Here is a 57,671-nt window from a genome sequence, read left to right as displayed (position 1 = left end):
TTCAGCCTCGGCGCGGGAATCAAATGTGCGCGACTGCGCTGGGTAGCCTTTCCGCCGGATACGAGCCCGCCAGCCGGCGGGCCGTCGCTCGATGGTGGCCATGCGTTGTCCCTGCCGCTGTCCCAAAATTGTCCCAAATTCGGGGGACAGTCTAACGCATGTGCTCTAAGTTGGCGGAGGAGGAGGGATTCGAACCCCCGGGCCCTTTCGGGCCAACGGTTTTCAAGACCGCCGCCTTCGACCGCTCGGCCACTCCTCCGAGGCGTGCGTATTGTGGCCCGCCAGGCTCGCGGGCTCAACCTCGACCGTGCGGCGACGGCCCGTCCGGGTCTGCGACCGGGGATGACGCCCCCTCGTGGGCGAGGGCTTCCACGCACTCGCGAACCAGCACCGGACCTCGGTAGATGAGACCGGTATAAAGCTGTACCAGTGCGGCGCCCGATCCGGTCTTGGCCACCGCGTCCTCGCCGCTGCCAATGCCACCGACGCCGATGAGGGGTACGCGATCGCCGAGGTGGGCGTGCAGTGCCCCCAGCACAGCCGTGGCACGACCGCGAAGTGGCGCACCACTGAGGCCGCCGGTCTCGTCCGCGTGGACGCTTGCCTCCACGCCGGTGCGGGAGAGCGTCGTGTTGGTGGCGGTGACGCCGTCGATTCCGTGGGCCAGAATTCGCTCGGCCATGAGCGCGATCTCCTCGTCGTCCATGTCCGGTGCGACCTTCACCACCAGGGGCACATACCGTCCGTGATGCTCGGCAAGCCGGTGTTGTCTGTCTTTCAGGGGCCCGAGCAGGGCATCGAGCTGCTCGCCGTGCTGGAGCTCACGCAGCCCCGGTGTATTGGGCGAGGATACGTTGACCACGACGTAGTCCGCGTGGGCATAGACGCGATCGAGGCAATAGCCGTAATCGTCCACGGCACGCTCCAGTGGCGTATCCCGGTTCTTGCCGATATTGATCCCCAGAACGCCGGAATACCGCCGTTGCGCCACCCGTGAGACCAGATAGTCGACGCCCTTGTTGTTGAACCCGAGGCGGTTGATGAGCGCACATTCGCGGACCAAACGAAACAGCCGGGGACGGGGATTGCCCGCCTGAGGCCGCGGTGTCACGGTGCCGACCTCGATGAACCCGAACCCGAGGGCCCCCAACGCATCGATGTAATCGCCATCCTTGTCGAGCCCTGCCGACAACCCGACAGCATTGGGGAACTTCAGCCCCATGACCTCCACAGGGCTGGCGGACACACGCGGCATCAACGTGCTCAACACGCGCACACGTTCGGCCACGCGCAGGCCACGCAGCGTGACGCCGTGGGCGGTCTCGGGTTCCAGTCTGAAGAGCAGACGTCGAATGAGTGGGTACACGAAGCTTGCCCCTGGGCTCGTTAGAGGCGAATCGGTGCGGTAACCCGACGACGTCACACCGTCGGGCGATATGGTGCTCGCGGTCAGTCAGCGCGGCCGGCGCAATCGCCCGGCGACGAGAAAGCGCCCGCCCGGGCGCGCATCCACCCGCGAAACGCTCATTTCCGCCTCGAGCGGGTGCGCCTCCGAGGCGTCGGTATGAACCCGCAAGCGCAGCGCCGCTCCCGGTGCCACTGCGAAATCGGTCTCGAAAGCGACCTGCTCGGCCTGAAGCCGCAGCGCCGCACCTTGATGAATCCGGCGACTTCCCTGTTCGCGGAACTCCACGTTCGCAGCCGTCACCTCACTCTGAAAACGACTGCCACGCGCCACGCTCGCCGCCATGCTGACACACCCCTACCACGCCTGAAGTGTCGCGAGATTGTCACATGAGAGCTCGCGCGGGACCACCCCTCGCCTGTTGATGCCGGCGCGGATCATTGACGCTCGCGCAGCTGCTGTGACTGGCGCTGGAGCACCTGATGCACCAACAGCTCCCGGTCGTGCTCGCGGGCGAAGATGAACTCGACGCCGACGCGATGCCGACGGTTGTCCGCCGGTTCGCAGTGCCGTACGACGCCGAATACCCGAATACCGACGCCTGTGGACCGGAACACCATCCGGATATCCAGCAAGCCGTCCACCGGTTCCGGTGTCGGCGCGAGGAAATCCATGCCGCCGGCGCCGACGCTGATCTCTGAAACGAAGGGATGACGCTCGCCAAAGGCCTGAACCATGAGCACCTCGGCGAGCAACTCGATCTTGCGGTCCATTGCATCGATCAGCCGCGAGTACACTTTCGACTCCTGCGTCGCGTGGCGACGCAGCACGATGGTTTCCTCACGGATCTCATGAAGCCGGCTGGACAAGGTGAACGCGCTGGGCCACTGCCCGGCTGCCCGCTCACGCCGGTGCTCGAGCTCATGGGCCTCCATGGCCTCATAGTCAAGCAGCACCTCGTCGGTCACGCGAAACTGTTCGCGATCATCCCCGCTCGTCGGCTGCCGGTCGTCGCTGCTCACCCTCGTTCTCCCTCAATCGCAGGATATCCTCGGCGCTGCGCTCGATGCCGGCGGCGGTGCCATGCACCAGCACGACCTCGACGCGCCGGTTACGCGCGCGGCCTTCTGCGGTCTCATTCGAGGCCACCGGCCGCGTGTCCGCGTGCCCTTCGACGGTAACCCGCTGCGGATCGATCTCCGCCGCCCGCCCCAGGCGATGGAAGAGGGTCACCGCGCGTGCGGCCGAGAGCTCCCAATTGGAGCGGAAACGCTCGTTCCTGATGGGCACGTTGTCGGTGTGCCCGGCGATGGTGATGTCTCCTTGCGCCTCGGAAAGCGCCTGGCCGATCTTGTCGACCACGGGCTGGAACGGCTCGATGAGTCGCGCCGACCCCGATGCGAACGAACCCCGCTCGCGGATACGGATAACGATGCGCATCCCCAGGCGCTGCACTTCCACCTGGCCGCGTCGAATCTCTTCGGCGAGCAGAGTGCGGATGCGCTCCAGATTCTCCTGCAGCCGCTTCATCGCCTCCACCTCTTCCGGGGTCGGCGGGCGGCTTTCCGCGGCGCGATCGGTGATCGGAAGCGGCATGCCCTCGCGCTTGTTGAGATACGGCTCGTCGACGGAGGACGTCATCTGTCGAATCTGATCGAGCGGGTTGGGCTGGGGGCGCCCGGGCGAGAATTCGCGCATCACGAAGCTCGTGCCCTTGGGGGTATCCCGCGCGAACTCGATTCGCTGCACGCCGAAAGCCTCGCGCATGGAACCGGCGATCTGCTTGTACTTGGCCACGTCCATTTCAGAGAACGACAGCAGCAGCACGAAAAACGACAGCAGAATCGTCGCCAGGTCCGCGAAGGTCGCCATCCACGCCGGCGCGCCGGGCGGCATGGCCACTCGCTTCTGCTTTCGGTTCGGCGAGTCACCGATCATGGCCTAGTCATCCGCCCCCGGGCGCGGCACGCCGGCGGAGGCAACCGTTGCTGCGGCAAAGCGCCTCGATCCATCACGACCGCCAAGACGTCCTTCCCGTCGCCATAGGAATGCTACGCGGCCTCTTCATTCTCGACATTGCGCTGGTTCGTGGGCAGATAGGTCTTGAGAAGCTCCTCGATCACACGGGGATTCAGCCCCTCCTGAATGGAAATCAGTCCCTCCAGGACCAGTGTCCGGTTGAGACGGTCCTCGGAGTTGCGGGCGGCGAGCTTGTCCGCCAACGGCAAGGCGATCGCGTTGGCGATTACCGCGCCGTAGAGCGTCGTCAGCAGCGCCACCGCCATGGCCGGCCCGATCTTCTTGGGGTCGTCCATGTTCGAAAGCATCTGCACCAGGCCGATGAGGGTACCGATCATGCCCATTGCCGGCGCCACGTCGCCGATCGCGCGAAAGACGTTCTCCCCGCGCTCGGCACGCTCGATACTCAGATCGATCTCCTGGCCGAGCACCTTCTTGACGAGCTCCGGCTCGTGGCCATCGGCGAGCAGCTGGATGCCCTGCTGGAGGAAGGGGCTATCCACCTCGTAGCTCTCGAGCGCGAGCAACCCTTCCTTCCGCGCCACCTGTGCGAGGTCCACGGTCTGATCGATCAGCCGGCGCGGATCGTCGCTGCGGTACTTGAACGCTCGGCCGACGGTCTTGAAGGCACCGAGAAACTGGCTGACCGGAAACTTGATCAGCGTCGCCAGCAACGAGCCCGCAATCACGATAAGAATCGAGGGCAGATTGATGAAGGTGCCGAAATCGCCGCTGACCAGAATCGCCATCGCGATGACGCCTGTGGCGCCGATCAACCCGATGAGCGTTGCCAGATCCATGCGCTACGTCTCTCCAGATGCTCGTTCTGCCTTTCCCGAACATAGCGGGGTCTTACCGGGGGTATCGGCGGCCGACACGGGAACTTGACCGTTGTCAGGGAAGCCGATTACGCGCCACAGCGACAGCGCAGCTCGGGCGCACGGCGTGCCCACGCCGACATCGGTCACCTCGGGCGAACGAATCTGGCGCACGGCGAGCCCTCTGAGTCGCCTGGTAAGCCGTGTTAGCCTGCAGATGAATGAAGTCACCACCACCGTGCCCCCATGACAGAGACACTGCCCGCGCTGACACCACGGCTGGAAGCCATCATCGAGGCTCTCCAGCCTGCGAGCATCGTCCGTATCGGCGAGGTGCTCGCGCCCGGCGCGGCGTGGCGTGACCGGGAGACGGTGATCGCCGCGGACGAGGCCGTCGCGGCACTGGGGCCATCGGTTCGCTTCGATCTGGCATTCGTGGATTCGGCGGCGAACATCCCGCCGCAGGATGTCCCGGTGGTGCTTGCCCGACTGCGCGACCTGAGCGCGCGCCATGTGCTCGTCGCCACGTTCGCGGATGCCGAAGCACCGTGGTCTCGACGTGAGTTGGTTGGTTTCGGCTACATCCACCTCGGCGACTGCGCGCTGAACAACGCCACGGTGAAACTGTTCGAGTTCGACATTTCCACCTACAAGACCACGCCGGACTGGCTCAGCCCGCGTAACTGGGCCAACCCGGAGCTTTGGGACCGCTACCGCTGGTAGTCGGCGGCCGCGCTCTGCGCGCCAGCGCCGCGGCGCCCTGCGACAAACCAGGCCAGCGCCGCCGCCTGAAGCACCACCAGCGAAGTGAACGCCAACTGGTATCCGCCCGGTGCATAGGTGTGCGTCACCGGATCCTCCCAAAGGTGTAGCAATCCGCCCATGCCCCACTGAACCGAGAACGCCCCGGTGAATACCAACAGATTGAGCGCGGTGTTGGCACGCCCGGCGAGCTGCCCGTGAAAGTGCTGGGACAGCGCGGCGTAGGGGATCGTGCCACTGGTGCCGAACAGGCCGAACAACACCCAGAGCACCAGCACGCCATCAGCCGGTGCGAATGCCAGCCCGAGCTGCGTGAGTGCGAAGGCGGTCATGCCCCCCACCGCCACGGTACCGGGCACGATGCCACGGCGCGTGAGACGGGTCGCCACGATCCCGGAGAGGAAGAATCCGGCGACAACGGCAATACTCAGCCCCATCAGGTGAAGGGCCACGGCCCCGCGCTCCAGGCCGGCCACATCACGCAGCCACGGGCCCGCCCAGAGCCCCTGCGTGGCGAGGAACGCCGACTGCGAGACCACGGTCAGCGGTGCGAGGCGCCAGAAGTATCGATCACGGAAAACCGTCGCCATGCCCCTTACCTGGGCGCGCAGACCGAGGTGCGCCGGGGGTTCGGCGTGTTCGGGCACGATCCGCACGAGAGCGACGGAAACCGCCAGGCAGGCCGCAACGAGCGCCATGAAGACAGTGCGCCAGTCGGTGATCGCGAGCAGCCACTCCACCGGCGCGGTGGCGGCAAGCGCACCGGTTCCCCCGACCGCCAGCAGGCAACCGTTGACCAGCGGCAACCGCCGGGACGGGAACCACTGCACGAATGCCTTGAACGCCGCCATCATGCACGCCGACATGCCCAGCCCGATCATGGCGCGGCCGACCGTGAGGGCGGCCAGGCTCTCGCCCGTGGCGAAAAGCCACGAGCCCGCCGCGGCGATGACGAGCAACACGGCCTCCACCCGCCGCGGGCCGAAACGGTCGAGCGCCATGCCGAGCGGCAGCTGTGCCAGGGCGAAGGCAAGGAAAAACGCGCTGGTAAGGAAGCCCAGATCGGCGGCATCGATGCCGGTATCCGCCACCAGGTTCGGTGCCAGCACCGAATTGACGGTCCGGAAAACGTAGGAAAGGAAATACCCGCACGCGAACGGCACGAACACCGCGAACGCCAGTGCGCCGGTGGCCTGCTGCGTTTTGCCCGTCTCAGATACAGCCGCCATGCCGCCCCCTGCTCGGAAGACCGCCGATGATACTAACCCCCGACGCCGGATCCCAGGCACCATTGCCCGGTCGTGGCTGCGGGCGTTGTGATCGAGTTCGTACCCGCTGCTGCACCGCGGGGGTGGGAGTCGTCCGGCGTGAGCGCTACCCTACACACACACAGTTGCGAACCCATATGCCACCCGCGCGCCATGCGCGATGGAACGCGAACAGGAGCATCGATGAGCGCCAAGCCGAAGACCGTGCATCTTGCCGACTACACCACACCGCCTTACCTCGTCGACGAGGTGGCGCTGGCGTTCGACCTCGACGAAGAGCACACGGACGTGCACTCCACGCTGACCGTGCGGCGGGCGCCGGGCACACCGGCCGACTGCCCCCTGAGGCTCGACGGCGAAGACCTCACCCTGCTGTCACTCGCCCTCGATAGGCAGCCACTGAACGGTGACGCCTACACGCTGGACGACCACGGCCTGACCGTCAGCGAGGTGCCGGAGACGTTCACCCTCGAGATCGCGACGCGACTGCGCCCCCAGGACAACACCCAGCTCCAGGGCCTCTACCGCTCCGGGGGCATGTTCTGCACGCAGTGCGAAGCCGAGGGCTTCCGCCGCATCACGTACTTCCCGGACCGCCCCGACGTCATGGCGCGCTATACCGTGACGGTGACGGCGGACAAGCGCCGTTACCCGATCCTGCTGTCCAACGGCAATCCCGTGGCCAACGGGGACCTGGACAACGGCCGCCACTGGGTACGCTGGCAGGACCCGTTCCCGAAACCGAGCTACCTCTTCGCGCTGGTCGCCGGCGACCTTCACTGCCACGAGGACCGGCACACCACGCGCTCGGGCCGGGATATCCGCCTGGCTATCTACACCGAGCACGAGAACGCCGGCCGCACGGCGCACGCCATGGATTCGCTCAAAGCGGCGATGCACTGGGACGAGCTGACTTACGGCCTGGAGTGCGATCTCGACAACTACCTGGTCGTCGCCGTCGGTGACTTCAACATGGGGGCCATGGAAAACAAGGGCCTCAACATCTTCAATACGCAGTACATCCTCGCCCGGCCCGACGTCGCCACCGACGCCGACTACGTCAATATCGAGGCGGTCATCGGCCACGAGTACTTCCACAACTGGACGGGCAATCGGGTCACCCTGCGGGACTGGTTCCAGTTGAGCCTCAAGGAAGGGCTGACGGTCTTCCGCGAGCAGCAGTTCAGCGCCTACCAGGGTGCACCGGCGGTGAGGCGCATTCAGGAAGTCCGTACCCTGCGCGCAGCGCAGTTCCCGGAGGACGCCGGCCCCATGGCCCATCCGGTACGCCCATCGGAGTACGCGGAGATCAACAACTTCTACACCGCGACCGTGTACATGAAGGGTGCCGAGGTCATCCGCATGTACCACACTCTGCTGGGGCAGGAAGGATTCCGCCGGGGGCTCGCCCTGTACTTCGAGCGCCACGACGGCCAGGCGGTGACCTGCGAGGATTTCCTCGCCGCCATGGCGGACGCCAACGACATGGATCTGGCCCGGTTCGGTCGCTGGTACGAGCAGTCGGGGACACCGGTGGTCAGCGTCGACGACGCCTACGATGCGGCCACCGGCACGCTTACCCTCACCCTTCGCCAACACACCGAGCCGACTCCGGACCAGCGCGAGAAACATCCCCTGCACATCCCGATCGCCCTCGGTCTCGTGGACAGCGAGGGACGCGACATGCCCATCCGGCTCGCCGACGAGAGCGCGGCCCCGGAAGCCGGCACCCGGGTGCTCGAGCTTCGCGAGCAGGCGCAGACCTTCACGATTTCGGGGCTCGACGAACGGCCGACGCTGTCATTGCTGCGCGGATTCTCCGCGCCGGTGAAGCTCGACTATGAGTACACCGAAGAGACGCTGGCGTTTCTCTTCGCCAACGACAATGACGAGTTCAACCGCTGGGAAGCCGGACAGCGCCTGGCGACCCGCATCATGCTGCGCTGGGTCGAAGACGGGCCGGGCGAGATCCCGGAGACGTTTCTCGCCGCCTTCCGCCAGACCCTGGAGGACGAGCAGGCGGATCCGGCGCTGGTCGCCGAGGCGCTTACCCTGCCCCCGGAGAGCTTCATTGCCGAACACATGCCGGTAATCCGCGTCGATGCCATCCACCAGGCGCGGGAGACAATGCGCCAGGGGCTCGCGCAGGCCCTGGCGCCGCAGCTGCGTGCCGCCTATCAACGACACCGCGTGGACGGCACCTACCGACCGCGCCCGGAGGACATCGGTCGCCGGCGGCTGCGCAACCTTGCCCTCGACTACCTCGCCTCGATCGGGGACGAGCGCGCCCTCGAACAGTGCCTCGCCCACTACGACGAGGCGGACAACATGACCGACACCATGGCCGCGCTGGCCCTGCTCGCCGACTCCCCCGAGCCGCGCGCCGCAGAGGCACTGGAGCGGTTCGCCGAACGCTGGCGCGACGACCCGCTGGTACTGGACAAATGGTTCCGCGTGCAGGCGCTCTCGCGCCGGCCGGACGTGCTCGAGCGCGTGCGCGAGCTCACCCGCCATCCCGCCTTCGACCCGCGTAACCCCAACCGCCTGCGCGCGTTGGTGGGCGCGTTCTGTCAGGGCAATGCCATCGGTTTCCACCAAAGTGGAGGCGAGGGCTACAATTTCCTTGCGGACTGGGTAATCGATCTCGACCCCATCAACCCCCAGGTGGCCGCACGCCTGACCACGGCACTGAGCCGCTGGCGGCGGTACGATGAACAGCGCGCTGCGCACATGCGCACGGCGCTCGAGCGCATCGAAGCACAACCGTCGCTGTCCAAGGACGTCAGCGAGGTCGTCACCCGGAGCCTCGAGCGTGCATACGACAACGAGAGGACGGACTAGCTCATGACACCAAAGTCCTCGGCCGGGCGGTGGCTACTGCCGCTCGCCCTGCTCCTCCTTCCGGTGCTGGCCACGGGCCAGTCACTGCCGACGCCCACCGCTCTCCAGCAGGGCGAGGCGCGACTGGTCACGGAGCTGCTCAGCCAGTATCACTTCCGTGACCGTGCGGTCGATGACGGGCTATCGCGCGACGTCTACCAGGCGTACTTCGACACCCTGGACCCGCAGCGCTACTACTTCCTGGAATCGGATATCGAGCGATTCACCGGCTACCGCGACCGCCTCGACGACATGGTCAGCGACGGCAGTCTCGATCCCGCCTGGGAAGTCTTCTCGCTGTACTACCAGCGAGTGCGCGAGCGCGTCGACTACGCGCTGACGCTGCTCGACGGCGAGCACATCCGCAGCGGCGAGGGCTCACTGAACGTCGACCGCAGTGACGCCGCCTGGGCGTCGGACCAGTCAGAGCTCGAGGCGCTGTGGCGCAAGCGTGTCCGCCACGACGCGCTCACGTTGCGACTCAACGACACGCCGTGGGAGGACGTGCGCAAGACCCTGCGCGAGCGTTATGAGCGCATGGCACGCAGCATCAGCCAGTACCAGCCCGAGGACATATTCCAGACGTTCATGAACGCCTGGTCGAGCCGCTACGACCCACATACCAATTATCTCTCGCCGCGGCGCTCCGAGAACTTCGACATCAACATGAGCCTGTCGCTGGAGGGCATCGGCGCACTGCTCAAGGGTGAAGGGGCCTACACCGAAATCGTCGAGCTCATCCCCGGCGGCCCGGCATCGGCAAGCGGTCAGCTCTCCCCCGGCGATCGCATCATCGGCGTCGGCCAGGGCGACGACGAAATCAAGGACGTCGTGGGCTGGCGGCTGTCGGACGTCGTCGACCTGATTCGCGGCCCGCGCGAGTCGGTCGTGCGACTGCGTATCCTGCCAGCAGGTAGCGCCGGCAACGCGGCCCCGGAGGTGGTGAAGCTGACGCGCAACCGCATAGAGCTCGAGGAGCAGGCTGCCGACTCCCGCGTCCTCGAAGTGGACACGGAGCAGGGTCTGAGCCGTGTCGGCGTGATCGACATCCCCGCCTTCTACATGGATTTCCAGGCTGCCGAGGCCGGCGAGAAGGACTACCGCAGCACCTCCCGGGATGTACGGCGGCTGATCGAGGCGCTCGAGGAAGACGGCGTCGACGCCCTGGTGCTCGACCTGCGCGGCAACGCCGGTGGATCGCTTAGCGAGGCCACCCGGGTGGCAGGACTGTTCATCGAGCGCGGCCCCGTGGTGCAGGTGGAACGCAGCACCGGCGAACGCGAAGTGCTCGAGGACGAGGACGGCGGCGAACAGGCCTACCGTGGTCCACTTGCGGTGCTGGTCGACCGTTTCAGCGCGTCCGCCTCGGAGATCGTGGCCGGTGCTCTCCAGGACTACAACCGGGCGGTGGTCGTAGGCGACCGGACGTTCGGCAAGGGCACCGTGCAGACGCTGGTCAACCTGGAGCGCTTCGGCCTCGACAGCGAGAAGCCCAGCGGCCGCCTGAAGATGACGGTCGCCAAGTTCTACCGGGTCACCGGCCACAGCACCCAACTCCGCGGCGTGGAACCGGACATAGCGCTGCCCATGGTGCACCCGGAGGAAGCCGGCGAACGGGCCACCGACAACCCCCTGCCCTGGGACGAAATCCAGCCTGTCGACTACAGCGCGCAGACCGGTCCGGACGTCATGGGCGTTCTGCGTCAGCGCCACGAGGCGCGCCTGCGTGAGCAGCCCGCCTTGCGGGCGCTTGTCACCGAGGTCGAGCGCATCGAGGCCGACCGAGCACGCGACATGGTGTCGCTGGACGAATCGGTGCGCCGCGAGCGTGCCGAGAACAACCGCAAGGCCCGGCTTGCCGTGCTCAACCGCCAGCTGGAGGCCCTGGGACGGGATCCCGTCGACAGCCTGGACGCGCTCTCCGACGAAGAGCGACCGGACATACTGCTGCGCGAGAGCGTGCACATCGCCGCTGACCTCGCATCGCTGAGCGAGGGTTCGCCGGCCGGAACGACAGCGGCGGCGCGCTAGCCCCGGTGATCCGTATCCGACCTGCAGCCCTCCGGCCCACACACTTGCCCCGTGGGCCCGCTCACCCCAGAGTGTAGGGCCAACACATGGGCAAGGGGGGCCGGAGGGCGCCGTAGCATGCAGCAGGTTTTGCGTTTCCCCTCGGACAATCTCTGGTTGTCCGGCGTGATATGGCTGGTGGCGCTGATCGCGTTGCTGTACGTGGCGCGCCGGCCCGCGCATACACTCATCCGCACGGCAGGCACTCAACTCGCCCGCGCCCTGCGCCGCGCCCACCGTGGCCTGCACCGCTCACACCGCATCGTCACTGCACGCTACCGCCGCCTCCTCCTCGCCTATGCACGCGAGCGCACCGAGCTGCAGGTGGGCCGGGAGTTGCTGCGCCTGGAACGCACCATCGCCCGGGATCTATCCGGCATTCCCCATCTCGATCGCAGCCTGCGCGAACAGCTCCACCGACTCGACGAGGACTACCGCCGCACGGTGGAGGTACCGCCCTCGCCGCCGGAGTGGGTTCGGGCGGTGGAGACCGTCGCTGCGATGGAGCGCCCGGACGACCCCTCCGTGGTGCGCGTGCTCGAGGACATGCACACGACCCTGGAACGGGCGTGCCATCACACGCTGCAGAGCTATCGCGAAGCGAGCCACCGACGGCATCGCACACTGCGACGGGCCGTACCGATGTGGCGCCATATCCACAGCCTCCTGGACCACATCCAGCGCGGCGTGGCGCGAGTGGATCACCGGGCGGTGAGCGTACAGCGCCAGATCGTGCGCTTCCGGGCACTGGCCGAGAGCCACCGGGATCGCGCACGCCGTACCGCCGGGCTGGTCTTCGCCCGCTGGTGTACGGCTATCGTGACCCTCGCCGTGATAGCGGCGGCCGCAGTGACGCTCTATGGCCTCATCGAGCGGCCGCTTGCGGAAGTCGGGGCCGGCCTGGGCAGCAGCCCCGACGGCAGCGACTATACGCAGTGGCTGGCGATGAGCCTGATAGGGCTCCTCGCGGTGTGCGGACTGCTGATCAGCGAGGCGCTCGGCATGACGCGACTGGTGCCCGGCCTCGCGCTCGGCCGGCCGGCACTGCGGACCGCGGCTGCGGGCGTGGCCGGCGTGTTGCTGCTCCTGCTCGCCAGTGCCGCCGCCGCGCTCGCCTGGACCCGGGACTACCTGCTGTCACTCGACGCCAGCACCGAAGCGTTGTTCACCGCGTCCGGGGGCGGTTTTCCCGAACCGGTGTTCCTGTGGATTCCGACGCTGAGCCAGTCGGTCATCGCATTCGGGCTCGCACTGGTGGTCTCGCTGATCGCGTTGCCGTTCGAGAATGTCCTGCGCCAGGGCGCACTCGCGGCGACGGCCACCGCCGGCGCCGCACTCGCCGTCGCCGGCGCCCTCGCGCGCACCCTCGCCGCCGTTGTGGTGACGATCACCGGCGTCGTGCTCGCCGTCTACGATGTGCTGGTCTGTCTACCGCTGTTTGTCGAGCGAATCATCCGACGTCACCGGGTGGCGAACATCGCCACGCAGCCGCCGACAGTGGAGGATGCCGGTTGAAGCGGCGGCGTCGGTCCGCTTGCGCCGTGCTGGCGTCGATTCTGGCGGCCAGCGCCGGCAGCCAGGCCGCCGCCGATAGTGTGCGCCACTGCGTGATGATCGAGCCGGACGCGGCGGGGCGGGTACCCCCGCAGGTCGTGCTCTCGCAGCTGCGCGAGCCCAAGGCGGGCGATCATCTGCGGGTATTCATCGGTGGCGCGCGGGTGGCGGATGTGCGCCTGCACGAACGCCCGGGTATAAAGCATGAGCAGATGCTCGCCGTGGCGCGGCTGTTGCGGCGACCCGCCAGCCCGGCTTCGCCCACTGCCAGTGACTGGCAGCCACACCCGGAACGCTGTATCGGCGAGCTACCGGCACACCTCGTCGCCGTCGGTACCGTCACCGATGCGCCGCCGCCCGCGCATGTTCCACCGCGCCCTGCGCTGCCCCGGGTAACGCTGCTCGACCTACCCGCGCGGGGTCGCGAGCGACAGACGGAGGCCTGGCGCTCCGCGTGGCGGTCCGGCACCGAGGTCTACCTGTTGCCACTCGCCGCACCCTCGTTCATCCCGGCCGACGCCGGAGACGATTAGACATCCTCGCCGTGCGTACGGTCCGCGCCGTCCGCCGCTTCCATGTGCACGACGATAAGCTGCAGGCTCTCGCGGCCGCGGAACTCATTGACATCGAGCCGATACGCCAGGCGCACGTCGGCGTCCAGCGTCTCCCAGCCGCGCTCCAGGCCGCCGAAAGCGATGGCCTCCAGCGTGTCCCCCTCACCCACCGGTTGCACCTTGAGCTTGAGATGCGAGCCGCCGACGACCCGCTTGGCGATCACCCGGAACGTGCCGTCGAACAGCGGCTCCGGAAACCCCTGTCCCCAGGGCCCGCCGGCACGCAGCGCCCGCGCCGTGTCCATGGTCATCTCGCCGGGCGCGAGCTCGCCGTCGGTGACCAGTGTCGAGGCCAGATCCGCATGGCTGACCTCCGCGGCGAGGACCCGCTCGAAGGCCTCACGGAACGCCTCGAAACGCTCCGTCGGCAGCGACAGGCCGGCGGCCATGGCATGCCCCCCGAATCGATCGATAATGCCGGGATGGGTGGTATCGATGCGCTCGAGCAGATCACGCATGTGCAGCCCCGGCACCGACCGCGCCGAGCCCTTTAGTGCCCCCTCCCCCGCCGGCGCGAATGCGATCACCGGGCGATGAAAGCGCTCCTTCACGCGGGAGGCGACGATCCCGATCACTCCCTGGTGCCAGTCAGGCTCCATGAGGCAGAGCCCCAGAGGGACGGCATCGGCGTCCAGCCGATCGACCAGCCGCTCCACGCTATCGATGGCCTCCGCGCGCATCTGGCCTTCGATCTCACGGCGCTGTCGGTTGAGCTCATCGAGCAACCCGGCCAGCTCCCGGGCACGCCCGGCATCATCCGCGAGCAGGCACTCGATGCCGACCGACATGTCCTCCAGCCGCCCGGCGGCATTGAGACGCGGCCCGATGGCGAAGCCGAGATCGGCGGCGACAGTGCGGTGTGCATTGCGGCCGGAGACATCCAGCAGCGCCTGCACTCCGGGGCAGGCACGCCCTGCGCGAATTCGGCGCAGCCCCTGCTCCACCAGGATCCGGTTGTTGCGATCCAGAGGCACCACGTCAGCCACGGTACCGAGAGCGACCAGGTCCAGAACATCCCCCAGATTCGGGGGCCGCCGCCCCGTCGCCTCGAACCAGCCGCGCGCGCGCAGGGCGCCGCGGAGCGCGGCCATGACGTAGAAGATCACGCCCACGCCCGCCAGCGATTTACTGGGGAAATCATCGCCCGGCAGGTTCGGATTCACCAGCGCATCCGCCGGCGGCAGCGTATCACCGGGGAGGTGATGATCGGTCACGATCACGCGCATCCCGTGGCGTTTCGCGGCTGCCACGCCCGCATGACTCGAAATCCCGTTATCGACGGTCACGACGACTTCGGGGGCGCGCTCGCTGGCCACCTCGACAATTTCCGGACTCAGCCCGTAACCGAATTCGAAGCGGTTCGGTACCAGGTAGTCGACGGAAGTCGCGCCCATCGCGGTCAACGCGCGAATGGCAACCGCGCAGCTGGTGGCGCCGTCGGCATCGAAATCGCCGACGAAGAGTACCCGACGTTGCTCACACACCGCTTCAACCAGGATCTCGACGGCGGCGTCCATACCATGCAGAAGATTCGGCGGATGCAGGGCGTCGAGCCCCTGTTCGAGCTCGTCAGTCGAACGGATGCCGCGATGTGCGTAAACCCGCCGCAGAACGGGGTGAAGATCGACGGGCAACGCCTCCGGGTCCGCGGCGGGCGTGCGACGCTCTACGACGCGTTGAGTGGTCCCGCTCATGCCCGCTCCAGCCAACTCTTGAGCGCACGTGTGCGCCGCCAGAAGCGGCGACGCACACCGGGTGTCCAACGAAACCCTCGATCGCCGCCGGCATACACCCTGATCTCCGCCCAGGTACCGCCGGCAAGAGCACTCTCGGCCTCGCTCGCCCACGCCTGCTCGAAGTGTTGCAACGCCGCCAGCCAGCCCTCGACGTCACCGCCGGTCAGCGCGTCGTCGGCAGCGGACCAGTGCACGGCGACATCACCGTGGCTCGCGCGTATTTGCGAGAGGCGCTCCACCGCTCCCCCCACCCGCGCGCCACGCTGGCGGGCTAGGCCGGCAAGAACGGGATCGTCGGTCAAACAGGCTTCCAGATCACTGCCCCCCCCGGCCCCGGGCAGGCGGCCGCCCCCCCAGAACCACAATCCGTTGACGGACAGCAGTCCTCGCGCCTCACGCTCAGCGTTGAACGGTTGCCCGTGGAGCAGCATCTGGGTCTCGTTTAGCAACTGCCGCCACTCGCGCCCCTCCTCCCCCTCGGGCAGGAAGGCGTCGAGATACCGACCGGAGACCTCGCGGGTCGCGTGCGGTGGCGGCGCAGAGCCGGCCGGTGGCCGCTCCACCCGCAGAAAGAGGGCATTGCCGAGGGCAACGAGCGTGAAACCGTCATTGCCGAACAGGTCGTTGAACGCCTCGACGACCCGCTCGCGCTCGCTGTCGTCGAGCCGGACCGGCTCGCCGCCGAAGAGCATCAGCCGGTCGCGATCCGGACGCAGATGCACCGGATCGGCGCAGTACCAGAACGCATCGCCGGGGTCGCTGCCGGCGCCAAGCACACCGATCGCTCCGGCGCCGGCGAACGCCGCCGGCCAAGGCTCTACGCCGGCGGGCGCTCGCGCCCGTAGTCGGCTGGCACGGCTCAGCAATCGCTCGGTGACCGGCACGACGTTCCGGTCACCGACAAGATCCCGAAGCTGGGCAGGAACTGGGCCAAGCAACCCGGGCACGAGCAGGTGCAGGCATCCCCCCGCCACCACGAATTAGCTCAGGCGCCCGAGAATCGCCTCTTTCACCGCGTCGGTGGTGGCATCGACCGTGCTCACGGCATCGCCGGCATGACGCTGGGCGACGTCCGGGTCCTTCAGGCCGTGCCCCGTCAGCGTGCACACGACAGTGCTGCCCTCGGCAATACGACCGTTGCCGATATCCCGCATGGCCCCGGCGATGGATGCTGCCGAGGCCGGCTCGCAGAACACGCCCTCGTGATCGGCGAGCATGCGCTGGGCGTCGAGAATGTCGTCATCGCCAAGCTCGTCGAACCAGCCGCCGGACTCGCGGCTCGCCGCCCACGCGTAATCCCAGGACTGCGGGTTGCCGATGCGGATCGCCGTCGCCACGGTCTCGGGCTCGGCCACGGCCGACCCGCGCAGGAAAGGCGCCGAGCCGTTCGCCTGGTAACCAACCATGCGCGGGCGCTCGCGGACCACGCCGCTGTGGAACGGGCGGTGGCCACAGGGGGCATAGGCCGCACTGGGCTCGTCATGGGGGCCCAGGGCCAGCTCGGAGTACCCCATCCAGTGGGCAGTGATGTTGCCGGCATTGCCCACCGGCAGGCAGTGATAATCCGGCACCCGTTCGAGCTCTTCGACCACCTCGAACGCCGCGGTTTTCTGACCCTGCAGCCGGTACGGGTTGACCGAGTTCACGATGCTCACCGGTGCGTGCTCGGCCATTTCCTTGACGATCTGCATGCCATCGTCGAAGTTACCGCGGATCTGCAGCACCGTGGCCCCGTGCATGATCGCCTGGGCGAGCTTGCCGAGCGCGATCTTGCCGTCGGGAATGAGCACGAATGCCTTGATGCCCGCGCGGGCGGCGTACGCCGCGGCGGAGGCGGAGGTATTGCCCGTCGACGCGCAGATGAGCGCCTCGCTGCCTTCGTGGACGGCGTGGGTCACCGCCACGGTCATGCCCCGGTCCTTGAACGACCCCGTGGGGTTGAGCCCCTCGTACTTGACGTAGATATCCACGTTTCGGCCGAGCGTGCGTGGGATGTTATTCAGGCGGATCAGCGGCGTGGCACCCTCGCCCAGGCTGATGACGCGCACGTCGTCGGCCAGCGGCAGGCGGTCGTGGTACTTGTTGATGAGTCCGGTATATCGGGTTCTGAACGGCATTGTCTCGTTTCCTGATGATTCACGCCGCCCCGGGCCCGCACAGCCGCCGGGGCGCGTGCATGGCGGCCGGGTCAGTCGAGGGTCTCGACGCGAATGCGATGGACGTGGCCGAGAATGGCGTCCTGCGCCTCGATGCGCTCACAGGCCTCGTTCATCTGCCACTCGCGCACGCGATGCGTCAGGATGATCACGGGAACATCCTCGGCGCCGGGTTCCGGCTGCTTCTGGATGATGGCCTCGATGCTGATGCCCTGCTCTCCCAGGAGTCGCGCGACCTCCGCGAGCACGCCCGGGCGATCCAGAGCCTGCATGCGCAGATAGTAGGCAGTCTCCACCCGGTCCATGGGCAGGACCGGATCGTCGGACAACGCATGGGACTGGAACGCCAGATACGGCACACGGTCCTCCGGCGCGAGGGTGAACTCCCGGACCACGTCCACCAGGTCCGCCACCACGGCGGATGCGGTGGGCTCGGCACCGGCGCCCGGCCCGTAGTACAGCGTCGGCCCGAGGGCGTCGCCACTGACCATCACGGCATTCATCACGCCGTCCACGCTGGCGAGCAGTTGCCGGCTGGGCAGCAGCGTCGGATGCACCCGCAGCGCGATGCCGTCTTCGGTGCGGCTGGCGATGCCCAGGTGCTTGATGCGGAAACCGAGCTCCTGGGCGTAGGCGACATCCTCCTGGCCCACGTGAGAGATCCCCTCCACGTGCACCTTGTCGTACTGCAGGGGGATGCCGAATGCGATGGAGGCGAGGATGGTAAGCTTGTGCGCGGCGTCAACGCCTTCCACGTCGAAGGTGGGGTCGGCTTCCGCATAGCCGAGCCGCTGCGCCTCGGCGAGCACGTCACCGAATTCGCGGTCGGCGTAGAACATCTCGCTCAAGATGAAGTTCGCCGTACCGTTGATGATGCCGGCCAGCCAATCGATGCGATTACCGACCAGCCCCTCGCGCACGGCCTTGATGATGGGAATGCCCCCGGCCACCGCGGCCTCGAACGTAATCGACACGCCCTGCTCGCGGGCACGCGCGAAGATCTCGTTGCCGTGGCTCGCGATCAGCGCCTTGTTGGCCGTCACCACGTGCTTGCCACGCTCGATCGCCCGCAGCGTGAGCTCCTTGGCGAGATCTTCGCCGCCGATGAGCTCGACGATGATCTCCGTCTCCGGGTCGTCGACCACCTCGAACGGATCGGTGGTCAGACGAATGCCTTCGGTGCTGCACGTGCGCGGTCGGTCCAGGTGGCGCGCGGCGGCGTGCACGATTTCGATATCGCGCCCCGCGCGGCGGCTGATCTCGTCGCGATTGCGCTGGAGCAGATTGACCGTACCGCCGCCAACCGTGCCCAGGCCCAGCAGACCGACCTTCACCGGTTTCAAGAGCTCGCCTCCTTCAGGTAGCCGTCCTTACGAAACATTTGTTTGATCCCCCGAATCGCCTGGCGTGTGCGATGCTCGTTCTCGATCAGTCCGAAGCGCACGTGGTCGTCGCCGTAGTCGCCGAATCCGACGCCCGGCGAAACGGCCACCTTGGCGTCGGCGAGCAGCTTCTTGGAGAACTCCAGCGACCCCATCTCGCGGTAGGGCTCCGGAATCCGCGCCCACACGAACATTGTGGCGCGTGGCTTTTCCACCGGCCAGCCCGCCTGCGCCAGACCGTCGCAGAGGGTATCGCGGCGCCGGCGATAAGTCTCGCGAATTTCGTCCACACAATCCTGCGGCCCCTCCAGAGCGGAGATCGCCGCCACCTGGATGGGCGTGAACATGCCGTAGTCGAGATAGGACTTCATCCGCGCCAGTGCGGCGATGAGCTTGTCGTTGCCGCAGACGAAACCGACCCGCCAGCCGGGCATGTTGTAGCTCTTCGACAGCGAGAAGCACTCCACCGCCACTTCCTTGGCGCCGGGCACCTGCAGGATCGACGGCGCCTGGTAGCCGTCGAACACGATATCCGCATAGGCAAGATCATGAACGACCCAGATGCTGTGCTCCCGGCAGACTTCGATGACCCGCTCGAAGAACTCAGGCTCCACGCAGTTCCCCGTGGGATTGGCGGGGAAGTTGAGGATGAGCATCTTGGGCTTGGGCCAGGTGTCCTTGATCGCCTTCTTGAGCTCCTCGAAGAAGTCCAGCTCCGGCACCAGCGGCACGTGACGCAGATCCGCCCCGGCGATCACCACGCCGTACGGATGGATGGGGTAACTCGGGTTCGGCACCAGCACGTTGTCGCCGGGGCCGAGAGTGGCCAGGGCGAGGTGGGCCAGCCCCTCCTTGGAGCCGATCGTGACGATCGCCTCGCTTTCGCGATCGAGGCTCACGTCATAGCGGCGCTCGTACCAGTCGCAGATGGCCTTGCGCAGACGGGGAATCCCCCGTGACATGGAGTAGCGGTGCGTATCGCCCCGCTGTGCCGCCTCGGTGAGCTTGTCCACGATGTGCGTCGGCGTGGGCCGGTCGGGGTTGCCCATGCCGAAGTCCACGATGTCCTCGCCGCGGGCTCGCGCGGCCGCCTTCAACTCGCCCACGATATTGAACACGTAAGGGGGGAGCCGGCGGATGCGCTGGAATTCCTCGTTCACCTTGGGCCTCTGCGTGGTGGTTGTCGTGCCATGGTTTGCCGACGCGGCCGCGGCGCGCGCCGCATGCGCCTGCGCGATGGAGGACGATAGAGGCCAAAAGCTACTGACGGTGCCGGGAACTGTCAATTAGACACGGCCGCTCGCCTTGTCCGTGCGTACCCCACTCGGCTATCTTCGGGGAATGAAACTCACACAGGAAACAGGCGACGCCACCTACCGGGTTCGTGCCTACGAGGCCGGGCGCATACACGTTAACGAGGCGAGTTACGACACCAGCCTCCTGCTCGCGCCCAACACCCTGATCACGGACTGGCCGCCGGAGCGTTTCGAAGATCTCGACGCGGAGCACATCGACGCGGTGCTGGCCCTCGAACCCGAGGTCGTACTGCTCGGAACCGGCGACAGGCAGCGTTTTCCCAGCCGCGCCATCATGCTGGCCGTGCTCGAACGCGGCATCGGCATCGAAGTGATGGACACGCAGGCAGCGTGTCGCACCTACAACATCCTCATGGCAGAAGGGCGGCACGTCGCCGCCGCCCTTCTGCTGGAATGAGTCAGCCGAAGACGTTGTCCTGCGAGAAGCCCGCCCGCTCCATGACATCGCGAAGCTTGCGCAGAGCGTCGATCTGAATCTGGCGCACCCGCTCGCGGGTTACGCCGATCTCGTTACCGACCTCCTCGAGCGTTGCCTTTTCGTAGCCGTGCAACCCGAACCGCCGCTCCACCACCGCACGCTGCTTGTCGGTGAGCTGCTCCAGCCAGGCGTCGAGGTGAGTGAGTACGTCGTCGTCCTCCAGGGCGGCGAAGGGGTCCGGGTTGGTCTCATCCGGAATCGCGTCGAGCAGTACGCGATCGGCGTCCTTTCCGATGGGCACATCCACTGATGTCACCCCCTCGTTCAACCCCATCATCCGGCGCACATCCTCCACCGGACGATCCATCGCACGGGCGATCTCCTCGATCGTGGGCTCGTGGTCCAACTCCTGAACCAGTTGACGAGCAGTGCGCAGGTACTGGTTGATTTCCTTGATAACGTGGATGGGCAAACGGATCGTACGGGTCTGATTCATGATCGCCCGTTCGATGGTCTGGCGTATCCACCACGTCGCGTACGTGGAGAAACGGAAACCGCGTTCGGGATCGAACTTCTCCACCGCACGGATCAGCCCGAGGTTGCCCTCTTCGATGAGATCGAGAAATGCGAGCCCCCGGTTCATGTACCGCCGTGCGATCTTCACCACCAGCCGCAGGTTGCTCTCGATCATGCGCTGGCGTGAGGCGGCACACCCACGCTGGGCGCGGCGTGAATAGTAAACTTCCTCCTCCGCCGTCAGCAGCGGGGAAAAGCCGATTTCGTTGAGGTAGAGCTGGGTGGCATCCAGGGTGGGTTCGTGTGCCTCGCTCCGCCGTGCCTTGCCGCGGCTGGCGGACGCGTTCTCGTCGTCCGTTGCGGCTTCGCCATCCTTCGCTTCCGGTTCTTCCCGAACCGCGTCGTCCCCCTCGAGTACGAGCTCGTCTTCCAACTCCTCGCCTGCCGCCGGGTTGGATTCAGGGTCGACCCTGAGTGCCTGCTTCCTGGCCATGCCTTCTCCTCCGTGCCCCCGACCCGTTCCTACGGGCCGGTCTGTGTTCGGAACGTGGGGTTCCACGAGGAAAAACCGGCTTATCGTTTTGTGTTGGCTCCAATATATGCCCGCACGGAGAGTGAAGCAACGGGTTATTTCAGCCTAGAACATAAGGGGCAAGTGGCGAGCTGGAAGTGCCGCGAACGTTTCCGCCCGGCCAACGACCGAGTCCCGGTGCGGCCACCCACCGGTTGCGATCCCCGGGCCCATCACCCATTCCCCGACAGGGCCGTCGTCGACGGAATAGCGCACCTACGCGCAGTTACCGGCGGGGCAGGTAGCTCAGCGGATTCACCGGCTTGCCGTTGCGGCGCAGCTCGAAGTGCAGTCCGTCGCGGCCTTCCGGAGTGGAGCCCATGTGTGCAACGGCCTGGCCGGCACGGACATTCTCCCCCTCACGCACGAGCAACTTCTGGTTGTATGCGTAGGCGGTGAGATAGGTCTGGTTGTGCCTGACGATCACCAGCCGACCGTAGCCGCGTAGCCCGCTACCGCTGTACACCACGCGCCCGTCGGCCGCGGCGCGCACCCGGGTTCCCGCGTCACCACCGATGGTCACGCCCTGCTTGCCGGCATTGGGACCCTGAAACTTGCGCAGCACCGGGCCGTCCACCGGCCATCGCCAGGCAATGTCGGAATCGCGCCGTGGTGGCTGCCGCCGATCCGGTTTCGACGTTGCCTTGGACTTGGGTTTGGACTTGGCCGCGGGCCTGGACGTCTTCGCGGTATCGGTGGACCCGGTGGACGAGGACGGCCGATCCGACGTGCCATCGCGCCCGCCCTTGGCGGCACCGGCGGATGCCTGGCTCGGGCGCAGCAGCAGCTTCTGTCCCGGGTAGATCGTGTACGGCGGGTCGATTCGATTCCAGTAGGCCACCTGCCGGAAATTCAAGTCGTAACGCCAGGCGATGGCGTACAGCGTGTCACCACGTTCGACGCTGTAGACCGCCGGCGGGTCGCCGGCATAGCCTGCCGGCGGGCGGCCGTCGTCACGATAGCCGGGCCCGGCACAACCGCCGAGGCCGGCCGTGACAAGACCTCCGAGCAGAACGGCCGCTAGAGCTGTACGAGCACGACCGCCACGGCGAGCAGCGCGACCGTCGCCCAGCCGATACGATCGATATACGTGTGCAGCCACGGCTCCACCCGTGGGCCGCCCCAGGCGACCAGCATTGCCACCAGCAGGAAACGCGCCCCGCGTCCGATGACCGAGGCGATAACGAACGGGATCACCGCCAGCGACAGCGCACCGGCGGCGATGGTGAAGAGCTTGTAGGGTATCGGTGAGAAACCCGCGATGAGCACCACCCAGAACCCCCAGGCAACGAACCATTCGTGCACCCGCAGATACCCGGACCAGTATCCGAGCTCCTTCAGCCAGGGGGTGATCACATCCAGCGCATAATAGCCGATGAGATAGCCGGCGAGCCCACCAAGCACCGACGCGGCGGTGGTCAGCAGCGCCAGCCTCACGGCCCGAGCGGGGCGGGCGAGCACCATGGGCGCCAGCAGCACATCGGGGGGGATAGGGAAAAACGACGACTCCGCGAAGCTCAGCACCGCCAGGAACCACGGTGCCCTGCGGTGACCGGCCCACGCGAGCGTCCAGGCGTATAAGCGCGAAAATAGACGGTTCACTCAAGCCCTTCCTTCATGGGCACGAAACTGACGCGATTCTCCTCGCGCACTTCGAATCCCGAGTCGGTGCGGTCGATAACGCGGAGAACCTGATGGCCGGTCTCACCGACCGGTGCGACGAGCCGCCCGCCGACGGCGAGTTGATCCAACAGCCCCTGTGGCACCTGCGGCGGCGCGGCCGTCAACAGGATACCGTCGAACGGCGCCTCACCCTCCCAGCCCTTGTAGCCGTCGCCGAGACGCTGGCGGATATTGTAGAGCTTGAGCTCGCGGAACCGCTCGTTGGCCATACTGTAAAGCGCGCGAACACGCTCGATGGTGAACACCTTCGGCACCAGCGCCGCCAGCACCGCGGTCTGGTAGCCACAGCCGGTGCCCACCTCGAGTACTGACCGCGGCTCGTGCCCGCCGCGAAGCAACGCTTCAGTCATGCGCGCGACGATATAGGGCTGGGAGATCGTTTGCCCATGCCCGATGGGCAGCGCCGTATCCTCGTAGGCGCGGCTCGCCAGTGCCTCATCGACGAACAGATGCCGCGGGATGTGGCGCATGACGTTGAGCACCCGCGCATCGCGGATGCCCTCGTCACCCAGGCGCCGTACGAGACGCTCGCGAGTGCGTTGAGACGTCATACCGATACCACGCTCGCGGGGGCCGGCGATCATCGCAGCCCCTCGATCCAGCCCGCGATCTGATCCATCGCCTGGTAGCGCGTGAGATCCACCTGCAGCGGCGTCACCGAGACGTATCCGCGGCGCACGGCGTCGAAATCGGTTCCGGCGCCGTCGTCCTCCCCCCCGCCCGGCGGACCGATCCAGTAAATCGGCCGGCCGCGCGGATCCTCGGCGCGTACCACCGGCTCCGCGCGGTGGCGCTGGCCGAGACGCGTGGCCTCGAAACCCGCGAGCGCCTCCCACGGACGGTCGGGGACGTTGACGTTGAGAATGGTATCCGCCGGTAGCGGATCGCTGCGCAGGCGCGCGAGGAGCGTTGCTGCCACTTGCGAAGCCGAGTCGTAGTGTGCCGGCTCGTCACCGGCCAGCGATATGGCGATCGCCGGCAACCCCAGGTGCCGGCCTTCCATCGCCGCAGCCACGGTACCGCTGTAGAGGACGTCGTCTCCCAGGTTGGCGCCGGCGTTGATCCCCGAAATCACCATATCGGGCTCCGGATTCAACAGCCCGGTTACCGCGAGGTGCACGCAGTCCGTGGGCGTCCCTTCGACACGGTAGACCCCGTCGCGCACCGGCCACACGCGCAACGGCGTATCCAGTGTCAGGGAATTGGACGCGCCGCTGCGGTCGCGCTCGGGTGCCACCACGACAACCTCGGCATACTCCGCCAGTGCCTGCGCAAGGGCGCGCACGCCGGGTGCCCGGTAGCCGTCGTCATTGCTCACGAGGATGCGCATGCCCCTCCCAGCCTCATGCATTGCTCTACGTTATGAGCCGCCCCCAACGTCAGCACATTCATCAATGCGAAAACGCGGCCGGCACCGTCATCGCTGGCCAGTATACCGCGACGCATGCCTACGCAAAGGCGGCATCGTACGACAGTGCCGGTAGCGGAGCACAGACGCCGACGGGTAGGATAACGCAGTGTGGCGGGTCACCGGTTACCGGAATCCGACCGCAGTCACCACGCGGTCCGGAACCGGCAGAGGGCACGACGCCACTATCGATTCGACCGACTGTCGGGGGGACGCCGTGAGCGAATACGACTCGGACGCGGACCGCTCCCTCTTCCGCGAGGCCATGCAGGACGTACGCCGGCTGCCGGACCACGATCGCCGCGCGGTGCTCGAACGCCCGCGGCCACGCCCCGTGCCGAGACAGCGATACGCGGACGACCGCCAGGTCATGGAGGAGTTGCTACGCCCGCCCCTGGATGACACCGATCTGGGCCCGGAGCGTGGCGAGGCGCTGAGCTACCTGCGCCCCGGCCTGCAAAGCCGCCTGCTGCGGCGTTTGCGCCGCGGGCAATACAGCATCCAGGCGGAGCTTGATCTCCACGGCATGACGGTCGCCGAGGCGGGCAGCGCACTGCGCGGTTTTTTCCACGAGTGCCACCTCCGCGGCGTGCGCTGCGCGCGCATCGTCCACGGCAAGGGTCGCGGCTCGCGCAACGCGGGGCCGGTGCTCAAGGGTAAAGTGGATCGCTGGTTGCGTCGGCGCGATGACGTGCTCGCGTTCTGCTCGGCCCGACGTGCGGACGGTGGAACCGGCGCGGTCTATGTCCTCATCACCGGAGAGGGATGACTTCCTGCAACACGAGGCCGGTCGGTAGCGGGCTTCCCTGCCCGACCGGGGCCTCCCTGCCCCCTCGTCAGCATCCCTGCCGGCCGCCATTCCCTCGGCTTGACCTTCCATGGTCGGCATTTACCGCATCCGGCGCGGGAGACGGGCTGGCCGCCCCACGCGGGATCCACTTTAAACCGGCCGCGCGTTCACCCACAGTCGGGCGAATGCCGAATCATATGTCAGCGGATTCTGACAGCCACACACCGGCTATGCGTTTACTCACAGATATTCGGCCCCGCCCAGGTAGCCACGAAGCCGCTCTGGTACCCGCACGCGACCGTCCGCCTCCTGGTAGTTCTCCAGCACCGCGATAAGGCAGCGTCCGACAGCGAGCCCCGAGCCATTGAGCGTGTGCACAGGCTCCGGCTTGCCCGTCTCCGGATTGCGCCAGCGCGCCTGCATGCGCCGAGCCTGATAGGCCTCGGCATTGCTGCACGAGGAGATCTCGCGGTAGCGCTCCTGCCCCGGCAACCACACCTCGATGTCGTACGTCTTGGCCGCGGCGGCGCCCATGTCGCCGGTGCACAGGGTCACCACCCGATAAGGCAACTCCAGCAGCTGGAGTACCCGCTCGGCGTGGGCCGTCAATGTCTCCAGGGCCTCGTAGGATGCCTCCGGCCGCACCACGTGCACCAGCTCCACCTTGTCGAATTGATGCTGGCGGATCATGCCCCGGGTGTCCTTGCCGTAGGAGCCGGCCTCGGAGCGGAAGCACGGCGTATGCGCCACCATGCGCATTGGCAGCGCCTCGGGCTCGAGTATCTGCTCGCCGGCGAGGTTGGTGACAGGCACCTCGGCGGTGGGGATGAGGTAGAGCCCCTGGTCACCGGCAATCGCGAAAAGATCCTCCCCGAATTTCGGTAATTGCCCTGTGCCCTCGAGGGCCTTGGCGGAGACGATGTAAGGGACGTAGACCTCCTCGTAACCGTGCTCGCCAGTGTGCAGATCGAGCATGAACTGAGCGAGCGCGCGGTGCAGCCGCGCAACGGCGCCGCGCATGACGACGAAGCGCGACGCGGCCAGCCGCGCGGCCGCCTCGAAATCCATCCCGTTGGCCAGGGCCCCGATCTCGACGTGGTCACGTGCCTTGAACTCGAATGTCGGCGTTTCGCCCCAACGCCGGACTTCCACGTTGTCGTCTTCGTCCTCGCCTTCGGGAACATCCGGGTGCGGGATGTTCGGCAGCCCGAGGTGAATCTGGTGGAGCTCGTCCTGAACCTCCGCCAGCTCGTCCTCGGCGGACTTCACACGGTCGCCGAGATCCGCCACCTCGTCGAGCAGCGGCTGGATGTCTTCGCCGCGAGCCTTGGCCTGTCCGATGGCCTTGGAACGCGTCTTGCGTTCGTTCTGCAGCTCCTGGGTGCGGACCTGCAGCTCGCGTCGGCGCTCCTCGAGCGCCCGGTAAGCCACCGTGTCCAGCTCGAAACCGCGCCGGCGCAGGGCCGTGGCCACGCCGTCCAGATCGCTTCTCAGCGCTTTCGTATCCAGCATGTCTTTGCTCGATTCCTCGTCAGATAAGGCGTACTAGTCGGAATCCCAGCCACGCCATGACAAAACAGATGATCACGTTCGCGCACAGGTTGGCGAATGCCCGAACCACCTCCCCCTGCTCGAGCAGCGCAACGCTGTCCACCGCGAACGTGGAGAAGGTGGTGAACGCCCCCAGCACCCCGACCATCAACGCGGCGCGCCATACCGCCGGCAACTCGCCACGCTCGACGGTGAGCACGAACAACATGCCGAGCAGGAAGCTGCCCACCACGTTCACGATCAGCGTGCCCCAGGGAAAATCCCGCCCGAACCAGTCCGCGACCCATACGGTGACTGCGAATCGGGCGCTCGCGCCGACCGCGCCACCGATCGCCGCCGCCGCGACCTCAGGCCACATGGCCACCCCCCTCGTCCGCGACCCACCGCCGGAGCGTCGCACGTTCCGGCGTCAAGGGCTTCCATGAGGTAAGGGACGGTATTATAAACAAGCGATTAAACGTCATCGTTCCAGTACTGGGTAAAGCACCGCGGACTGCGCCCCACCGGCAACGGGTATGCATCGCCGCCGCTCAGCGACAATGGCTGCTCGGCAAAGGCCTGAATTGTACCCGGCCCGGCACCCGGGCGCACAGACCGCCCGAGCTTGCGTCCAGGTCACAGGGGCGTAAAGTCCCGCGAGAGTTCCGACACCGTCGCCGTACGAGCACCATGGACCTGTTCGAACACTCCGCCAACCGCGAACACGAACCCCTGGCTCACCGGATGCGTCCGCGCAGTCTGGACACGTTCACCGGGCAGACTCACCTGGTGGGACCGGGCAAGCCGCTGCGCCGGATGGCCGACTCCGGCAGCGTGCGCTCCATGATCCTCTGGGGGCCGCCGGGCACTGGCAAGACCACGCTCGCCGAGCTGCTGGCAACGGCTTCCGGCGCCCGCCTGGAACGACTCTCGGCGGTCATGGCCGGCGTCAAGGAGATCCGTGCAGCGGTGGAGCGAGCTCGCAGCGCTACCCCCGAGCAGCGCGCGACCGTACTGTTCCTCGACGAGATTCACCGGCTCAACAAAAGTCAGCAGGATGCCCTGCTGCCCCACGTGGAATCGGGTCTGCTCACACTCATCGGCGCCACCACCGAAAACCCCTCGTTCGAGGTGAACTCGGCGCTGCTCTCGCGGGCCCGGGTCTACGTACTCAAGAATCTCGGCGAGGCCGAGCTCATCGGGGTGCTTCGCCAGGCATTGACGGACACCCGGCATGGACTGGGCGAACGCGGCATCGATGCGCCCGACGACGTGCTCACCGCCATCGCCCGCGCTGCCGGCGGGGACGCCCGGCGTGCCTTGGGGCTGCTGGAGACCGCGGCGGACTTCACCATCGACACCGACGGCGGTGAGACGCTGACGAAAGCGTCCCTGGACGATGTGCTGGGACACCAGGCGTCACGCTTCGACAAGCAGGGTGACGCTTACTACGACCTGCTCTCGGCGATTCACAAATCCATTCGCTCGTCGCGCCCGGACGCCGCCCTGCTCTACATCGCGCGGTTCATCGATGGCGGCGGCGACCCGCTGGACGTGGTCCGCCGCCTCGCGGCCATTGCCTCGGAGGATGTCGGCAACACCGATCCCCGGGCCCTGCCGCTGGTCATGGCGGCGTGGGACGCCTACCGGCGCCTTGGCGACTACGAAGGCCAGCGTGCGATAGCCCATGCCGCCATTCATCTCGCCGTCGCGCCCAAGAGCAACGCCATAGACCGGGCCTGGAAGGCGGCACAGCGTTTCGTCCGGCAGCAACCGGATTTCGACGTCCCGCTCTACCTGCGTAACGCGCCGACGCGCCTCATGGACGAGCTGGGCTATGGCAAGGGCTATCGCTACGCCCACGACGAGCCTTACGGCTACCCGGCCGGACGAGCCCACGACTGCTGGCCCGAAGGACTGGAGCCCCAGCACTTCTTCGAGCCCACCGAACATGGCCAGGAGAAACGATTCGCCGAGCTCCAGGCGTGGCGGCGCGGTCTGGACGACCACGCCGACGGCGGCGGCTGACCCGTGCCGTCAGCTACCGCCGGAGTATTCCGGCGGCGCAATGAGGTCGACGCCGTCGGGCACCTCGGTGTCGAAGCTGTCCGCGGGCGGGGGTTCGTTACGCACCACCGATTGCAGCTCGAGCCGGACTGTCTGACCGAGGCCGTCATCGAGCGCCACTTCGACGGGTACGCCGTCGTCGAGGCGCAAACGCGCCGCCTGGAAATCCCACTGCTCGTCGGTGGGGGTCAGGCGTAACCAGCCGTCCTCGCCCGACTCGATGCGGAATCGATCGCGGAGCGTCCGGAAGTCCCCGCTGAGCATGAGCGCGGGCCCCACGCCGAGCACCTCATCCACTGGCCGCACGGTCACCTGAAGCAGGTCGCGGTCGTGAACCCAGAGCCACTCGCCGTCGGCGACAATGCGCTGCGCATAGGGCGTCTCGTAGACCCAGTTGAAGCGTCCGGGGCGATCGATGACGAAATGGCCCTCGGCTTTCTCCACGAGCTCGCCGGTCTCGTCCCGGGTCTCCTGGACGAACCGCCCCTGCAGCGTGTCCACCGACTCGAAGTAACGCGCCAGATCTTCGACGCCACCCTCCCGGGCGACGGCGGTGGTAGCCAGCAGCACAGCCGCCAGCGCAATCAGCCACTGCTTCACGATCATCGCTCCTGTCACTGTCCTCACTCCGCCGGCGGAGGTGGCGGCGCCAGCACTTCGCGGCTGCCGTTGGACTGCAGCGGGCCGACGATACCAGCACTCTCCATGTCCTCCACCAGGCGGGCGGCGCGGTTGTAGCCGATCTTCAGTCGCCGCTGAACGCCCGAGATGGAAGCCTTGCGCGTCTCGGTAACGATCCGCACAGCCTGATCGTAGAGCGGATCGGCATCATCGCCGCCGCTTTCCGCGCTCAACCCCGGGATGGCCGCGGCCTCCGAACCCGGCTCCTGGAGAATCTCGTCGACGTACTCCGGCGCCCCACTGCGCTTCAAATGCTCGGCGACGCGATGCACCTCCGCGTCCGAGACGAACGCGCCGTGCACTCGCTCCGGCACACCGCGACTGCTGGGCCCGAGGTAGAGCATGTCGCCCTGCCCCAGCAGCGATTCGGCGCCCATTTGGTCGAGGATCGTGCGCGAGTCCACCCGTGAGGACACCTGGAAGGCCATGCGCGTGGGGATATTCGCCTTGATCAGGCCCGTGATCACGTCCACCGACGGCCGCTGTGTCGCGAGAATGAGATGAATCCCGGCCGCACGCGCCTTCTGCGCCAACCGCGCAATGAGCTCCTCGACCTTCTTGCCGACCATCATCATCATGTCGGCGAACTCATCGACTACGACAACGAGATACGGCAACGGTTCCAGTCGCGGCGGCTCGGGCACGGCATCCGGGTTGCCGGCGTCGGCGAGGCTCGACTCCGGTGGCGTCCACAGCGGGTCGGCGATGGGCTCGCCACGGTCGGCGGCTTCGCGGATCTTTCGGTTGCAGCCGGCGATGTTGCGCACACCCAGCGCCGCCATGATCTTGTACCGACGCTCCATTTCGCCGACACACCAGCGCAACGCGTTGGCGGCTTCCTTCATATCGGTAACCACCGGCGCGAGCAGATGCGGGATATCGTCGTAGACCGAGAGCTCCAGCATCTTGGGGTCGATCATGATCAGGCGCACCGCCTCGGGGCCATTGCGATAGACCAGGCTCAGGATCATCGCGTTCACGCCCACCGACTTGCCGGAGCCGGTGGTGCCGGCCACCAGCAGATGGGGCATCTTCGCGAGGTCCACCGTCACCGGCGAACCGCCTATGTCCTTGCCGATGGCGAGGGTCAACGCCCCGGACGCCTTGGCGAACGCGTCCGACTGGATGATCTCCGAGAATGCGATGACCTGGCGGTGCTCGTTGGGAATCTCCAGGCCCACCACCGACTTGCCGGGAATAACCTCCACCACGCGCACCGCGGTCACCGACAGCGCGCGCGCGAGATCCTTGGAGAGGTTGGAGATCTGGCTGACCTTCACACCCGGCGCCGGGTGCAATTCGAAGCGGGTGATCACGGGCCCGGGCTGCACGGCGACCACTTCGACCTTGACGCCGAAATCGGCGAGCTTGGTCTCCACCAGGCTCGACATGGTCTGCAGCGCCTCCTCGCTGTAGCCCGCCTGCTCGACCTTGGGCGCGTCGAGCAGGTTCGCCGAGGGCAGCTGCCCCGGCGCCACGTCGTCGAGCAACGGCATTTGCGTATCACGCTTGCGGCCACCCGAGCTCTTCGCCGGGCCAGGGGCCGGCTCCGGCGCGGGCAGCTCCAGTGTCGGCTCCACGCTCTTCTCGCGCTTGCGTCGCTTGGGCTTGCCGGCCTTCTTCGGTACCGGCGTCGGCGTCGGTTCGATGCGGCGCTGCTCGCGCCGCTCGGCCCGGCGTGCACCGAGATCGGCGAACGCCGTGCGCACGCGGTGCGAAATCAGGAACACGGCCCGGCCGATGACCTCCGCCAGGCGAATCCACGACAGACCCGTGGCCACCGTGAACCCCGCGGCGAAGACCGCCAGCGCCAGCAGCGTTGCACCGGTGAAACTGAACGCCCGCTCCAGGAAACGCCCGGTGAGATCACCGAGAACACCGCCGGAGCTCAACGGGACGGTGCCGGGCACTGGCGCGACGTGCAGCGTGGCCACCGCGGCGCCGGCAACCACGGTTACGACGAAGCCGGCGAGCCGAAGCCCGAACACACCCCAGTGCACGTGCCCGTCGAGACGCTGCCAGTGCCACAGCAGCCAGGCACCGAACGCGATCATCACGGGGAAGAGGTACGCCAGGTAGCCGAAGAGAAAGAGGCTGAGGTCGGCGAAGAACGCACCCACGACACCGCCGGCGTTGTGAATGTCGGCCACCGACGCGGTGTACGTCCAGCCCGGGTCGCGCGGGTCGTACGTCGCCAGGGCAAGCAACAGGAAGCCCGCCACCGCAAGCAGCAACAGCAATGCCGCCTCGCGCAGGCCCCGACTGACATGTTGCCCCCACGGCGTCGGCAGATTGGTGGTGGATTCGGCCTTGGCCACGAGAAGACGTCCCCGAAATGACTACGAAAGCACCGGAAGTTTAGCGCGCAAGCGACTAGAAATGCGACAAATAGCCCCCACGCTGGAGAAAGCGGGCGCCATGTTCCACGAGTATGCCCCAACAGGCCGCTCGCCCCCCGGTATCGCCCGGGCGGCCCGACGCATGACAATACTTCTGCTCCGGGCCATTAGTACTATACGCTGCCGGCCTTCACGGCACACGAGGAACGTAATGGAGCTGCACATCGCAGAATACATCGATGAAGTATCCCGGGCATTCTGGAACGCCCTGGAGGGCAGCGACCATCCGTTCCTTCGACACGAGTTCCTCGCTGCGCTCGAGCATCATGGCGCGGTGGGCGAAGCCACTGGCTGGTTGCCGCGGCACCTGTTGTTGTGGGACGGCGACACACTGGTTGCGGCGGCGCCCGCCTACCTCAAGACGCATTCGTGGGGCGAGTTCGTGTTCGATTTCGCCTGGGCGGACGCCTATGCGCGCAACGGCCTGGATTACTACCCCAAGCTCGTGATCGCCGTGCCCTGGTCGCCCGTCACCGGCCGCCGGATCCTGGTGCGCCCGGGCTGCGATCGGGCGACGACCCGACAGACCCTCCTGGAGGGTGCCCGCGCCTATGCCGAGCAGGCCTCGGCGAGCTCCACCCACTGGCTTTTCGTTAGTGCCGACGAAGCCGAGACGGCCGTGGCCGCCGGCTATGAGCTTCGCCTGGGCTGCCAGTACCACTGGCACAATCGCGATTATGTGGACTTCGAGGCGTTTCTCGGTGCGCTCACCGCGAAAAAGCGCAAGAACATCCGCCGCGAGCGCCGCCGGGTCCGGGAGTCGGGGATCAGCCTGCGCACGGTCCACGGCGACGAAGCCGATGCGGCGTTGTGGGCGGCCATGCACCGTTTCTACCGCCACACGTTTCACGTGCGGGGCAATATCCCGGTGCTCAGCCGCGAATGCTTCCAGGAGTTGGGACAGCGCCTCGGCGACCGGGTGGTCCTGATGGTCGCCGAACGCGATGATCGCGTGATCGCCGGCGCCATCTGCCTGCGCGACGACCACACCCTCTACGGCCGCTACTGGGGCTGCGACGAGGAGGTGGATGCCCTGCACTTCGAGACCTGCTATTACCAGGGTATCGAATACTGTATTCGCGAAGGCCTGCAACGCTTCGAACCCGGCGCACAGGGCGAGCACAAAGTCGCACGCGGGTTCCGGCCCGTACTCACACGCTCAGTGCACCACTTGCGCGAGCCGGCCTTCCACCACGCCGTCCGGGATTTCCTGCGCCGCGAACGCCGGGCGGTGGAGGCCTACGCCAACAGCCTTACAATGGACGGCCCCTATCGCGAGAACCGAACCGGTCGACCATGACGCGCGTGCCCTGGATCGCACCCGACGACGATGCAACCCCGTTCCCGGACGCCGACCTGGCGCTCGCCGAGCCCAATGGCCTGCTCGCCATCGGCGGGTCGCTCACCCCGCGGCGTCTGGTCATGGCCTATCGCGCCGGGATCTTCCCCTGGTTCGCCGAGGATCAGCCGATCCTCTGGTGGAGCCCCGACCCGCGGGCGGTCATCGCACCTTCGGGCGTGCGCGTCTCCCGCAGCCTGGGCAAGCGCCTTCGCCGGGGGGATTACCAGGTGACCCTGGATCGCGACTTCGACGCCGTCATAGGAGGCTGTGCCGCCCCGCGCGACGACCAGGCCGGCACCTGGATCACCCCGGGCATGATCGCCGCCTACCGCAGTCTCCACCACCAGGGCATCGCCCATTCGGCGGAAGTCTGGGCGGGCGACGAGCTGGTGGGCGGACTCTACGGCGTCTCCCTGGGGGCCGGATTCTTCGGCGAGTCCATGTTCAGCCGCGCCACCGACGCCAGCAAGGTCGCGCTGGTGCGCCTCGCCGGACAGCTGGAGGCCTGGGGATTCGAGTTCATCGACTGCCAGATGCCGACACCGCACCTTGCCCGGCTGGGTGCCGAGGAATGGCCGCGCCGGCACTTCCTCGCCGCCCTGGAGCGAGCCCTGGAGCGGTCGCAGCGCCACGGCCAGTGGGCCATCGGCAGCGCCTCCCCTCTGATCGGGTGTCATTCATGACCGTGGCCAACCAGCCACATCAAATCGCCATCTATGCCACGCAGCCCCACGACTGCCCGTACCTGGCCGAGCGGACCGCGCGCACGGCCTTCATCGACCCGCGAGCGCCACTCGGTCCGGCCGTTTACGACGCCCTGCTCGGCCAGGGCCTGCGCCGTAGCGGCAGCCACGTCTACCGCCCCATATGCCCGGCCTGCAGCGCGTGTCGCAGCCTGCGTATTCCCGTCGCCCGGTTTCGTCCCCGGCGTCGCCACCGCCGATCGTGGCGACGAAACTCGGACCTCGCCATGGCCCGCGTTCCCGCGCGATTCGACCCGGACCACTACCGGCTTTTCCAGCGCTACGTCCGCGCGCGTCACCCGCATGGCGGCATGGACGGGACCACTGCCGACGAGTATCGCCGGTTTCTGTTCGCCGACTGGTGCGACACCGAGCTGCTCGAGTTCCGCCTGGACGGCGAGCTCCTGGCGGTGGCGGTCACCGACCGCACGCCCACTGCCCTCTCGGCGGTATACACGTTCTTCGAACCTCGGGCACAGGACCGCGGTCTCGGCACACTCGCGATTCTCGCCCAGATCGAGCTCGCCCGGGCGCTCGGACGAAATTGGCTTTATCTCGGTTATTGGATTGCGGAGTGTGCGAGCATGCGCTACAAGGCAGAGTTCACACCCCACGAGGTGTTCACTCCGGACAACCAGTGGACCGTCGTGGACAGCCCGAAGGATCCGCCTCATCAGTACGAGTAACGTTGGAGGCGCAGTCCCGGGTTAGTTAAAATTGACACCTTGAACACAAGATTCGGGCGGGACGATCGAACCCCGGCCGGCAAATCCCGGATTTCGAGCAACAAGAGTAGAGGCTGAATGGCGAAGGAAGACAACATCCGGATGCAGGGCACGGTCATCGACGTGATGCCCAACACCATGTTCCGCGTCGAGCTGGAAAACGGCCACCAGGTGACCGCACACATCTCCGGCAAGATGCGCAAGCACTACATCCGGATTCTTCGCGGTGACAAGGTCACCGTCGAGCTCACCCCGTACGACCTGAACAAGGGCCGTATCGTCTACCGCGCGCGGTGACCCGGGCCGCTGTCCGGTAACCGGACGCACCGCGGGCCGGGGCGAAGCCCCGGCCGGTGACGTTCCTGTGCGTTCACTCGACCACGTCGGCTTCGCTGATCTCGAAGCGAAGCTCGTCAGTGCCCTCGTCCGCGTCCACCAGTACGTGCCCGCCATGGGCAAGGCGCCCGAACAGCAGCTCGTCAGCCAACGGTCGCTTGATACGATCCTGGATGAGGCGCGCCATCGGGCGGGCCCCCATTTGCGGGTCATAGCCGTGGGTCGCCAGCCACCGGCGTCCTGTCTCGCTGACCTGGATGGTGACCTTCTTTTCTGCGAGCTGATGGCGTAGCTCGCGGACGAACTTCTCGGCCACCTGTTCGACCACGTCGGCTGCCAGCGGGTTGAACAGGATGGTCGCATCCAGGCGGTTACGGAACTCCGGCGTAAACGTCCGGCGAATCGCTTCGGTACCATCGGCGACGTGATCCTGAGGCATGAAACCGATGGACCGCCGACTCTGCTCCTCCGCGCCCGCGTTCGTGGTCATCACCAGGATCACATTACGGAAATCGGCATGCCGGCCGTTGTTGTCGGTGAGCGTGCCGTGATCCATGACCTGCAGCAGCAGGTTGAACACGTCCGGATGCGCCTTCTCGATCTCGTCGAGCAGCAACACCGAATGCGGATGCTTGATCACCTCCTCTGTGAGCAGCCCGCCCTGATCGAAGCCCACATAGCCGGGCGGCGCGCCGATCAGCCGCGAGACCGTGTGCCGCTCCATGTACTCGGACATGTCAAAGCGGATGAGGTTGATGCCCATCTGCTCAGCGAGCTGGCGGGTAACCTCGGTCTTGCCCACGCCGGTGGGGCCGGCGAAGAGGAAACTGCCCACCGGTTTGCCGGTATCGCGCAGCCCCGCACGGGACATCTTGATGGTTGCCGCAAGCGTGTTGATCGCCTCGTCCTGACCGTAGATATGGCGCTTGAGGTCACGCTCGAGTTGCTCGAGCACTCGCATGTCCGAATTCGACACCCGCTTCGGGGGAATTCGCGCCATTTTGGCGATGATCATTTCCACGTCGCCGGAGCCCACGGTCTTCTTGCGTCGCGACGGCGGCAACAGACGCAGATTCGCGCCGGCCTCATCGATCACGTCGATGGCCTTGTCCGGCAGCCGCCGATCGGTGATGTACCGTGCCGAGAGCTCGGCCGCCGCCTCCAGTGCCGGTTGCGTGTACTTCACCCCGTGATGGTTCTCGAATCGCTCCTTCAGGCCACGCAGTATCTGCACCGTCTCGGCGACGGTGGGCTCGGACACGTCGACTTTCTGGAACCGCCGCGCCAGCGCGCGGTCCTTTTCGAAGACGCTGCGGTACTCCTGATAGGTCGTCGAACCGATGCACTTGAGCTCACCGCTGGCGAGCATGGGCTTGATCAGATTCGACGCGTCCATCACCCCGCCGGAGGCGGCACCGGCACCGATGATGGTGTGGATTTCGTCGATGAACAGGATCGCGTGACGCTCCTTCTTGAGCTGGGCGAGCAATCCCTTCAGACGTTTCTCGAAATCACCGCGGTACTTGGTACCCGCCACCAGCGCGCCGAGGTCCAGGGCGTAGATGCGCGCATCCTTGAGCACGTCCGGCACGTCGCCTTCGACGATCAGCCGCGCCAGGCCTTCGGCGATGGCCGTCTTGCCCACGCCGGCCTCACCCACGTAGAGCGGGTTGTTCTTGCGGCGCCGGCATAGCACCTGAATGGTACGCTCGACCTCGTGGCGCCGGCCGATCAACGGGTCTATCCGGCCACGGGAGGCGCGCGCGTTGAGATCGGTCGCGAAGTTCTCCAGCGGTGTCTTCTGGGCCCCCTCCTGGGGCACATCCTCATCGTCCTCCTGGGAGGGGTCGGGCTCGTTGCCCTCGCCTTCACCCGGCACCTTGGAGATGCCGTGGGAGATGAAGTTCACCGCGTCCAGGCGCGAGATGTTCTGCTTGTGCAGGAAGTAGACCGCCTGCGACTCCTGCTCGCTGAAGATCGCCACCAGCACGTTCGCCCCCGTGACCTCGTTACGGCCGGAGGACTGCACGTGCAGAATCGCCCGCTGCAGCACCCGCTGAAAACCCAGGGTCGGCTGGGTCTCGCGCGTGTCATTCGGTGGCAGTAGCGGTGTGGTCTCGTCAAGGAATGCCTCGAGCTCTTCGCGCAGCTGGTCCAGATCCGCTCCGCAGGCGCGCAGCACCTCCAGCGCCGCCGGATTGTCCGTCAACGCCAACAGCAGGTGCTCCACGGTCAGAAACTCGTGGCGCTTGTCCCTCGCCTCCTTGAAGGCGAGGTTCAAAGTAAATTCAAGCTCTTTGCTCAACATGCGCCTTCACCCGGTTGCCCCGCCGTAAGGAAGTGAGGTCGTCGAATACGCGCGCCGCCCCGTCGCATGATTGGACCGGGCAATGCGCTCCCGGTTCCGATCACGCCGGCTCCATGGCGCACATCAACGGATGCTCGTTCTCACGGGCATAGTCGTTGACCTGATCGACTTTCGTTTCTGCCACGTCCCGACTGTAGACACCGCACACGCCTTTCCCGCGCGTATGCACATGCAGCATAACCTGTGTGGCCTGACTGCGGTCCATCTGGAAGAAACGCTGCAACACTTCGACGACGAACTCCATCGGCGTGTAGTCGTCGTTGAGCAGCACCACGCGAAACAGCGGCGGCCGCTTGAGCTTCGGGCGCGCCTTCTCGACAGAAACGTCCCCTTCCTTGCGGGGGTCCTTCTCGTCACTCATGGATGATAAACCGTAACTTGCCGGCAGGAGATATGGGCCTCTGAAGGAGATTTTAAAAGGTCCCAGGCCAGGAACCAACGGCCGTTTGGTACTTTGCCCAATCCATGACCGGGAATGAAAAGTGGAAAGCGGCAAGCGGCAAGCGGCAAGCGGCAAGTTGGAGGTGCCGGAGTCCGGGACTGGGTTTCCGGCCCGGGGGGAGCGACGTTCGGGGCGGCAGCGATTACGGCAGAGCCGCGTCCGCCGCGCAACTCGAGCCCCGGAAACGGAAACCAAGCATCCGGCCCCCGCGCCTGCCGACGCATTACTTTCAACTTGCCACCTGCAACCCGCCGCTCACAAAACGAAAGCCCGGCGCCTGTCGACGCCGGGCTTCTTGCGGTCGCGCTCTGACTGAGCGGGAGTGACTACTTGGCAGCTGTCTGGAACTGCTCTTCCTCGGTGGAACCGGTCATCGCGGTCACCGACGACTGCCCACCCTGGATCACCTGGGTCACCTGGTCGAAGTAACCGGCGCCCACCTCGCGCTGATGGCGCGTGGCCGTGTAGCCGTCCACCTCCGCGGCGAACTCCTCCTGCTGCAGCTCCGAGTAGGCCGACATCTGCCGCGCCTTGTAGCCCTTGGCGAGCTGGAACATGGAGTGGTTGAGGCTGTGGAAGCCGGCCAGGGTGATGAACTGGAACTTGTAGCCCATCGCCGAGAGCTCGTTCTGGAACTTGGCGATGGTCGCCTCGTCGAGCTTGCCGCGCCAGTTGAACGACGGCGAGCAGTTGTACGCCAGCAGCTGGTCCGGGTACTCCTTGCGGATCGCCTCGGCGAAGCGTTTGGCGAATGCCAGGTCGGGCGTGCCCGTCTCGCACCAAAGCAGGTCGGCATACGGCGCGTACGCCAGACCCCGGGCAATCGCCTGCTCCTCACCGGCACGGGTGCGATAGAAGCCCTCGGCGGTGCGTTCACCGGTGATGAACGGCGCATCCCGCTCGTCCGCGTCCGTGGTCAGCAGATCCGCGGCGAGCGCGTCGGTGCGCGCCACCACCAGCGTCGACGTGCCCATGGTGTCGGCGGCGAGACGCGCGGCGATGAGCTTCTGCTCCGCCTCCTGCGTCGGCACCAGCACCTTGCCGCCCATATGGCCGCACTTCTTCACCGCAGCGAGCTGGTCCTCGAAATGCACGCCGGCGGCACCGGCACGGATCATCGCCTTCATCAGCTCGAACGCGTTGAGCACGCCGCCGAAACCCGCCTCGGCGTCCGCCACGATGGGCGCGAGCCAGTCGACGCTGTCGTCCCCCTCGGCGGTGTGGATCTCGTCGGCGCGCAGCAGCGCATTGTTGATGCGCTCGACCACCGCCGGCACCGAGTTCACCGGATAGAGGGACTGATCCGGGTACATGGTCAGCCCCATATTCGCATCGGCGGCCACCTGCCAGCCGGAAAGATAGATCGCCTTGAGCCCGGCCTTGACCTGCTGCATGGCCTGGTTGCCGGTGAGCGCGCCGAGCGCGTTGACGTAATCGTCCTCCTCGTGGATCAGTCGCCAGAGCTTCTCGGCACCGAGCCGTGCGAGGGTGTAGTCGATTTTCACGGAACCGCTCAGACGAACCACTTCCTCAGCGCCGTAAGGACGCGTCACGCCCTTCCAGCGCGGATTCTCGGCCCAGTCACGCTCGATCTCACGGATCGCGGTCTGTCGATCAGTCATTGGTTGTCGCCTCCCCTGTATCGGAGCCCTCGGGCTCCGCGGTGTTTCAGGTCGTCTTTCCCATACGGCCACCGCGAGTCGATACGAGGGGTCGGCGGTTAACCGACCCTCTCCGGCCCACCGGGCAGCACTTCCATGGCTGCCCGCCCGGGAGCGGCTTCGCCCCGGGCTCGCAGTGGCGGACGGCCCTGCCCCCGACCGGATCCCGATCGGCGGCCTTCACCGCGCCCTGCATTATCGGCGGATACCCAAGCACCACGCCTCAAGCCCTTTGCAGGGTCACGGTGTGCCGTGCGGTCCGAATTAGCCCCACGACCGGCACGGCTTACCTCGGAGCATAATGCCGCGTCGCAACATTTGACAACCCTATTTCGGCAATATTCAATATTGGAAAATCTTATTATTGACCCGGGTGAGGTATTATCGTGGCTGAGAGCCCGGACCGAGTCGGCCGCATCTACTACAAGCACAATCGAATCAAGCAGCTGCGCGCATTCTGCTTCGCGGCCCAGTCGGGCAGTATTTCCAAAGCCGCGGAACGGCTGTTCCTCAGCCAGCCCTCGGTGTCGCTGCAGATCCAGGCGCTGGAACGCGAACTCGGGATCACCCTGTTCGAACGGCGGGGACCGCGTATCCGTCTTACACCGGACGGCGAGACGCTCTACGAGCTGGCGCAGCCGCTGGTCGAAGGCGTCGACGCGCTGCCCGAGCAGTTTGCGGCGCGCAGCCAGAGCCTGCATGCGGGCAGACTCGACATCGCCGCCGGCGAGTCCACGACGCTCTACATCCTGCCCGACCTGATACGAGCGTTCATGGCGCAGTACCCCGGCGTCCACGTGAAGCTCCACAATCTCCAGGGGCGCGAGCTCTGCCAGGCCATCCGCCAGGACGAGGTCGATTTCGCCGTGGGCTCCATGCTCGACCTGCCCGACGATATCAACTATCGCGCGGTCTACTCGTACGGCCTGTCGCTGATCACGCCGTTGGACCATCCGCTAGCGAAGAAGGACATCATCAGCCTCGAGGATCTCGCCAACGGCGAGCTCATCGTCCCGCCGCGCCAGCTAACGACATGGCGGCTGATCAACCTCGTATTCCAGCAGCATAGCGTTCCCTACAAGGTACGTCTCGAGGTCGGCGGCTGGGAAATCATCAAGCGATACGTGGAGCTCGGCTTCGGCATCGCGATCGCGAGTAACATCTGCCTCACCGGCGCCGAGCAGATCGCGGTCCGCTCTCTGCCGGACCTTTTTCCACGCCGCACCTACGGCGTCATGACCCGCCGCGGCAAGTTCCTCTCGGCGCAGGCCAAGCGCTTCATCGAACTGATGAAGCCCGACTTCTTCGAGCCCGAGGCCGGCGAGCGCCCCCACCCTGCCACGCCGGTGAGCGAGAACGTCTTCATCGCCGCCGATGACGAGGGTGGACCGCCACACAATGACTAGTGTCCTGAATCAGGGCGCTAGCGTCCGCACCGGCATTGAGTCCAGCGCGGCAACCGAACGCCTCGGTTGATCGCGCGTGCGCGACGCACGACCCTACCCGGACAGCTGACAGGTCCAACGCGGAGCGCCCGGGACATGCCTACAGATGCCGAGCAATGGAAACCCCACGTAACCGTCGCCGCGGTGATCACCGACGGCGAGCGCTTTCTCCTGGTCGAGGAGGTCATCGACGGCGCGCTGCGGCTCAATCAGCCCGCCGGTCATCTCGAACCCGGTGAAAGCCTGATACAGGCCGTGCGCCGTGAAGCACTGGAAGAAGCCGCCGTCGACATCGAGCCCACCGGGATCGTCGGCATCTACCGCTGGCGCCACCCCCACAAGGGGACCACGTTCCTGCGCACCACCTTTGCCGCCCGCACGGTGCGAACCCACCCCGGACGTGCCCTCGATGCGGAGATCCAGCGCACGATATGGCTCACCCGTGACGAGATCCTGAGCGCCGGCGAACGCCTGCGCAGCCCGATGGTTCTGCGCTCGGTGGACGACTTCCTGGCCGGCCACGACTATCCCCTGGCGTTGCTGCGCGAGGTGGACTGAGCGCGTGTTATCCTCCTGCACCTGAACTCGACGAGCGGTAAGCGTGGGACAGTGACTGCCGAGCGAATCATCGTTGGCCTATCGGGCGGTGTCGATTCCGCCGTTGCGGCCCTGCGCCTGCTGGATCAGGGGCACCGGGTCGAGGGTCTTTTCATGAAGAACTGGGAAGACGACGACACCGACACCCATTGCACCGCGGCCGACGATCTGGACGACGCCAAGCAGGTGTGCGAGACGCTGGGCATTCCGCTGCATCAGGCCAATTTCGCCGCGGAATACCGCGCGGAGGTCTTCGAGCACTGCCTGCAGGAATACCGCGCCGGGCGCACCCCCAATCCGGACATCCTCTGCAACCAGCGCATCAAGTTCCGCGCCTTCCTGGACCACGCGCTGCGTCTGGGCGCCGACCGCGTCGCCACCGGCCACTATGCCGGCATCGGCAAACGCGATGGCCGCCTGACCCTGATGCGGGGCGCGGATGCCAACAAGGATCAGACCTACTTTCTGTACACGCTCGGGCAGCGCCACCTCGAGCGCGCCTGCTTCCCCCTCGCGGAACTGGAAAAATCACAGGTGCGGGATCAGGCCGAAGCGGCGGGATTCGACAACTTCGACAAAAAGGACAGCACCGGCATCTGCTTCATCGGCGAACGCGATTTCCGTGCCTTTCTCTCGCGCTACATCGCGAGTGACCCGGGCGATATGGTGACCCCCGAAGGGGTCGTGGTGGGCAGACACTCGGGGCTCGCCTTCTACACCATCGGCCAGCGCCGCGGTCTCGACCTCGGTGGCCTGGCCGGCCACGGCGAGGGAGCCTGGTACGTGGTGGACAAGGACATCGATGCCAACCGCCTGATGGTCGCCCAGGGCCATGACCATCCCCGGCTCATGAGCGAGGGCCTGATCGCCACGACGCTCTCGTGGGTCGACGGCCGGGGGCCGAACGGACCGCTGCGCTGCACCGCCAAGACCCGCTACCGTCAGCCGGACCAGGCGTGCACGCTGCAGCCACACGGCGATGAGGTCCTGGTAGGCTTCGACGTCCCCCAGCGCGCGGTGGCACCGGGGCAGTCCGTGGTGTTCTACGACGGCGCGCGCTGCCTCGGCGGCGGCGTCATTCGCGAGCGGCTCGCCGAAGCGCCGCAGGGAGTCGCCCGTGGCGTCGCATGATCGTGACCAGGCGCTCGCTCTCGCCGGCGTACTCCAGGCCCTGGAACAGGTGCGCGCGATTGCCACACACGGCCACGGCGACAGGCGCCGGATGCTGCCATGCCTGAATGCACTGCTCGGCACACTCGACGATGACATAGCCAGCCTCTTCGGGGGCCGCGAATCGCTGCACCCCGGGCTGCGCCTGCTGGTGGACCACCTCAGCGACCCCCGGGAAGCGACCTACACGCGTTATCTGGTGAATATTCTTCACCTGGAGCGGCGTCTCAACCGCGACCAGGCGCTTTTCCGCCGCCTCGTCTCCGGCCTGCGCACCGCCGCCGAGCAGGCGGAGTATTTCGGCTCGCCCGCCCATGACAACGTGATCCGCAACCTCGGCGATCTCTACACCGAAACAGTGAGCAAGGTCCGCCCGCGGATCATCGTCCAGGGGGAGCGCGCCTACCTCGAAGACGAACGTAATGCCGCCACCATTCGTGCGCTGCTGCTCTGCGCCCTGCGCGCCGCCGCGCTGTGGCGCCAGGCCGGCGGGGGCCGCATGAGGCTGCTGCTGGGGCGCCAGCAGCTGCTCACCAGCGCCCGCGAGCAACTCGCCACGACCTGACCCCAGCGGCGTCGCCCGCCATCCCGCCACCCACGTCAGCCGGGCGCCTATACTGTCGGGCGCCCACCGGCACGCCGGGGATCAGTACACGTCTTCAATGGCGACGATCGGCCTGATGCACTGCCACACCAATACTTTCCTCGTGTATCATAGGCTGCGCTTTAGGGTAGGCCACGGCATCACGTCCCCAGCCGTGGCCGCTGCCGGGACCGACCCGGCCGCCAGGCAAGGCCGGAATCAGGCGAACCGGCCGGGCACGGCGGCGGCCACCCGGCCGGGGACGACGGCACGACAGGCCCGCGCGCGAAGCACCTGCGAGCACTGCGGGCCGCAAACCAACAAGCAGTACGCCGGCGCCCGGTTCCGGCATGGCGACGGTAACCGGGGCCCAAGGCCCAACTGCCCGCAAATGCATCGGGAGGTACAATGAGCAACAGCTTCAATGCCAAATCCACGCTGGAGGTCGGCGATCGCTCCTACGAGATCTATCGCCTGGACGCCCTCAAGGGCGAGCACGACGTCGACCGCCTCCCCTACTCGCTGAAGGTCCTGCTGGAGAACCTCCTGCGCAAGGAGGACGGGCAGAACGTCACCGCCGAGCACGTGAAGTCGCTGCTTGCCTGGAACCCCAAGGCCGAGCCCTCGGATCAGATCGCGTTCACCCCCGCCCGGGTCGTGCTGCAGGACTTCACCGGCGTGCCGGCCGTCGTCGACCTCGCTGCCATGCGCGACGCCATGCAGACGCTCGGAGGCGACCCGAACCTGATCAACCCGCTGGAGCCGGCAGACCTGGTGATCGACCACTCCGTGATGGTGGACCATTACGGCAAGCCGGATTCCCTCGATCTCAACACCAAGATCGAGTTCAAGCGCAACGAGGAACGTTACAAGTTCCTGCGCTGGGGCCAGAAGGCGTTTTCGAACTTCCGTGTCGTGCCGCCGGGCACGGGCATCGTCCACCAGGTGAACCTGGAGTACCTCGCCAAGGGCGTGATGACCAAGGAGCTCGACGGCCGGACCCAGGCCTACCCTGACACCCTGGTGGGCACCGACTCCCATACCACGATGATCAACGGCCTCGGCGTACTGGGCTGGGGCGTGGGCGGCATCGAAGCCGAGGCGGCGATGCTCGGCCAGCCCATCACGATGCTCGTGCCCCAGGTCGTCGGTTTCAAGCTGAACGGCAAGCTGCCGGAGGGCGCCACCGCCACGGACCTGGTGCTCACCGTCACGCAGATGCTTCGCCAGAAGGGCGTGGTGGGCAAGTTCGTCGAATTCTACGGCGACGGCCTGGACAACCTTCCCCTCGCCGACCGCGCCACCATCGCCAATATGGCGCCGGAGTACGGTGCCACCTGCGGCATCTTCCCCATCGACGCCGAGACCCTGCGCTACATGGAGCTCTCCGGCCGCGACGAGGAGACCCTGGCGCTGGTGGAAGCTTATGCGAAGGCTCAGGGGATGTGGCGCGAGACCGGCGCCCGCGAGGCAGAGTACACCGATACCCTGGAGCTCGACCTGGGCGAGGTGGTGCCGAGCATCGCCGGTCCCAAGCGGCCCCAGGACCGCATTGCGGTCACCAACGCCAAGCCGGCCTTCCTGGACATGCTGGAGCACGAGCTCGATCTGCGTGGCGCTCTGCCCCACAACACCGACGAGGAACGCTTCGAGGGCGAAGGCGGTCAGGCCGCCGCCGGTGCCGAGAACTGGCACGAGCGCGGTGCGGTCGAGGTGGAGCTCGACGGCGAGAAGCACTGGCTCAACCACGGTGACGTGGTAATCGCCGCGATAACCTCCTGCACCAACACGTCCAACCCGGCTGTGCTGGTAGCCGCGGGGCTGGTCGCGAAGAAAGCCCACGAGCTCGGGCTCAAGACCAAGCCCTGGGTGAAAACTTCCCTCGCCCCCGGCTCCCAGGTGGTGCCAGCGTACCTGGAGGACGCCGGACTGATGCCGCACCTGCAGGCACTCGGCTTCGACTTGGTGGGCTTCGGTTGCACAACATGCATCGGCAACTCCGGTCCGCTGCCGGACGCCATCAGTGAGGCCATCCGCGAGGGCGACCTGATCGTCTCCTCCGTGCTCTCCGGCAACCGCAACTTCGAAGGCCGCATCCACCAGGACGTGCGTACCAACTACCTGGCGTCGCCGCCGCTGGTGGTCGCCTACGCGCTTGCAGGTTCCATGGCCAAGGACCTCTACAATGAGCCCCTCGGCCAGGACAGCAACGGCAACGACGTCTACCTCAAGGATATCTGGCCGAGCCAGCAGGAAATCGCCGAGCTGGTGGGCGAGAAGATCTCGCGGCAGATGTTCCGCAGTAGCTACGAGGACGTCTTTGCCGGCTCCGAAACCTGGCGCAAGCTACCGGTGCCGGAGGGCGAGATCTACGAGTGGCCCGATTCCACCTACGTGAAGAACCCGCCGTACTTCGAAGGCATGGGATTGGAGCCCGAGGGCGTGGCGGCGATCAGCGGCGCTCGCTGCCTGGTGAAGGTGGGTGACTCCATCACCACCGACCACATCTCGCCGGCCGGTGCGATCAAGCCGGACAGCCCGGCGGGCCGTTACCTCCAGGAGCAGGGCGTACAGCCGACGGACTTCAATAGCTACGGCTCCCGCCGCGGCAACCACGAGGTGATGATGCGGGGCACGTTCGCCAACGTACGGCTGAAAAACCTGCTCGCCCCCGGCACCGAGGGCAGCTGGACGACGCACTTCCCGAGCGGCGAACGCACCAGCATCTACGATGCGGCGATGCGCTACAAGGAGGCACAGACCCCGCTCATGGTCATCGCCGGCAAGGAGTACGGCACCGGCTCCAGCCGTGACTGGGCCGCCAAGGGCACCCGCCTGCTCGGCGTGCACGCGGTGATCGCCCAGAGCTACGAGCGCATCCACCGCTCCAACCTGGTCGGTTTCGGTGTGCTGCCGCTGCAATTCAAGGAGGGTGAGAGCGCCGACAGCCTGGGGCTTACCGGCGAGGAGGTCTTCGAGATCGGCGGGCTCGACGGCGAGCCGTCCGCAGTCAAAGTCACCGCGAAGGCGGACGACGGCAAGACCACGGAGTTCGAAGCCGTGGTGCGTATCGACACCCCGACCGAGTGGGACTACTACCGCAACGGCGGCATCCTTCACTACGTGCTCCGCGAGCTGGCGCAGAAGGGGCAGGCCGCCTGAGGCGAGCCCCGCTATCGAAGCAACACGAAACGAAGCCCGGACGCCCGGGCTTCGTTTTTTTCCGGATCAGTGCATACGCCGGGATGCCCGCATGGGCAACGCCATTGCCGACGCATTCACTCCCCTGGCAGCGGCACCCGTAGCAGATGTTCGCGATAGTAGCGCAGCTCCGCGATGGAATCGCGGATATCGTCCAGCGCCAGGTGAGTACTGCGCTTGGAGAACCCCCGCAGAATCTCCGGCGCCCAGCGTTTCGCGAGCTCCTTCAGTGAGCTCACGTCCAGATTGCGGTAGTGGAAATACTGTTCGAGCTCCGGCATGCAACGATGGAGAAAACGCCGGTCCTGACAAATGCTGTTGCCGCACATGGGCGAGGAACGCGGCGGCACCCATTGACGCAGGAAGTCCAGGGTACGGCGCTCTGCCTCCGCCTCGTCGACCCGGCTCTGACGCACGCGATCGATCAGCCCCGAGTTGCCATGCTGCTTGGTGTTCCACTCATCCATCGCATTGAGCAGCTCGTCGCGCTGATGAATGGCGAACACGGGGCCTTCGGCGAGAATGTTGAGATACTTGTCGGTAACGATGGTGGCGATCTCGATCACCTGATCCCGGTCCGTGTCGAGCCCGGTCATCTCCAGGTCGATCCAGATCAGGTTGTCGGCGGATAGCGGCATGCCTTGCCTCTCGTGGCGGGATGGGTCCATTGGAATTGAGCGGCATTCTAGCAAACGCTATCCTGACCTGCTGTCGCGCGGCGACATACGTGAGGGAAGCGAAGATCATAGCGACGATACGCGCAATGCCGGTACGCATCGCCGCCGGCCGACACCACCAACGAACCTTGGGCCGGCGCCGCCTTGCCTGACCCCATCCAGGGCCGGGTCGTCGTGAGCTACGGTCGCGAGGTGATCGTGGAGACCGGCGACGGCGGGCTGACGGCCTGTCTGATGCGGCGACGCGGCGGCGAACGCCCGGTCTGCGGTGACGTGGTGTCCTGGCGTCCGACGGGTGACGCCGGCGGCGTCATCGAGCGCGTCGAGCCACGCACGACTCTCATCGAGCGCGGGGATTTCCGTGGCAGGCCGCGACCACTGGCGGCGAACGTGGACGTCATGATAATGGTCGTCGCCGAGCCACCCGGGGCGGACACGACCCTCATCGACCGCTATCTGGCCCTCGCCGGGCACGTGGGCCTCGCCACCGTGCTGCTCGTGAACAAGGCGGATCGTCTCGACGAAACGGGCCGCGAGCGCCTGGAACACACTCTCGCCTTCTACCGCGAGGAGCTCGCGCAGCCGCTCGTGTTCGCGAGCGCACGCGACAGCGACGGCCTGGACGATCTGAGCGAGCACCTGCAAGCGCGCACGGCCATCTTCGTCGGACACTCGGGGGTGGGCAAGTCGTCACTGGTCAACGCCCTGGTACCCGAGCTCGACTTGCGTATCGGCGCGCTGTCCGCGACAAGCGGCCAAGGGCGCCACACCACGACGGCCACGACCCTGTTCCACCTACCGCACGGCGGCCACATCATCGACTCACCGGGCGTGCGCACGCTGCGCCTGGATCACCTCCCCCGCAGCGCGGTAATGCGCGCCTTCCCCGAGGTGGAACGCCACCGCCATGCCTGCCGGTTCAACGACTGCCGCCACAATGGCGAACCCGGCTGCGCTGTCGCAGGAGCACTGGAGCGCGGGGAAATCCCCCCGGAGCGCTACCACAGCCTGCAGACACTGCTCGCCGAGGCCTCATAAGTCAGGGGATCCGGTCCAGAGAAGAAACACAAAGAAACCGAGAAAAACGCAGAAAACCGCCATTTTCCTCACCCCCGGCATACCGCATGCCCCAATAGCCTATCCCCCTCCACGACACTGCGAGAGGGGGAACGCGATGACACATTGGGCCAGCACTATAATCGGAGTGGTCGCTACTGTCGTAACGGTGCTGCCGCCACATTCGCTTCGTAGCATTCGCGCATCCGTATTCGTGCTCGCTACGCTTTTCTCGCCGAGGCGGCCTGGATCAAGGACGGAACGCACGGACACCCGCTACCGATAGGACTGCCGGCCCGCGAACGCGTGGGAAAGGGTACCAGCGTCGACGTATTCCAGCTCGCCGCCCAGCGGCACGCCGTGAGCGATACGGCTCACGGCGATGCCGTGCTCGCCGGCCATCTCGGCGACGTACTGTGCCGTCGCTTCGCCCTCGACGGTCGGGTTCACCGCCAGGATGATCTCGCGCACCTCGCCTGCGGCGAAACGCTGCTCCAGCGCATCGAGCCCCAGCTCCGCCGGCCCGATACCATCCAGGGGCGACAGCAGCCCCTTGAGCACGAAGTAAACGCCGCCGTAATCCGTCGCCTCGTCCAGGGCGTACACGTCCGACGGATTCTCGACGATGCACAACACACCGCGATCACGGCGGCCGCTCGCGCAGATGCCGCAGACCGACTCCTCGGTGAGGATGCGGCATTCGCGGCACTCGCCGACACGCTCGGCCGCCGCCTCGATGGCGCGGGCGAGACGCCGGGCGCCATCGCGATCGCGCTGGAGCAGATGCAGCGTCATGCGCTGGGCGGATTTACGCCCCACCCCGGGCAGGCAGCGCAGAGCCTCCATGAGCTCCGAAACCAGCGGTGAAAAACTCATCGGCGCCCTCAGAACGGCAGATTGAGCCCCGGCGGCAGACCCATGCCCTGAGTCATGCCTTCCATCTTCTCCTTGCTCACCCGCTCGAGCTTCTGCGCCGCATCGTTGAAGGCGGCGGCCACGAGGTCCTCGACCATCTCGCGATCGTCGTAGACGCTCTCGTCGATAGCCACGCGCCGGACCTCGTGGCGCCCGGTCATTACCACCGACACCATGCCACCGCCGGCTTCACCGGTAATCTCCATGTTCTGAAGCTCTTCCTGGGCCTTCTGCAGTTTCTCCTGCATCTGCTGGGCCTGCTTCATCATGTTGCCGATGCCACCTTTCATGATCGTCTCTCCGGTTTGCTCGGGCCGCTGCGCGGCCGTGTCGTTCAGTCCAGCGGCCGTACACTCTCGTGCACGACCTCCGCGCCGAAGGTTTCCCTGAAAGCGGCCACGTTGGGGTCGCTTTCGATGCTGCGCTCAGCCGCCTGCTGCTGCGCCTCGGCTTCCCGCTGGTGCGCCTGGGCCGGCGTTTCACCGTGGACTTCGCCCAACTGGATGTCCAGGCGCAAGGCTTCGCCGAAATAGTCGCTCACCGCCTTGGCAAGGCGATCACGCATGGTGTCGTTGACCAGGTGGCGATGCCCCTCTTCGATGCAGAGAATCACCCGGTCACCATCGCGGCCTCCCCAATCACAGTGCTGCGCCAGCGCTCGCGCCATACCCCCGACTCGCAATTGGGAAACCACCTGGGGCCAATCCACCGCCCCGTCTCCGGCACTCGCCGGTCGCCTCGCCCCGGTAGGCGTCACGCCGTCCGCGTCGCTCGCCCTCTCCTCCGGTTCTGCCGGTGGCAGCTCGGGGGGCGGCGATGCGTCCGCGGGACGCTCCTCGAGTGGCGCTGTTCCGGAACCGACACCGGCGGACTCCGTTGCCGATGACGGCGCGCGCGTTTGCGGCCGCGGCGCCGCGGATGGCGGCGACGGTGGCCCGGTCGGCGTGCGCTTGCTTGGCGTTGACGACGCGGGGGCCCCCGCCGCTCCCCCCGCCGACACTGATGCCGCAGGCCGGAACGCCAGCATGCGCAGTACCGCCATTTCGAAACCGGTACGCGCATCCGGCGCCAGTGGCAGATCGCGGCGACCGTGGAGCGCTATCTGGTAGAAGAGCTGAACGTCTTCGGGCGTAAGCCGCTCGGCAAGCGCGGCGAAACGTTCCCGCTCCGGATCACCGTCATCGACGGAAGCCGGCGCCAGTTGAATAACAGTCAGCCGGTGCAATGCGGCCAGCATTTCGGCCATGGCATCGCCGAAATCCGGTGCCCGTTCGGCCATCCGACCGACGATCTCCAGAAGCGCGGCAGCATCCTCGTCGGCCAGGGCCTCCAGCAACGCCAGCACGAACTCGCCGTCCAGGCTGCCGAGCATGGCCCGGACATCGTCATCCGCGAGCGATCCGCCGCCGAAACCGAGTGCCTGGTCCATGAGACTCAACGCATCGCGCATGCTCCCGTCGGCAGCACGAGCGAGCCGTTCCACCGCCGTCACTTCCGCGTCGATACCCTCTCTATCCAGGATAGCGGTGAGATGATCGCGGATCAGGCTCGCCGGCAGATGCTTGAGGTTGAACTGCAGGCAACGCGAGAGAATCGTCACCGGCAGCTTCTGCGGATCGGTGGTCGCGAGCAGGAACTTCACATGGGGCGGCGGCTCCTCCAGCGTCTTCAGCAACGCATTGAAGCTGTGCCGCGAGAACATGTGAACCTCGTCGATGAGGTAGATCTTGTAGCGCCCGCGGGTGGGTGTGTACTGGACGTTGTCCAGCAGCTCGCGGGTATCGTCCACACCGGTGCGCGAGGCCGCGTCCACCTCGATGAGGTCGACGAAGCGGCCCTGATCGATCTCGCGGCAGGCCTCGCACTCGCCGCAGGGCTCCGGGGTAACGCCCTTGCCTTCACAATTCAGGCACTTGGTGAAAATCCGGGCGATGGTGGTCTTGCCCACGCCGCGGGTGCCGGTGAACAGGTAGGCATGATGGAGGCGTTCATTGGCGATGCCATTGGCAAGCGCGCGCAGTACGTGCGCCTGTCCGGCCATTTCCGCGAACGTGCGCGGCCGATACTTGCGGGCGAGAACCTGATAGGCCATTCGGAATCCGGCGGCTTCGGGGAGCGTCGCCGGATTGTACTAACGTTTCGCCGAACTTTGCCATGCTAAACGGCCGCCCACGGCGGTCACCTCGGCACTGCGGCGGGTAGCGGGGTGGTCAGCGCACCGGGTTCACGGCGGTGACGTCGGCCTTGATTACCGACTGCTCGGCGATGAGCTCGTTCACGATGGCGCGGCTGTTCCTGTAATGCTCGGTTTCCTTGTGCAAGGCGAGCGCCTCGGGACTGTCGTAGATCTCGTAGAGGTAAACCAGACCCGGTGTATCGCGGTCTTCGAGCACGTCGAACACGTGGCAGCCCGGCTCCTCGCGCACCGACGCGGCGGCGTTCTCCAGCGTCGCCTCCATGAACGCCTCACGCACGCCTTCCTTGAGCTGTGTCTTCACGACTACTAATCCGATCACAGGTAATGCCACGTGTCAGAGCGCTTGTGCGGTTCGGCTGCTAGGCGCGCGAGCGAAGGCGTGGCGAGGCTCACGTCGAGTGAGCGCAACGCCGCGGCCGGGCCGCACAAGCACTCCCTTCGGGCGAGCCTGTCGGGCACTCTCGCGGCGTTGCTCGTCGCTCATGTAGGCCTTGCTACACCACGCTCCTCGCGCCTTGAGAGAGTGCCCGACAGGCTCGCTGACATGTGGCATTACCTGTGATCGGATTAGTATGCAGTACATGGCTCCTCCCATGGGGTCGTCGCCGGAATTTGGTCGTTCCGCCAGCGATTCTATAGGATGAGTTTCCACTTAGTAAAAATACCATCCATACAGGAGGAACCATGAGCGACCGCCCGCCACGTTTCAACGGCATGCGCCATATCGCCCTGCAGGTCCGCAATCTCGAAGAGTGCGAGCGCTTCTACGTGCAAGTCCTGGGCATGGACGTGCTACGCCGTGCTCACGAGAATCTCGTCTATCTGACCCTCGGCAACGACAATCTCTCGCTGGGGCGCCTCAGGACCGGCACGCCGAACGAACCCCAGCGTCTCGATCATTTCGGCTTCGTGGTGGACCGCCGCGAGGACGTGGACGCCTGGTACGAATACGTACGCTCCCAAAATGTGGAAACAACATCCAAACCGCACGATCACGCCGACGGCGCACGCAGCTTCTACTGCCTGGATCCGGCGGGCAACACCATTCAGCCGCTCTACCACCCCACGATCTCGGGGCAGCGATTCAGTAAGCCGGGGCAATGAACGGAAGCGACGGGCCACCCCCGTCGCACCCACGAACGCACGTACCAGCCAGGGGTTCCTTGCCGGTAAGGTCATGGCGGGAGAAATAGATGGAGGCGGCGACGCCAGCCACACCCCGGCGCCCGAGTCCACTGCTACCGCTGCTCCCTTCCGGGCCTGACGGGGTTCGCAGCTTATCGTCGCGGGGGGACCGACGCCTCCGCCACTGCTGGGCTGCTCGATGACGAGCAGGCGCAGAGAGTAGCAGTATCGCCGCTACCACACAAACGCCCGTGACAACTCGCGCTCGCCACGCCATCATAGCGCGCTTTCGCCGGCCACGGCGCGAGCGCGCCCCGCCGATTCCCACATCCGTTGAAGAACACAGCAACCCCCATGAATGCCGTAATCCTCGCCGTTGTCGTGATGGTCGGCCTGAGCCTGGCGCGTGTATCCGTGATTTTCGCTCTGGTCGCCGCCGCCCTGGTCGGCGGACTCACGGCCGACATGCCGATCGCCGAGATTCTCTCCGCCTTCAACGACGGCCTCGGCGGCGGCGCCGAGATCGCCCTCGCCTACGCCACTCTGGGCGCATTCGCGGTCGCCCTGTCGCGTTCCGGTCTTCCCGAGACTCTGGCCGCCACCGTCATCCGCCGCCTTCACGGCGGCGACAGTCCCGGCGCGAGAGCCGCCGTGAAGTACACGCTGCTCGCCGCGCTCCTCGGCGCCGGCGTCCTCTCGCAGAACGCCATTCCGGTGCATATCGCGTTCATCCCGATCCTGGTGCCGCCGCTGCTGCACGTCATGAACCGCATCGGCATCGACCGGCGCGCGGTCGCCTGCGTGCTCACCTTCGGCGTCACCGCGCCATACATGTTGCTTCCCGTGGGCTTCGGGGCCATTTTTCTCGAGGACATACTCATCGCCAATATCAACCAGGCTGGTGAGGCGAGCGGATTCTCGGTGAATGCCGCCACCGCACCCACGGCCATGCTGGTCCCCGTCGCCGGCATGGTGGTCGGACTGATCACCGCCGTGTTTGCCACCTACCGCGGGCGGCGCGACTACGAGGACCGGGACACGGTGGAGGCCGCCCACGCGCCCTCGGATGAGCACGACCGCGGCCGACTGCCCATCGTCATGGCCGCCGCGGCAGCCGCACTCACCCTGGGGGTACAGCTGTACACGGACTCGATGATCCTCGGCGCGCTGTTCGGTTTCGCGGTGCTGTCGGTAACGGGGATCTTTCACTGGCGCGAGGCGGACGACGTATTCACCGCCGGCGTACGCATGATGGCGTTGATCGGGTTCATCATGATCGCCGCCTCGGGCTTCGCCTCGGTGATGCAGGCCACCGGGGAGATCGAGACCCTGGTGCGGAGCTCCGTCGAGCTGATCGGCGACAACCGCTCGCTCGCGGCCCTGATCATGCTCACGGTGGGGCTGTTCATCACGCTGGGGATCGGCTCGTCGTTCTCCACGATCCCGATCATCGCCGCCATCTACGTGCCGCTGGCACAGGCGTTCGGCTTCTCGCCGCTGGCCACGGTCTGCCTGGTCGGCACCGCCGCCGCGCTCGGCGACGCCGGCTCGCCCGCTTCGGATTCGACTCTCGGCCCGACCGCCGGCCTCGATGCGGACGACCAGCACGACCATATCTGGGATACGGTCGTGCCGACGTTCCTCCACTACAACATCCCGCTGCTCATCTTCGGCTGGATCGGCGCCATCAGCCTGTAGTCTCCGGCTCCGCTTGCACCTCGTCGCCGATCACATCACGCATCGGTACCCGCTTGCGGCCTGCTCAGGTCGCAAGCGCGACATGCCCACACGGAACCCGCCCCTGCCCGGAACCATTCGTCGGGACGTTACCGCGTCGTTCTCAAGAACGCGGACTGTCAGCCGCTCCCTACTGGTGACGGATTGATTACTACAAGAATCAGACAGAGGGGCCACACCGATGCCGCTACTGCGCAACCTCACCCTGCAAGGTCGCATCCTGCTGGTCGCGTTGCTGCCGCTGGCAGTCGTCACCATGGCGTTGATCGTCGAAGGTGCCCGCAACCTGCAGGCCCAGGGCGAGGCCGACGTGGCCGAGCTGCGCGAGTCCCTCATCGACTCGCGCAAGACCGCACTGAAGGACCTGGTGGAAACCGCTGTCACCGTCATCGAGCCGATCTACGAGAGCGCGGGGCCCGATGACGAGGCCGCCAAGCAACGCGCCGCGGAGCTGCTTCGCAGTGTCAACTACGGCAACAACAACTACATCTACGTCTATACCTACGACGGCATCAACCTCGTCACCCGCCCCAAACCCGAGCTCAAGGGCAAGAGTCTGTGGGACCTGCAAACCGAGGATGGTGACTACCTGCTACGCGAGCTCATCGCCGACGCCAAGGCCGGTGGCGACTTCTACCGCTACCGCTGGGACAACCCTGCCACCGGCAACAAGGAACCCAAACTCTCCTATAGCGTCGGCCTGGACAAGTGGAACTGGATGCTGGGCACCGGCGTATACCTTAATGACGTGGAGGCCGAGGTCGCCGCAGCCCAGCAACGGGTGACGACGAACGTGCGCCAGGCGGTATGGACCACCATCGTCTCCGGCGTGGTGGCGTTGCTTGCCATTGCTGCCATCGCCGTCGCCATGACCCGCAAGATCGTCGGCCCGATTCGCAAGACCTCCGAGGCCATGCGCGAAATCGCCGAAGGCGAAGGCGATCTTACCCAGCGCCTGCCCGTCGAACGTCACGACGAGGTGGGCGAGCTCGCCGAGCAGTTCAACGCCTTTGTCGCCAAGGTTCAGAACACCCTCGGCGACGTCCGGAACACCACCGAGCAGCTCGCCTCCGCCGCCGAGGAGCTCAACCAGGTCGCCACGCAGACGCGGGGGAATGTCGAGAACCAGAGCCGGGAGACCGATCAGATCGCCTCGGCGATCAACGAGATGACCGCCACTGTCCAGGAAATCTCGCGCAACGGCGGCGAAGTCGAGCAGGCGGCCGGCGACGCCGACGCACGCGCCCGGGAAGGCGGCACCGTGGTTCAGGAGAACCACGCGGCCATGCAAGCGCTCGCCGAGGACATCGCCTCGACCAGCACCGCGGTGAGCAAGCTCGCCGAGCGTAGCAAGGAAATCGAAACGGTGCTGGACGTGATCCACGCGGTGACCGAGCAGACCAACCTGCTTGCGCTGAACGCCGCCATCGAGGCCGCGCGTGCCGGCGAGCAGGGCCGTGGCTTCGCCGTGGTCGCCGAGGAGGTTCGGGCGCTCGCCAAACGCTCCAGCGAGTCCGCCGATCAGATCCGCAGCATCATCGAGGGCCTGGTAGCCGACACCCAGACCACCGTCGCGACCATGGACAGCTCCCGTGAACGTTCGGAGAGCAGCCTGGAGCGCTCCGGGCGCGCCAGCGAAGCGTTGCAGGACATCGAGGGCGCAGTCTCGCGCATCCACGAGCAGATCACCCAGATCGCCACGGCCGCCGAGGAACAGGGGCAGGTCGCCGAAGAGCTCAACCGCAACATCTCCGCGATCGTCGACGCCGCCAACCAGAGCGCCGAGGGCGTGCAGCAGACCACCCAGGCGAGCGACGAGCTCGCCCGCATGGGCGAGCAGCTACGCGAAGCGGTCGGGCGCTTCCGCGTCTAGCGCGGGCATTGTGCAGACGTTGCCGGGGCTCGCGGACGCCGTTTCGTGAGCGCGCTCAATCACCGTCGGTGGCGTTGAAATCCAGGGTGACCCACAGCGCGTTGGCGACGTCCACCTTGAAGACAGCCTTGAGGCGATTGAGCTCGGCGAGCACACGCTCGGCGGCACCACGGTGCTCGCGCACGCTCACGACAAGTGGCGCGGGCAGCGCCGCAAGGGCCTCGCGAGCGGCGGCGAAACGCGCCTCCACCCTGGCCACCAGCGCCGCCTCACCCGACTCCCGCAGGGCGTCGTCGAGCCCGCGGCCGTCCCGGTCCTGCCAGCGGTTGAAGAAGAGCATCGCCAGGCCGTCCAGGGTGGCCTCGATCTCCGCCGCGCTGTGGCGTGCCACCGGCGAGGCCAGCACCCACGGTCGGGCGTTGTCCGCATCCCGCCCCAGGGGCTTGCCGAGCTCGTCACGGGTGAGCACGTCCAGGCTGGTAATCACGGCATTCATCACGCGGTCGACCGCGTCCTGGGTGCGGAAGAACTCGCTCCCCGACGCGCCGGGATGGGCAAGCTCCTCGGCGTAGGGGTCGTCGCCGTCCCGCCAGTGCTCGACGAACGCTGCCGCGTCGGTCACATAGGCCGTCGAGAGCCCGCGCAGATAGGCACACCGCCGCGGGTCGTCACGAAACGTGGCCAGCGCCTCGCCGGCGGCGTCCGGACGGTCGAAGAGCAGGCGCTCGAAGGCCCGCAGGCTCTTGGCGAAGGTGCTTACCGACTCGATATAGGCCGCATCAATGGGGACGTCCGAGACACTCGCCACCTCGATGGCCTCTTCGACGGCGCGCGGCCGGCGGTCCATACGGTAGGCGTCGAGCCGCCACGCGAGCCGTACCGGGAAACCGCCGGTCAGCGGACCGAAGCGCAGCACCCCCACCCGCGCCCACGCGTTCGCGAGCGCACGCCAGGCATCCCGCGCAGCGTTCAGCTTACCCTCGCCCGGCGTCTCGCAGAGCGCGCGCGTGGCCCGGTCGAAACCGGCGACGCGCTCGTCGAAGGCAACAAGGGCCGGCAGCACGCCCGCCTCCACGGTGGCGCGAATGCCCGCCTCGAGCGCCTGCTCCGGCGGCCCCTTCTGATCGGCAACCGCGACCGCCCCCGGCCACAGCAATGCAATGACGACGAGCAGCAAGGCAGGCATGACGATCTCCTTCATGGCGGTCATGACGCGAGGGCGGGGTTGTAGAGATGATTGTCCCAGAGCGCGCGGCGGTCGCGGCGCCGGAGCCCGGGCTGTTCCTCCAGGCTGGCAGCGTCGAAGAACCGTAGCTCGCCGGCGGTGGTGCTGCAGACATAGTGCCGCCGGTCGGTGGTCATGGTGATGCCGCTCACCCCGCGGATGGCGTGCGCGCGCAGCAGCCCGCCGCCGTCGTAGTTCCAGAAGCCGAGC

General features: G+C 66.6%; 52 protein-coding genes, 1 tRNA gene and 1 other RNA gene (2 of these 54 cut by a window edge). 21 read left to right on the top strand and 33 right to left on the bottom strand.

What is annotated here, in order from left to right:
• The 7 genes from ACPEES_RS06515 to pomA all read right to left on the bottom strand — a co-directional run.
• Positions 1–102 carry the 5' portion of a tyrosine-type recombinase/integrase gene (locus ACPEES_RS06515; protein ID WP_435102257.1) on the bottom strand. The gene continues 873 nt to the left of window position 1, outside the view, so the window shows 102 of its 975 coding nt (coding positions 1–102); it begins with the start codon at positions 100–102; its stop codon lies beyond the left edge, outside the window.
• A 69-nt stretch (positions 103–171) separates the two neighbouring features.
• Positions 172–259 (bottom strand) — tRNA-Ser (locus ACPEES_RS06510).
• 36 nt (positions 260–295) lie between these two features.
• On the bottom strand, positions 296–1,366 hold the full coding sequence (locus ACPEES_RS06505; protein ID WP_435102255.1) for a quinone-dependent dihydroorotate dehydrogenase: 1,071 nt from the start codon (positions 1,364–1,366) through the stop codon (positions 296–298).
• 87 nt (positions 1,367–1,453) lie between these two features.
• Complete coding sequence (locus tag ACPEES_RS06500; RefSeq protein ID WP_435102253.1) at positions 1,454–1,750, bottom strand: hypothetical protein; 297 nt, start codon at positions 1,748–1,750, stop codon at positions 1,454–1,456.
• A gap of 92 nt (positions 1,751–1,842) precedes the next feature.
• Positions 1,843–2,427, bottom strand: coding sequence for a PilZ domain-containing protein (locus ACPEES_RS06495; protein ID WP_435102251.1), 585 nt, complete (start codon positions 2,425–2,427; stop codon positions 1,843–1,845).
• A complete protein-coding gene (gene tssL / locus ACPEES_RS06490; RefSeq protein ID WP_435102249.1) occupies positions 2,390–3,343 on the bottom strand; it encodes a type VI secretion system protein TssL, long form in 954 nt (317 codons plus the stop codon). Before tssL ends, ACPEES_RS06495 begins: the two co-directional genes overlap by 38 nt.
• Positions 3,344–3,456: 113 nt before the next feature.
• Positions 3,457–4,224, bottom strand: a complete 768-nt coding sequence (pomA, locus tag ACPEES_RS06485) for a flagellar motor protein PomA (protein ID WP_435102247.1) — start codon at positions 4,222–4,224, stop codon at positions 3,457–3,459.
• A 264-nt stretch (positions 4,225–4,488) separates the two neighbouring features.
• Between pomA and ACPEES_RS06480 the strand changes: the two genes are divergently transcribed.
• Complete coding sequence (locus ACPEES_RS06480; RefSeq protein ID WP_435102245.1) at positions 4,489–4,965, top strand: DUF6231 family protein; 477 nt, start codon at positions 4,489–4,491, stop codon at positions 4,963–4,965.
• On the opposite strand, the gene ACPEES_RS06475 is transcribed toward ACPEES_RS06480, so the two are convergent.
• Positions 4,953–6,233, bottom strand: coding sequence for an MFS transporter (locus tag ACPEES_RS06475; RefSeq protein ID WP_435102243.1), 1,281 nt, complete (start codon positions 6,231–6,233; stop codon positions 4,953–4,955). The genes ACPEES_RS06480 and ACPEES_RS06475 overlap by 13 nt on opposite strands.
• Positions 6,234–6,455: 222 nt before the next feature.
• On the opposite strand from ACPEES_RS06475, the gene pepN reads away from it, so the two are divergent.
• The 4 genes from pepN (at position 6,456) to ACPEES_RS06455 (ending at position 13,309) form a co-directional block, all read left to right on the top strand.
• Entirely contained in the window at positions 6,456–9,113 is a 2,658-nt protein-coding gene (pepN, locus tag ACPEES_RS06470) for an aminopeptidase N (RefSeq protein ID WP_435102241.1), read from the top strand.
• Between the two features lie 3 nt (positions 9,114–9,116).
• A complete protein-coding gene (locus ACPEES_RS06465) occupies positions 9,117–11,183 on the top strand; it encodes a carboxy terminal-processing peptidase (RefSeq protein ID WP_435102239.1) in 2,067 nt (688 codons plus the stop codon).
• Positions 11,184–11,300: 117 nt separating this feature from the next.
• Positions 11,301–12,737, top strand: a complete 1,437-nt coding sequence (locus ACPEES_RS06460) for a hypothetical protein (protein WP_435102237.1) — start codon at positions 11,301–11,303, stop codon at positions 12,735–12,737.
• Positions 12,734–13,309, top strand: coding sequence for a hypothetical protein (locus tag ACPEES_RS06455; protein WP_435102235.1), 576 nt, complete (start codon positions 12,734–12,736; stop codon positions 13,307–13,309). Before ACPEES_RS06460 ends, ACPEES_RS06455 begins: the two co-directional genes overlap by 4 nt.
• Here ACPEES_RS06455 and recJ read toward each other — a convergent pair.
• The 5 genes from recJ to alaC form a co-directional block, all read right to left on the bottom strand.
• On the bottom strand, positions 13,306–15,084 hold the full coding sequence (gene recJ / locus ACPEES_RS06450; RefSeq protein WP_435102232.1) for a single-stranded-DNA-specific exonuclease RecJ: 1,779 nt from the start codon (positions 15,082–15,084) through the stop codon (positions 13,306–13,308). The genes ACPEES_RS06455 and recJ overlap by 4 nt on opposite strands.
• Positions 15,081–16,103: a hypothetical protein gene (locus tag ACPEES_RS06445; RefSeq protein WP_435102230.1), complete on the bottom strand. Its 1,023-nt coding sequence runs from the start codon at positions 16,101–16,103 to the stop codon at positions 15,081–15,083. The genes recJ and ACPEES_RS06445 overlap by 4 nt, the downstream gene beginning before the upstream one ends.
• Before the next feature lie 3 nt (positions 16,104–16,106).
• A complete protein-coding gene (gene thrC / locus ACPEES_RS06440; RefSeq protein WP_435102228.1) occupies positions 16,107–17,243 on the bottom strand; it encodes a threonine synthase in 1,137 nt (378 codons plus the stop codon).
• A 71-nt stretch (positions 17,244–17,314) separates the two neighbouring features.
• On the bottom strand, positions 17,315–18,625 hold the full coding sequence (locus tag ACPEES_RS06435; RefSeq protein WP_435102226.1) for a homoserine dehydrogenase: 1,311 nt from the start codon (positions 18,623–18,625) through the stop codon (positions 17,315–17,317).
• Positions 18,622–19,824 (bottom strand): alanine transaminase, encoded by a 1,203-nt coding sequence (alaC, locus tag ACPEES_RS06430; RefSeq protein WP_435102224.1) that lies wholly within the window; start codon positions 19,822–19,824, stop codon positions 18,622–18,624. Before alaC ends, ACPEES_RS06435 begins: the two co-directional genes overlap by 4 nt.
• 181 nt (positions 19,825–20,005) lie before the next feature.
• Here alaC and ACPEES_RS06425 point away from each other — a divergent pair, with 181 nt between their 5' ends.
• A complete protein-coding gene (locus ACPEES_RS06425; RefSeq protein ID WP_435102222.1) occupies positions 20,006–20,377 on the top strand; it encodes an Mth938-like domain-containing protein in 372 nt (123 codons plus the stop codon).
• Position 20,378: 1 nt separating this feature from the next.
• Here ACPEES_RS06425 and rpoS read toward each other — a convergent pair whose 3' ends face one another.
• From rpoS to surE, 5 genes are all read right to left on the bottom strand, one after another.
• Positions 20,379–21,407 (bottom strand): RNA polymerase sigma factor RpoS, encoded by a 1,029-nt coding sequence (rpoS, locus tag ACPEES_RS06420; protein WP_435102219.1) that lies wholly within the window; start codon positions 21,405–21,407, stop codon positions 20,379–20,381.
• Positions 21,408–21,711: 304 nt separating this feature from the next.
• A complete protein-coding gene (locus ACPEES_RS06415; protein ID WP_435102217.1) occupies positions 21,712–22,587 on the bottom strand; it encodes a peptidoglycan DD-metalloendopeptidase family protein in 876 nt (291 codons plus the stop codon).
• Positions 22,506–23,087 carry a YqaA family protein gene (locus ACPEES_RS06410; protein WP_435102215.1) on the bottom strand — a complete coding sequence of 194 codons (582 nt, stop codon included), beginning with the start codon at positions 23,085–23,087 and terminating at the stop codon, positions 22,506–22,508. Before ACPEES_RS06410 ends, ACPEES_RS06415 begins: the two co-directional genes overlap by 82 nt.
• Positions 23,084–23,752: a protein-L-isoaspartate(D-aspartate) O-methyltransferase gene (locus ACPEES_RS06405; protein WP_435102213.1), complete on the bottom strand. Its 669-nt coding sequence runs from the start codon at positions 23,750–23,752 to the stop codon at positions 23,084–23,086. The genes ACPEES_RS06410 and ACPEES_RS06405 overlap by 4 nt, the downstream gene beginning before the upstream one ends.
• Entirely contained in the window at positions 23,749–24,498 is a 750-nt protein-coding gene (surE, locus tag ACPEES_RS06400) for a 5'/3'-nucleotidase SurE (protein ID WP_435102211.1), read from the bottom strand. The genes ACPEES_RS06405 and surE overlap by 4 nt, the downstream gene beginning before the upstream one ends.
• Positions 24,499–24,793: 295 nt before the next feature.
• Between surE and ACPEES_RS06395 the strand changes: the two genes are divergently transcribed.
• Positions 24,794–25,345 (top strand): Smr/MutS family protein, encoded by a 552-nt coding sequence (locus tag ACPEES_RS06395; RefSeq protein ID WP_435102209.1) that lies wholly within the window; start codon positions 24,794–24,796, stop codon positions 25,343–25,345.
• Between the two features lie 261 nt (positions 25,346–25,606).
• Here the strand turns inward: ACPEES_RS06395 and serS are convergent, their stop codons facing one another.
• Together serS and crcB are read right to left on the bottom strand one after the other, a co-directional pair.
• Entirely contained in the window at positions 25,607–26,878 is a 1,272-nt protein-coding gene (serS, locus tag ACPEES_RS06390; RefSeq protein ID WP_435102207.1) for a serine--tRNA ligase, read from the bottom strand.
• A 19-nt stretch (positions 26,879–26,897) separates the two neighbouring features.
• The gene (gene crcB, locus ACPEES_RS06385; RefSeq protein WP_435102205.1) at positions 26,898–27,275 is read right to left on the bottom strand and encodes a fluoride efflux transporter CrcB; all 378 of its coding nucleotides are present in this window, start codon (positions 27,273–27,275) and stop codon (positions 26,898–26,900) included.
• Positions 27,276–27,586: 311 nt separating this feature from the next.
• Between crcB and ACPEES_RS06380 the strand changes: the two genes are divergently transcribed.
• On the top strand, positions 27,587–28,924 hold the full coding sequence (locus ACPEES_RS06380) for a replication-associated recombination protein A (protein ID WP_435102203.1): 1,338 nt from the start codon (positions 27,587–27,589) through the stop codon (positions 28,922–28,924).
• Between the two features lie 9 nt (positions 28,925–28,933).
• Here the strand turns inward: ACPEES_RS06380 and lolA are convergent, their stop codons facing one another.
• Positions 28,934–29,563 (bottom strand): outer membrane lipoprotein chaperone LolA, encoded by a 630-nt coding sequence (gene lolA, locus ACPEES_RS06375; protein WP_435102201.1) that lies wholly within the window; start codon positions 29,561–29,563, stop codon positions 28,934–28,936.
• Between the two features lie 23 nt (positions 29,564–29,586).
• Positions 29,587–31,962, bottom strand: a complete 2,376-nt coding sequence (locus ACPEES_RS06370) for a DNA translocase FtsK (RefSeq protein ID WP_435102199.1) — start codon at positions 31,960–31,962, stop codon at positions 29,587–29,589.
• Between the two features lie 232 nt (positions 31,963–32,194).
• Between ACPEES_RS06370 and ACPEES_RS06365 the strand changes: the two genes are divergently transcribed.
• From ACPEES_RS06365 to infA, 4 genes are all read left to right on the top strand, one after another.
• A complete protein-coding gene (locus ACPEES_RS06365; RefSeq protein WP_435102197.1) occupies positions 32,195–33,343 on the top strand; it encodes a GNAT family N-acetyltransferase in 1,149 nt (382 codons plus the stop codon).
• Positions 33,340–34,068, top strand: coding sequence for a leucyl/phenylalanyl-tRNA--protein transferase (gene aat, locus ACPEES_RS06360; protein WP_435102195.1), 729 nt, complete (start codon positions 33,340–33,342; stop codon positions 34,066–34,068). Before ACPEES_RS06365 ends, aat begins: the two co-directional genes overlap by 4 nt.
• A complete protein-coding gene (locus ACPEES_RS06355) occupies positions 34,065–34,814 on the top strand; it encodes an arginyltransferase (protein ID WP_435102193.1) in 750 nt (249 codons plus the stop codon). Before aat ends, ACPEES_RS06355 begins: the two co-directional genes overlap by 4 nt.
• A 117-nt stretch (positions 34,815–34,931) precedes the next feature.
• The gene (gene infA / locus ACPEES_RS06350) at positions 34,932–35,150 is read left to right on the top strand and encodes a translation initiation factor IF-1 (RefSeq protein WP_435102191.1); all 219 of its coding nucleotides are present in this window, start codon (positions 34,932–34,934) and stop codon (positions 35,148–35,150) included.
• A 73-nt stretch (positions 35,151–35,223) separates the two neighbouring features.
• On the opposite strand, the gene clpA is transcribed toward infA, so the two are convergent.
• The 3 genes from clpA to aceA all read right to left on the bottom strand — a co-directional run bounded on the left by clpA (position 35,224) and on the right by aceA (position 39,621).
• On the bottom strand, positions 35,224–37,497 hold the full coding sequence (gene clpA, locus ACPEES_RS06345; RefSeq protein WP_435102189.1) for an ATP-dependent Clp protease ATP-binding subunit ClpA: 2,274 nt from the start codon (positions 37,495–37,497) through the stop codon (positions 35,224–35,226).
• Positions 37,498–37,597: 100 nt separating this feature from the next.
• Positions 37,598–37,918: an ATP-dependent Clp protease adapter ClpS gene (gene clpS, locus ACPEES_RS06340; RefSeq protein ID WP_435102186.1), complete on the bottom strand. Its 321-nt coding sequence runs from the start codon at positions 37,916–37,918 to the stop codon at positions 37,598–37,600.
• 407 nt (positions 37,919–38,325) lie between these two features.
• A complete protein-coding gene (aceA, locus tag ACPEES_RS06335) occupies positions 38,326–39,621 on the bottom strand; it encodes an isocitrate lyase (protein WP_435102184.1) in 1,296 nt (431 codons plus the stop codon).
• Positions 39,622–40,046: 425 nt separating this feature from the next.
• On the opposite strand from aceA, the gene ACPEES_RS06330 reads away from it, so the two are divergent.
• From ACPEES_RS06330 to acnA, 5 genes are all read left to right on the top strand, one after another.
• A complete protein-coding gene (locus ACPEES_RS06330) occupies positions 40,047–41,066 on the top strand; it encodes a LysR family transcriptional regulator (protein WP_435102182.1) in 1,020 nt (339 codons plus the stop codon).
• Positions 41,067–41,201: 135 nt separating this feature from the next.
• A complete protein-coding gene (locus ACPEES_RS06325) occupies positions 41,202–41,663 on the top strand; it encodes an NUDIX hydrolase (protein ID WP_435102180.1) in 462 nt (153 codons plus the stop codon).
• 51 nt (positions 41,664–41,714) lie between these two features.
• Positions 41,715–42,833, top strand: a complete 1,119-nt coding sequence (mnmA, locus tag ACPEES_RS06320; RefSeq protein ID WP_435102178.1) for a tRNA 2-thiouridine(34) synthase MnmA — start codon at positions 41,715–41,717, stop codon at positions 42,831–42,833.
• A complete protein-coding gene (hflD, locus tag ACPEES_RS06315; RefSeq protein WP_435102176.1) occupies positions 42,820–43,437 on the top strand; it encodes a high frequency lysogenization protein HflD in 618 nt (205 codons plus the stop codon). Before mnmA ends, hflD begins: the two co-directional genes overlap by 14 nt.
• 426 nt (positions 43,438–43,863) lie before the next feature.
• Positions 43,864–46,617, top strand: a complete 2,754-nt coding sequence (gene acnA, locus ACPEES_RS06310; RefSeq protein WP_435102174.1) for an aconitate hydratase AcnA — start codon at positions 43,864–43,866, stop codon at positions 46,615–46,617.
• A gap of 116 nt (positions 46,618–46,733) precedes the next feature.
• On the opposite strand, the gene orn is transcribed toward acnA, so the two are convergent.
• On the bottom strand, positions 46,734–47,294 hold the full coding sequence (gene orn, locus ACPEES_RS06305; protein WP_435102172.1) for an oligoribonuclease: 561 nt from the start codon (positions 47,292–47,294) through the stop codon (positions 46,734–46,736).
• 183 nt (positions 47,295–47,477) lie between these two features.
• On the opposite strand from orn, the gene rsgA reads away from it, so the two are divergent.
• On the top strand, positions 47,478–48,371 hold the full coding sequence (gene rsgA / locus ACPEES_RS06300) for a ribosome small subunit-dependent GTPase A (protein WP_435102170.1): 894 nt from the start codon (positions 47,478–47,480) through the stop codon (positions 48,369–48,371).
• Between the two features lie 294 nt (positions 48,372–48,665).
• Here rsgA and recR read toward each other — a convergent pair whose 3' ends face one another.
• The 4 genes from recR to ACPEES_RS06280 form a co-directional block, all read right to left on the bottom strand.
• Entirely contained in the window at positions 48,666–49,265 is a 600-nt protein-coding gene (gene recR / locus ACPEES_RS06295) for a recombination mediator RecR (RefSeq protein WP_435102168.1), read from the bottom strand.
• A gap of 8 nt (positions 49,266–49,273) precedes the next feature.
• Positions 49,274–49,597, bottom strand: coding sequence for a YbaB/EbfC family nucleoid-associated protein (locus ACPEES_RS06290; RefSeq protein ID WP_435102374.1), 324 nt, complete (start codon positions 49,595–49,597; stop codon positions 49,274–49,276).
• A 41-nt stretch (positions 49,598–49,638) separates the two neighbouring features.
• Positions 49,639–51,396, bottom strand: coding sequence for a DNA polymerase III subunit gamma/tau (gene dnaX / locus ACPEES_RS06285; RefSeq protein ID WP_435102166.1), 1,758 nt, complete (start codon positions 51,394–51,396; stop codon positions 49,639–49,641).
• Between the two features lie 118 nt (positions 51,397–51,514).
• Positions 51,515–51,802 carry a putative quinol monooxygenase gene (locus tag ACPEES_RS06280; RefSeq protein ID WP_435102164.1) on the bottom strand — a complete coding sequence of 96 codons (288 nt, stop codon included), beginning with the start codon at positions 51,800–51,802 and terminating at the stop codon, positions 51,515–51,517.
• Between the two features lie 383 nt (positions 51,803–52,185).
• On the opposite strand from ACPEES_RS06280, the gene ACPEES_RS06275 reads away from it, so the two are divergent.
• Entirely contained in the window at positions 52,186–52,605 is a 420-nt protein-coding gene (locus ACPEES_RS06275) for a VOC family protein (protein ID WP_435102162.1), read from the top strand.
• A gap of 99 nt (positions 52,606–52,704) precedes the next feature.
• Here ACPEES_RS06275 and ffs read toward each other — a convergent pair.
• Positions 52,705–52,801, bottom strand: an RNA gene (ffs, locus tag ACPEES_RS06270) — signal recognition particle sRNA small type.
• A 179-nt stretch (positions 52,802–52,980) separates the two neighbouring features.
• On the opposite strand from ffs, the gene ACPEES_RS06265 reads away from it, so the two are divergent.
• Positions 52,981–54,324: a Na+/H+ antiporter family protein gene (locus tag ACPEES_RS06265; RefSeq protein WP_435102160.1), complete on the top strand. Its 1,344-nt coding sequence runs from the start codon at positions 52,981–52,983 to the stop codon at positions 54,322–54,324.
• Between the two features lie 220 nt (positions 54,325–54,544).
• A complete protein-coding gene (locus tag ACPEES_RS06260; protein ID WP_435102158.1) occupies positions 54,545–56,236 on the top strand; it encodes a methyl-accepting chemotaxis protein in 1,692 nt (563 codons plus the stop codon).
• Positions 56,237–56,291: 55 nt separating this feature from the next.
• Here the strand turns inward: ACPEES_RS06260 and ACPEES_RS06255 are convergent, their stop codons facing one another.
• Together ACPEES_RS06255 and ACPEES_RS06250 are read right to left on the bottom strand one after the other, a co-directional pair.
• Positions 56,292–57,422: an imelysin family protein gene (locus tag ACPEES_RS06255; RefSeq protein WP_435102156.1), complete on the bottom strand. Its 1,131-nt coding sequence runs from the start codon at positions 57,420–57,422 to the stop codon at positions 56,292–56,294.
• Between the two features lie 20 nt (positions 57,423–57,442).
• A protein-coding gene (locus tag ACPEES_RS06250; protein WP_435102154.1) for a DUF1513 domain-containing protein crosses the window boundary here: on the bottom strand, positions 57,443–57,671 show its final stretch. It continues 893 nt past the right edge of the window; only the last 229 of its 1,122 coding nucleotides appear in the window; its start codon lies off the right edge, out of view — the gene reads right to left on this strand; the stop codon is at positions 57,443–57,445.

Origin of the sequence: Arhodomonas sp. AD133 (genome assembly GCF_051195215.1) — a bacterium.
GTDB lineage: Bacteria > Pseudomonadota > Gammaproteobacteria > Nitrococcales > Nitrococcaceae > Arhodomonas.
The sequence above is the reverse complement of the archived record's forward strand: the minus strand, read 5'-3'. Positions and strand labels throughout refer to the sequence as shown.

Excerpts from the sequence above, each read along its gene's own strand:
- ACPEES_RS06500 (WP_435102253.1), bottom strand. The coding sequence starts at position 1,750 with ATGGCGGCGAGCGTGGCGCGTGGCAGTCGTTTTCAGAGTGAGGTGACG.
- tssL (WP_435102249.1), bottom strand. The coding sequence starts at position 3,343 with ATGATCGGTGACTCGCCGAACCGAAAGCAGAAGCGAGTGGCCATGCCG.
- pomA (WP_435102247.1), bottom strand. The coding sequence starts at position 4,224 with ATGGATCTGGCAACGCTCATCGGGTTGATCGGCGCCACAGGCGTCATC.
- ACPEES_RS06480 (WP_435102245.1), top strand. The coding sequence starts at position 4,489 with ATGACAGAGACACTGCCCGCGCTGACACCACGGCTGGAAGCCATCATC.
- ACPEES_RS06475 (WP_435102243.1), bottom strand. The coding sequence starts at position 6,233 with ATGGCGGCTGTATCTGAGACGGGCAAAACGCAGCAGGCCACCGGCGCA.
- pepN (WP_435102241.1), top strand. The coding sequence starts at position 6,456 with ATGAGCGCCAAGCCGAAGACCGTGCATCTTGCCGACTACACCACACCG.
- ACPEES_RS06465 (WP_435102239.1), top strand. The coding sequence starts at position 9,117 with ATGACACCAAAGTCCTCGGCCGGGCGGTGGCTACTGCCGCTCGCCCTG.
- ACPEES_RS06460 (WP_435102237.1), top strand. The coding sequence starts at position 11,301 with ATGCAGCAGGTTTTGCGTTTCCCCTCGGACAATCTCTGGTTGTCCGGC.
- recJ (WP_435102232.1), bottom strand. The coding sequence starts at position 15,084 with ATGAGCGGGACCACTCAACGCGTCGTAGAGCGTCGCACGCCCGCCGCG.
- thrC (WP_435102228.1), bottom strand. The coding sequence starts at position 17,243 with ATGCCGTTCAGAACCCGATATACCGGACTCATCAACAAGTACCACGAC.
- ACPEES_RS06425 (WP_435102222.1), top strand. The coding sequence starts at position 20,006 with ATGAAACTCACACAGGAAACAGGCGACGCCACCTACCGGGTTCGTGCC.
- rpoS (WP_435102219.1), bottom strand. The coding sequence starts at position 21,407 with ATGGCCAGGAAGCAGGCACTCAGGGTCGACCCTGAATCCAACCCGGCG.
- ACPEES_RS06405 (WP_435102213.1), bottom strand. The coding sequence starts at position 23,752 with ATGATCGCCGGCCCCCGCGAGCGTGGTATCGGTATGACGTCTCAACGC.
- surE (WP_435102211.1), bottom strand. The coding sequence starts at position 24,498 with ATGCGCATCCTCGTGAGCAATGACGACGGCTACCGGGCACCCGGCGTG.
- serS (WP_435102207.1), bottom strand. The coding sequence starts at position 26,878 with ATGCTGGATACGAAAGCGCTGAGAAGCGATCTGGACGGCGTGGCCACG.
- crcB (WP_435102205.1), bottom strand. The coding sequence starts at position 27,275 with ATGTGGCCTGAGGTCGCGGCGGCGGCGATCGGTGGCGCGGTCGGCGCG.
- ACPEES_RS06380 (WP_435102203.1), top strand. The coding sequence starts at position 27,587 with ATGGACCTGTTCGAACACTCCGCCAACCGCGAACACGAACCCCTGGCT.
- ACPEES_RS06365 (WP_435102197.1), top strand. The coding sequence starts at position 32,195 with ATGGAGCTGCACATCGCAGAATACATCGATGAAGTATCCCGGGCATTC.
- aat (WP_435102195.1), top strand. The coding sequence starts at position 33,340 with ATGACGCGCGTGCCCTGGATCGCACCCGACGACGATGCAACCCCGTTC.
- ACPEES_RS06355 (WP_435102193.1), top strand. The coding sequence starts at position 34,065 with ATGACCGTGGCCAACCAGCCACATCAAATCGCCATCTATGCCACGCAG.
- infA (WP_435102191.1), top strand. The coding sequence starts at position 34,932 with ATGGCGAAGGAAGACAACATCCGGATGCAGGGCACGGTCATCGACGTG.
- clpA (WP_435102189.1), bottom strand. The coding sequence starts at position 37,497 with ATGTTGAGCAAAGAGCTTGAATTTACTTTGAACCTCGCCTTCAAGGAG.
- clpS (WP_435102186.1), bottom strand. The coding sequence starts at position 37,918 with ATGAGTGACGAGAAGGACCCCCGCAAGGAAGGGGACGTTTCTGTCGAG.
- aceA (WP_435102184.1), bottom strand. The coding sequence starts at position 39,621 with ATGACTGATCGACAGACCGCGATCCGTGAGATCGAGCGTGACTGGGCC.
- ACPEES_RS06325 (WP_435102180.1), top strand. The coding sequence starts at position 41,202 with ATGCCTACAGATGCCGAGCAATGGAAACCCCACGTAACCGTCGCCGCG.
- acnA (WP_435102174.1), top strand. The coding sequence starts at position 43,864 with ATGAGCAACAGCTTCAATGCCAAATCCACGCTGGAGGTCGGCGATCGC.
- orn (WP_435102172.1), bottom strand. The coding sequence starts at position 47,294 with ATGCCGCTATCCGCCGACAACCTGATCTGGATCGACCTGGAGATGACC.
- recR (WP_435102168.1), bottom strand. The coding sequence starts at position 49,265 with ATGAGTTTTTCACCGCTGGTTTCGGAGCTCATGGAGGCTCTGCGCTGC.
- dnaX (WP_435102166.1), bottom strand. The coding sequence starts at position 51,396 with ATGGCCTATCAGGTTCTCGCCCGCAAGTATCGGCCGCGCACGTTCGCG.
- ACPEES_RS06275 (WP_435102162.1), top strand. The coding sequence starts at position 52,186 with ATGAGCGACCGCCCGCCACGTTTCAACGGCATGCGCCATATCGCCCTG.
- ACPEES_RS06265 (WP_435102160.1), top strand. The coding sequence starts at position 52,981 with ATGAATGCCGTAATCCTCGCCGTTGTCGTGATGGTCGGCCTGAGCCTG.
- ACPEES_RS06260 (WP_435102158.1), top strand. The coding sequence starts at position 54,545 with ATGCCGCTACTGCGCAACCTCACCCTGCAAGGTCGCATCCTGCTGGTC.
- ACPEES_RS06255 (WP_435102156.1), bottom strand. The coding sequence starts at position 57,422 with ATGCCTGCCTTGCTGCTCGTCGTCATTGCATTGCTGTGGCCGGGGGCG.